We start from the raw sequence: 57671 nt of genomic DNA on the forward strand, positions 1-57671 counted from the left end.
TCGAGCTTAAACAATACCCGAACCGTTGCCGCCACTGTTAGGACGCTCAACGCCCGCTTGCGCTCGGTAACCTGATTTACGGTAAACCGCGATTGGGTCTATCGCTCCACCTTTGCGTAAACGCGCCATCGCTAAAATAGGCGATACATCTGTCGTAAACGCATGCTTCAATGTATTGCTACACATCAAGGCATCGTTTTCAGTTTGGTAACCTGTTAATTTCTCACGGTCTACTATCAAAGCCGATACGTATGAACGTTGTACGCTCGCCGCTGAATTAACTAAACTTTCTATTGGGTCTGTCACATTGTGTGATTGGTCCAACATGTAGTTCGGGCCAAAACCTTCTTGGTTACGGTATTCTGCATCCACTAATTCATTAAAAATTAAGAACTGTTGATACGGGTGTAAACTACCGCTGTCTAAATCATCATCGCCATATTTAGAGTCATTGAAGTGGAAACCACCTAATTTCTTAAATTGTATTAAACGCGACACTATCATTTCAATGTTCACGTTTGGCGCGTGATGGCCTAAATCAACTAATGATTTAGCTTGTGGACCTAATTCCATCGCCGCTAAGATGTTGCTGCCCCAATCTTGAATAATCGTTGAGTAGAACGCCGGCTCAAACATTTTATGTTCGATATGCAGTTCCCAATCACTCGGTAAACCCGCATAGATTTTTTTCATGCTTTCTAAGTAACGCTCAAACGCGCCTTGGAAATGCTGTTGTCCCGGATGATTTGAACCATCGCCAACCCAAACCGTTAACGTTTTTGAATCCAATGCTTTACCGTATTCAATACAATCTAAGTTGTGTTGTATCGCTAAATCACGTGAAGCTTGGCTGGTGTTACTTAAACTACCGTATTTAAAGCTATGCTCTTGACCCGGTTGGTCTTGGAATGTATTCGAGTTAATCGAATCCCATTTTAGGTTTAAGTTATCTGACGTTTGCTTAAGTTCGCTAAAGTCATCCACTTTATCCCACGGAAAATGCGGTGATACGCGCTCGGTACATTGCGATAAATCATTAATAACCGCGCTGTCTTCTAGTTTTTCCCAAATATTGCGTGGCTCGCCTTCACCTGGAAAACGGGCAAAACGTGTGCCGCCGGTGCCAGTGCCCCATGACGGTACCGCAATTTGAAACGTTTCCGCTTTGGCCGTGATGTCGTCAATATTGATGTTTTCACGCGCTAATTTTGCACCTAAAGCCGCGTAATCTTCTTTTAAGAAGCCTTCTAATTTTGCATTTTCTTCTGCAATTAGGCCTTTATCTATACGTTGAGTCATTTTTATGTTTCCTAATATCGGTTGTCTTGTTTACCCAAGTCAGGCTCTGCTCGCTTTTTAGCGTGCCGTGAACATCACTCGGGTAAAAACGGCTTAGCGTAAAAACGCTTCGTGTAAACCACCGTCTACACTAATGATTTGGCCTGTCGTTTTGCTTAACTGACCTGAAACCATTAAGTAAGCCGCTTCCGCTTGGTCGGCCGGGGTTATCGGTTGTTTGGTTAATGTACGTTGAGCATAGAACATCGCTAACTTATCGCGTAATTCATCATCTGAATCATCCGCAGTAAATTCAACGTTGTACTTAGTTAATGACGCTATCACACGGTCACGTGGGAACATGGTGCTGCCTTTAACAACGGTCGCGGGTGCTAAACCATTCACGTTCACTAACGGTGACAATTCAACCGCTAATTCACGCACTAAGTGGTTAGCGGCCGCTTTACTGGTGTCATAAGCCAATGAACCTTTCTTAGAAACCGCCGCATTAACACTCGTTGTTAACACTAACGCACCCGGTAAGTTTTGCGCTTGCCATATCTTGTTAGCTTCGGTGCCAACGATATAACCGCCTTTAACATTAACCGCAAAGCTCACATCAAATTGCTGGTCGTCACTCATACCCGATTGACCCGGCGCAAGGAAAACACCCGCCGTGACAATCACTTTATCAATACCACCATAAGCTAAGGTCACTTGCTCAAACATTTTTTGCACGCTATCACGCTCGGTAATATTTACCGCTTGCGCAATCGCTGGACCACAACCCGAAATACCCGTACCGGCAACACCGATACCTTGACCATAAATGGCCGTTAATTCATCTGCCGTTGCTTGTGCCGCTTCAAAACGTAAATCAGCACAAACCACATGTGCGCCTTCTTTGGCAACACGGAATGCGGTTTCTTTACCGATACCATCACCTGCACCGACAACCACAACCACGTCACGCGCTAATGGCGCTTCTTTTGGCATACGCTGTAATTTAGCTTCTTCAAGCGCCCAATATTCAATATCAAACGCTTCTTGCTGTGGTAACGCCGTGTATTCGCTAATCGCTTCTGCACCACGCATCACTTCTATCGCACAGTTATAAAATTCAGTGGTTACACGTGATTCTGATTTGTTTTTACCCCAACCAATAATACCCACACCTGGGATTAAGATAACCGTTGGGCTTGGGTCACGCATAGCCGGTGAATCATCACGCTTACAGTTGTTGTAATATTCAGCATATTCAACACGATATTGCTCGATACCCGCATTAAGCTTTTCAACTAAGGTGTCAAAGCTGTCGTTTTTCGGGTCGAAATCAATGTAAAGCGGTTGGATTTTAGTGCGTAAGAAATGGTCAGGACATGACGTGCCTAACTTCGCTAAACGCGGTGCATCAACGCTGTTAACAAAACGTAATGCATTTTCATCTGATTGCACCGTACCAATAAATTTAACTTTATTTGATAAAATACCACGGGCTACCGGTAAAAATTTAGCTAATAATTCAGTACGCGCGTCTTCTGGTAAACTTTCAACTTTTGCACCACCAAAGGTCATATCGCCTTTGTCGTGCTCTTCAATATAGCGAGCTGCCGTTTCAATCACCCATAACGAGGTTTCGTAACAACTTTTACTTTCTGATTCCCAGTTGGTATGGCCGTGCTGACCTAATAAAATACCAATACTGTCTGGCTTCGCTGCATAGGCGTCTTCACACACCTTAGCCGCTTCCCAACCCGGACGCATCCACGGTACGTAAGCCATCTTGCCGCCCCAAACCACTTCGGTTAAGGCTTCTTGGTCTTTACATGACGCGATTGCAATAACCGCATTAGGGTGTAAATGGTCAACGTGCTTTTCAGCAATCATTGAATGTAATGGGGTATCAATTGACGAAGCACGTGGGTTTAAGCAAAAGTTACAGTGCTTATACATGCCAATCATCGCATCTTCGCCTGCTTGCTTATAACCTTTGTCATCACGCGCTTGGTAAGTCGCATCTAAGGCGTTTAATTTACCTTGATATAATGATGAGAAATTCTCGACTTTTGATGTGCGTAAATCACCGCCAGAGCCTTTTACCCATAATACTTCAACGTCTTCACCCGTTAATGGGTCCTTCTCGATAAGCTTGGCTGACGTGTTACCGCCGCCCGTATTCGTAATGCGTTGGTCTGCACCTAAAACATTAGAACGATAAACTAAACTTTCGATTGGCGATAACGTATCCGCAACAGCATCATCCCAGTTGTAATCAACATGGCGAAATTCATTTTTTTTGATCGGCATTAGTCCGGTCTCCACTTTGAAAAAATATGATTTACGATTCGTGTGTTATTAACCAATAATACCCACAAACAACACACAGTCAAGCTATTGCAATCATTTTCAATCAATTATTTAACAAAAGTACATTTAAGGAATAACATTATTAAAAAACGTAAAAACCAGTTATAACGGGGCTTGCAGTCTAATTGAACAACAGACAGCTAAAAAGAAATAAAAATGATGTTAACAAGAGGTTTAAAACATTCATGCTCATTAATATTGACTTAGCAGTCATTAATGAGCATGAACAGGGAGTTCACAATTAAGTGATAATTAAATTTAGTCAGCAAATTGTCTAACTAAATTGCTTAATGTTTCTTTAGCATCACCAAAAATCATGCGGCAATTTTGTTTAAAGAACAACGGATTATCAACCCCAGCAAAACCTGAAGACATACCCCGTTTTAAAACAAATACATTTTTGGCTAAATCAGCATTAATGACAGGCATACCGTAAATAGGGCTACCTTTTAATTCACGTGCAGCGGGGTTAACAACATCATTTGCACCAATAACAATCGCGACATCATAAGCTTCTATTCGAGGATTAACTTCATCCATCTCAAATAACTGCTCATACGACACATCGGCTTCGGCCAATAATACATTCATGTGACCCGGCATACGACCGGCGACAGGATGAATAGCATAACCGACTTCAGCGCCATTATTTTCTAATAACTCTTGTAGCTCTTTCATCACGTGTTGCGCTTGTGCAACCGCCATACCGTAACCTGGTATTACTAATACATTTTGTGCCGCTTCTAATACATAGTATGCATCTTCAGCTGATAACGGTTTGATCTCGCCTTCAATTTTAATGTCGTTTGTGACAACAGGCTGAAAACCTGATGTTAAAACATTAACTAATGAACGATTCATCGCTTTACACATAATGTTAGTTAAAATGATACCGCTCGCCCCGACTAAAGCACCAGCCACGATTAGTAGGTTGTTGCTTAATGCAAAACCCGCAGCACAAGCCGCTAAACCTGAATAACTGTTTAGCAACGAGATCACCACTGGCATATCAGCACCGCCAATTGGAAGTACAATTAATACCCCCATCACGATAGCTAAACCCAGTGCAATATAAGGAATGGTACTGTCGGTCGGGTTATTAACTAACGAAACACCACATAATACAATCGCGATCACCACGGCAATATTAGTAACAACCTGCCCTTTAAATACGATGGGACGCCCAATGATACGTTCACTTAATTTTGCCCAAGCAATAACACTACCCGAGAACGTGATTGCACCAATTAATAAAGCGATAAAGCTAACAATAATAACGAAAGTCGATAACGTTTGATCACTTGCGATCGTTGCATAAGCAACCGCTAAGCTAGCTAAACCCCCGATACCATTAAACAAAGAAACTAATTCTGGCATCGATGTCATTTCAACTTTTTTCGCGGCATAAAGCCCAATGAGTGAACCAACAACAATACTGGCAATGATGAGTTCAAACGAAATAATCTCTTTGCTGAACAGTGTAATAACCACAGCAATTAACATCGCGACTGACGATAACAGGTTACCTTTACGCGCGGTTGCAGGATGACCTAATAATTTCAAACCAAATATAAATAAGGTGGCAGCCAGCACATAAACAAAATTTATCAAAACTGAATAATCAAACATATTAACCCCTAGCGACTTTTAAACATGGCTAACATACGGTCGGTCACCATATATCCACCTACAACGTTGATTGTTGCTAATAAAACAGAAGCAGCGCCTAACCAAGTCGCTAATTCAGTTTGTTCACCACCGGCTAACGCTAAAGCACCAATCACCGTAATACCTGAGATAGCATTAGCACCTGACATTAATGGGGTATGAAGCGTTGCGGGTACTTTTCGAATTAATTCAAAACCAACAAATACAGAAAGAACAAGAATAAATAAAAGGTAACTCGCTATCATGATACAGCTTCCAATTCAGTTTCGGCTTCGGCTTGTTTATGAGCCGCTTTAGTATGGCTTGTTGCGCCTACATTTGGATAAAGTGCACGGATCGTTTCATTTGATATAACGCCCGCATGCGTAATAACCGCTCGTTCTTGAATATCATCTTCAAGATTAATCTCAAAGTGTTTGGCTTCTTTTTGCCAAAACTCACTAATTAAATTAAACACATTGTTGGCATACATTTGTGATGCATTTAAAGCGACTTCGCCAGCCCAATTACCGGTACCAATTAGTTTGACACCATTAAACTGTGTTATTTCACCTGCAATTGTACCTTCAACATTGCCACCACTTTCGGCAGCCATATCAACAATCACCGAGCCAGGTTTCATTAATTCAACGGTTTCACGATTAATTAAACGGGGTGGTTTACGACCAAATAATTGCGCCGTTGTGATCACAATATCCGATTCAGTAATGCATTTTGCTTGCGCATCTTGTTGAATTTTAACTTGCTCAGGTGTCAAAGCTTGTGCATAACCCTGCTCAGTTTGTCCTGTATTACCTAAATCAATTTCTAAAAATTTTGCGCCTAACGACTTAACTTGATCAGCAACTTCAGTTCGGGTATCAAACGCAGTAACAGCCGCACCTAAACGTTTAGCCGTTGCGATGGCTTGTAAACCAGCGACACCCGCACCAATAACAAATACTTTAGCCGGTTTGATCGTACCAGCGGCAGTCATCATCATCGGAAAAATAGTCGGCAATTCATTCATCGCTTTAGCAACCATAACGTAACCAGCCAAACTCGCTTGTGAACTCAACGCATCCATTTTTTGACAACGCGTTGACCTTGGGATCATCTCCATGCTGAAAGCCGTCACTTCGTTTTCACACAAGGCGGTAACATAAGGTTGATCGTTAAAGGGGTCTAAAAAGCTAATGACGCTTTTACCTTTAACAAGCGACAAATCCGACTGAGGTAACTTACCAATAGTGACAACGATATTGGCTGATTGAAGTAATTCTTTTCGATCAGAAATAACTTTTGCACCGGCTTCGATATATGCAGCATCACTGGTATTAATAAAAGCACCAAGTCCAGCTTCGACGCAAACTTCGACACCCATCAAGCGATATGCCTTCACATTACTAGGCAAAAGCGCACAACGCTTTTCACCCACAATCCCTTCTTTGGGAAACGCTATAAACATAATGATTCCTATACGGTTGGTTGATAAAAACAAGGCAACCTGGGTGCCTCATTGTCAATTTACATTTACAAAAATGAATACTTTGTAAATGCCACTAAACGGTTAGCACCTCATCGTGCAACCCTTTGTCATAAATAATTAGGTGCGTCTAAACAACTTGATTTATAAATTGCTAATTCGTATTAAAAACAAGCAAGTTATTTGAGCAGCGCGCAATCATACATACAAAGACTACAAATGACAACATAAGACTTATTATGACCATTAAAGATTACGAAATAATGATATTAGAGAAAGGCGATTATTTATTAACCATAAAAAGGAGCGAATCTTGTCGGTTGAATTGTTAAATGGTTGAAAGTTAGATCGAACCGACATTCCGCAGCATTTTTAGGAATAAATTTTTTGATAGATGCTGCCCATGCAATTAATGATAATACGGTTCCTCTCTTCGATCTTGACGACTGAGGTTTTTAAATGGCTTCATCGCGGTAGTTGACTCTGTGAGCATGCGCTTGTCTAGCGTATGTTGCTCTCGCATTTTCGCTTGTTCACTACCGATGAGTAACCAACGTTGCTTCACTTGACCATAATTAGATTCAAGCCAAGCGCCACTATCACCATTCTCAAACACGTTAAAATCGAGGGGGGATTACATACATCAAGTTAACGTAAATACACTCTTAGTCTTTTGTGAGCAAAATTCAGTGCCCGTCCGGTAAACCACACCTATGACAAATAATCACCTTTTTTGAGGTGACTGCTTATTGGTCAGCGGGAGACGTACAGCTGACACACCGCACCATTTTTCACATCTAAGTGCACGACAACAATCCAAATCATCGGTGTATTTATATCAGAATATTATTTTTATTCGTTGTTAAATCAATGCATTAACTCTTTTGTCATGGGTGGGGGTATCAATAATCGTGATTTCGGCCTCTTCTTACTAATATTAATTTTTTTGAAAAATGCAAACCATTTTAGGAGTAGAGCAATCCATGCGATGTTTGTTAACACGCCCCATAACTCTGAGGCAATGCTTTTCTATACAGGGCTTAAATAAGTTCAATAGATACATCAATAGAATATGTGCGCAGGCTATTTTATGGACTAGCCTTTCGGTATTAACACTTACCAGTTGTGATAACAGTCATGAGCAAAATTCAGCTAGTGCGGCAACGGAACACAATAACATAACGGCTACACTACACACACCTAAAAGCCCTATGCCAGAATCGTTCTACCACGCGCCTTCATCAGCGCTAAAAGCGAACTTTAAAACCCCACCTGAAGCGGTAAAACCTTGGGTCTATTGGTATTGGGTTAGTGACAATATTTCTAAAGTTGGCATTGGAAAAGACTTAGCTGCGATGCAAAAAGCGGGTATTAACACGGCACTTATTGGCATTATTCATCTCAAAGGTAAACAAGGTGATGTCAAAGCCTTAACCGAACCTTGGTGGGATCATGTACGTTTTGCAATTAATAAAGCTGCAGACTACAACATCGATATCGGTTTATTTAACTCTCCAGGTTGGAGTCAATCAGGCGGTCCTTGGGTCGACTTAGATAAATCAATGCGTTATTTAGACTCGAACGAACATCAGGTCGCAGGCCCTAAACAACTCAATATGGTATTAAATGCACCAGAAGCCAAAGGTCTTAAAAGTTATAGTGCGGATTTTTATCAAGACGTTCGCATTTTGGCTTTTAAAACCCCTGTTTATGAAAAAGACAAACTGACCCCGGCCAATAGCCAAATAAGCATTACCAACCCGGTCACTAATCTTGTATTAAAAGACCAAGCGGTTAATGCCTTGTTTGATGGCGATCGTAATAGCGTTTATACCGTGCCGCAAGAAGTGCTCGAATATCAACGCAGAGGTTCTCGCAGTAAAGGCCAGTTGCAAATAGATCTGGTGCATCCAACGTCATTCCAAGCCCGTAGTTTAGAAATCTATCCGTATAAAACGTTGCAAACAACCGTGACGTTATCGGCTAAAAATAAAGCCGGTGAATTTGAAGCGATTAAAACCTTCCAAATGCAACGTCCGCGTAATATGGCGGCGATTGGCCCTGACCATGACGCGCCAATTGTTGTGACTTTTCCTGCGGTTGATGCCAAGCACTTCCGTATTACTTTTAATGGTTTTAATCGTTGGCGTAATGACAAACCAACTGATCCGGTTGGATTTAAAGACATCGTATTATCCAAAGCTTATAAGCTTGAACGTTATGTAGAGAAAAAATTGGCAAAAGTATTCCCTAATCCCATGCCAAAATTTGACTCGTATCAATGGCCAATGCCAACAACCACTGACGATCCGCAGTTATTAGTTAATGCTGATGAAGTGATAGACATCACTAAACATGTCAAAAATGGCCAGCTGAATTGGCAAGTTCCAGCGGGCGATTGGACTATTGTCCGTTATTTTATGCGTCCAACAGGCACTGAGAATGGCCCTTCAGCTGGCTTGGCTCGCGGACCAGAAATTGATAAACAAAGTAAAAAAATTGCCCAATATCATTTCGATGCATACATTGGCAAATTTTTATCCTCAATGCCCGCTGAAGATCGCACCGCATTAAAATATGCCGTCATCGATAGTTATGAAAAAGGCGCGCAAAACTGGACCGATGGTTTTGCTGAGAAATTTGAACAACGTTATGGTTACGATCCCATTCCGTACATGCCCGTTTATAGTGGTCGCGTCGTCAACAGTGTAGAAAAAAGCGAGCGTTTTTTATGGGACGTACGACGTTTAGTCGCCGACAATGTCGCCTACGAATATACCGCTGGTTTACGTGAACGCGCCAATGCTAACGGTTTAAAACTATGGTTAGAAAATTATGGCCACTGGGGTTTTCCGGCTGAGTTTCTGCAATATGGTGGTCAAGCCGATATCGTCAGTGGTGAATTCTGGGCAACGGGTAACTTAGGGGCGATTGAGCTAAAAGCAGCTTCATCAGCTGCGCATATTTATGGCCAAAAAACCGTGATGTCTGAGTCATTCACCTCTGGTCGCAGCAACAGCTTCCAAAGCCACCCGTGGGACTTTAAAAAGCGCGGTGATTGGTCATTTGTTGAAGGGGTCAATCACACTTTATTACATGTGTACATTCACCAAGCTTACGATAACCGTTTCCCGGGCGTTAATGCGTGGTTTGGTTCAGAGTTTAATCGCAACAATACATGGTTCGATTATATGGGTAGTTGGTTAGACTACATCAAACGCGCCAACTACATGATGCAACAAGGCAAATATGTTGCTGATATCATGTATTTTATTGGTGAAGATGCGCCAAAAATGACGGGTGAAATGAACCCAGCCTTGCCTGCCGGCTACTCCTATGACTTTATCAATGCTGAAGTCATTTTAGAGCGTTTAAGCTTTAAGGATGGTTATTACCAACTTCCAGATGGCATGCGTTTTAAACTATTAGTATTACCAAATTTGGAAACGATGCGTCCTGCGGTATTGGCAAAAATCGCCAAATTGGTTCAACAAGGTGGCACAGTGTATGGTCCTAAACCTTTGCAGTCACCGAGTTTAGAAAATTTCCCAACAAGCGATCAGCAAGTGCAACAATTGGCACAACAACTATGGCAGAACATAGATGGTAAGCAGGTTACTCAAGCTCGTTATGGCCAAGGCTCGATGCATTATCAGCACACACCAGAGGGACAAACATTTGATTTAGCCGTGTTATTAAACCAAATAAACACACCTGCAGATTTAAGTGGTTTACCGGCTGAAGTGATTTGGGGTCATCGCAGTAGCACGACCCATGATATTTATTTTATCGCCAATCAGTCTGAGCAAAAACTTAATATTAATCCAAGCTTCCGCATGACGGCACAGCAAAACCCGCAACCGCAGTATTTTAATGCGGTCACCGGTGAGATTTCTGCCATTGCACAGTTTAAAAACGTCGATGGTCGCATTGAGATCCCAATGCAATTAAATGATTTCGAATCACGTTTTATTGTTTTTGAAAAACAGCCATCAGCGCAAGCCATGCAAACCGCTAATATTCATACGATTGAGCGCAACGGCCAAACCGTGTGGGTACCAGCGAAATTTGACCAACAAGGCAAGCGCGTTATCAATTTTGATAAAAATGGTGCGTATCAGCTGACCAATCACGATGGCAGCACACAAACTGCAGAAGTTAATGATTTACCCGCGGCGATGACGTTACATCAACCTTGGCAACTCACTTTGCAAGATAATCGTGATGTGCCAACCAGCTTAACCTTAGATAAGTTAACCTCGTTAACTGAGCTGAAACCGACCGCGTTGCAACATTATTCGGGTAGCATTAAGTACCAAACTACCTTCACTATTGACTCCGCATGGTTGCGTGACGATCAGCAATTGCAACTAGATTTAGGTGAAGTTGGGGTGATTGCACGTGTGACCGTGAATGGCCAAGACTTAGGTGAGTTATGGAGCAGACCACTAACGGTCAACATCAAAGACGCGGTAAAAGCTGGCAACAATACCTTAACCGTTGAAGTAGCAACGACTTGGTTAAACCGTATTATTGGTGATTTAAAATATCCGGAGCAATTCCCAGAAAGCAACAAAGCTAAAAGCTTCAATACCGACATTACCTTTGAGGGAACCGTCAAGAAAAATGCCGCACTACAGCGTTCGGGGTTAATCGGGCCGGTGCAACTTAAAGCGATTCGTCAGGTGAAGCTATAACCACCTAAAATAAGCAGGATAACCACTATTTGGGCGCAAGTGACGCTGTTGGTTATCCTGTTTTTCACCATAAAAAACAAGTGAAACCATTAACATCTACTTTTTCAGGAAAATAATCCTAATGCATTACCTCAATAAAACAGCAACCACAGCGATATTGCTCTTAAGTTGCGCTCTCATTAATGCTTGCTCTACCACGTTATCGCCAGACAGTGCTAAAACGCTCGATGATAAAATTAACAGCCAAGCTTACCCGTTTCAAACGTTGTATCAGCAACAAGGCGAAGATCAGCCATGGTCACAATTATTGCAAACGGATGACTTAAAACCATTAGCCACGCCAACGAGCCATGGGTCGTTAGGGGCAAACGTTGATATAAATAATCAACTGATTGAAACCGGCGCGTATGCTCATAACCCTATTGATGCGGTGAAAAGGGGTATGCGCTTGCATACCTTAGGCAATGCGGCATTAGACAGCGCTGACTTCCCGAAATGGTCTCGCTGGTACCAAGAAGACGGTAACACCCAAATATTTCGGTTATTTAAAGGCGAGGTCAACACCTCCAATAAACGCAAAAATGCCGCTCGGGTAGAAACTTTTATCCCTACTCAACGCTGGTTACCGCAGCAGGATGTAGTGCGAGAATTTGGCGCGCGTTTTACCGTATTAAAGTCGGGCGGTTGTGTCGCCCCGCACTATTGTTCAATTTTCCAAGCCAAAGGCAATAACGTCGACCATTGGTCGGTGATGTTACGAGTCGATAGTGATGGTGCATTATGGTTTTATCCTCGCGAAGATTTATCGAAACGACGATTAATTGCCGCGAATGCTATCGGCCGCCCCTTTGACATGAAAGTTATAGACGATGGTTTAGATTACGAAATGTTTATCGATGGTCAATCGGTAGGTACTGGACAATGGCTCCGAACAAAAGCAATAGGTTTTCGCTGGGGTATTTATGTCGGCCGATCAGAGGTACCAGACGATATCATCGTTTTAGTGACCGGCGCGACGATGAAATAGGGACAAAATGATGAACGCTTTGACTGGCATGATAAAAAAGATTTTTACCCAAAAAATAAGCAGTAAAGTTAAGCCGTTATGGCTATTAGGCCTAATGTGTTTAATAAGCGCCTGCTCGTTTACTAACTCCAACACCAATAATACTGCACCTGTAGCCTTAAAAGTCGGCGAAGGTTTTGTTAACCCTGTTGGTTATTATGAAAAACAACCGCGTTTTTCTTGGCAAATCGCGCCAGATGCGCCTTATCAATTCCAACAGGCTTATCAAATTCAGGCCGCTTCGAGTGCAACTAACATTGCCGCTGCAGATTTATGGGATAGTCAAAAACAAGTTTCAAACCAAAACGCTTGGATTAAATATCAAGGCACGCCATTGTCTTCACGGCAACAAGTATATTGGCGAGTACGTATTTGGGATGAACAAGACAAAGTGTCAGCGTGGAGTGAAATAGGCTCGATAGAATTAGGTTTATTGTCCAATGTGGATTGGCAAGGTCAGTGGATCCGTCATCCAGAAACGGGTGAAACCTTCGACTTTGACTTTTACCACAAGAAGAAAGACATCACCATCAAAGCTAAAAATAACGTTTATCGCCCACAATATTTAAGACGCTCTTTTACTACCCCAAACAATACTGCGTTAGAAACCACAGCAGTTAAACCAAGCATCAAACAAGCTCGTTTATACATTACTTCAAAAGGTATTTTTAACGCTTACGTTAATGGCCAGAAAGTATCGCAAGATGTGATGACCCCAGGCTGGACCCCCTATAAGCAGCGTATAGAAACCTTAACTTATGATGTGACTGCATTGATCCGCTCAGGCGAAAACGTGCTCGCCGCCACTGTCGCTGAGGGCTGGCATACCGGGCGTTATTTAAAGTTAAGACCACTAAAAGTTAAACCTTCAGCCTTGTTAGCACAGCTTGAAATTAGCTATAGCGATGGCACAACACAACAGGTAACAACAGATAAAAACTGGCAAGTGACCTTGAATGGCCCGATTCGTGTTGCTGGTAATTATGATGGCGAAACGTATGATGAAAATTATGAAATGCCGGGTTGGAATACCGTTAACTTTACCCCGAACAACTGGAATTCGGTGATCACCGAAGCACTTGAGCCTCAAGTAGCGTTAGCGCCGAAACGTCATCAAACATCAGCCGTAAAATTAACTATACCAGCAGTTAATATTGTTGATGTTGCTAATCCAAAACCGGGTGTTGTGGTATTTGATATGGGGCAAAATATGTTAGGTGTGCCTGAGTTAGCTGTACCCGGCATCGCTAATCAAAAAATGACGTTTCGTTTTGCGGAAGCCTTACATAAAAACACCTTTTATACCAAAAACTTACGTACCGCCAAAGCCACTGATTATTATACCCCTGCTAAATCAGGCACCATCAACTATGTACCTACGTTTACTTTTCATGGTTATCGATATGTTGAAGTCTCCGGGTTTGATCAATCTCAAACGCCAGACTTAAGTTGGGTTAAAGGTCGTGTATTACATTCTAACTTTGATGTAAATGCGAACTTTAAAAGCTCTCATGCCAAGTTAAACAAACTCGCTGAAAATGTAGTTTGGGGCTTACGAGGTAACTTTTTAGATATTCCAACCGATTGCCCGCAGCGTGATGAACGTTTAGGTTGGACTGGTGATGCTCAAGTTTTTGCCGCGCCGTCAATGTACATGGCTGATGTTTATGGCTTTTGGGCAGCATGGTTACAATCGGTTCGTGAAGAACAAAACACCGATGGCGGTGTGCCTAACTTTGTACCAACCAAAGGACATGGTTTTGGCAAACTAGCCTCTGCTGGTTGGGGTGATGTTGCCGTGATCATTCCTTGGGAGCTTTATTTATTAAACGGCGATAAACAATTTTTACAAGACAACTATGACATGATCAAACGTTGGCTTGATTTTCACAAATCTAAGTCAGAGCAATACACGTCAAGCCTGCGTGGCTTTAAAGATTGGTTGCAACCTCATGCTAAAAAAGGTCAAACACCACAGAACCTTATCTCGACTGCCTACTATGCACGATCATTAGATTATGCTGCAAAAATCGCCAAGGTACTCGGTTATGATAATGACGCTTCAGCCTATACCCAGACATTAAATAAAGTAAAACAGGCCTTTCGCAATAAGTTTTACGATGAAAATACCAAGGTAAAAAGTGCGTCAACTCAAACCAGTTACCTGTTACCACTCGCTTTTGATTTATTTGAAGGTCAAGACCTGATCAATGCGCAGCAACATTTAATTGATACCATTGAAGCCACCGATAAACATTTAGGTACGGGTTTTCTTGGTACGCCTTTATTGGCGCCGGTATTACAAAAGATTGGCCGCAGCGATCTCATGTTTGATGTATTGTTCAAAGAAACCTACCCCTCATGGTTCTATTCTATTAACAATGGCGCGACCACCACTTGGGAACGCTGGAATTCATACTCACTTGAAGACGGTTTTAGTCAAGAATCAATGAACTCACTCAACCATTATGCTTATGGCGCAGTCGCTAAATGGTTCTATGAAGGCATTTTAGGAATTAATGCCGCAAGTGCTGGCTTTAAAAACATTAACATCGCACCGCAATTTAATCATCGGTTAAAAAATGCATCGGGCAGTTACAAAACACCTCAAGGTGAAGTGAAAGTGAGCTGGAGAATTACAGACGGAACACTTGATATGAACGTCACGATCCCTAAAAACAGCCGTGCCAATTTTATATTGCCACAAGTATCGCAGTTAACTATGAACGGTGTAGAAGTGCCATCAGATGAAGTGTTGAGAAAGCAGACGATGACGAAACAAGCACCAGGTGTTTATCATCTTAGCGGTACGGTTAACGGAATATTGTAAGTAAATGCAAACAAATTAAAAATAAACCAATGAAGAGTATCAAGGCATAAATGTTTTTTATCCTCATCAACACGCACTGTATTAAAAGCACTGCGACAGCTCTGAAACATGCATCTAAAAGTAGCATGGGTATAAAGATAGAATTTGAAACCGAAGCTGATCTAAAAGTGAAGCAAACGACATCAATAAGCAATTAACCAACTCATAAGGAATAAAATGATACAACGTAAACTCAACACTTTCTTCAAAGTATTCAAAACTCGAAAAATAATAACCGCAGCAATGTGCACATCGCTGTTAGCATTAACATCTGCTTGTTCAACTCATTCAATAAATACGGATAAAGTAGAGTCTACAACTGTAAACGAAACGCCGCCCAATATATTACTCATATTATCTGACGATCACGCATGGAGTGATTATGGCTTTATGGGCCATGATATTGTAAAAACGCCGGCGTTAGACAAGCTAGCGAATGAGGGGGTGACTTTTAAGCGTGCTTACGTGCCTACGTCACTTTGTCGCCCATCATTGGCAACTATAGCGACGGGCCTTTATGCTTCGCAGCATGGCATTACCGGTAACGGCCCATCGAAAAAAGTGCCTGGTGGTAAAAAAGGAGAAAAATACAAAGAATTACGCGCACAAATCATCAACAAAGTTGATAAATTAGATACCTTACCTGAACTATTAAGAACAAAAGGTTATGTTTCACACCAATCCGGTAAATGGTGGGAAGGCAGCTTTAAACGTGGTGGTTTTGACCAAGGTATGACCAAAGGTTTTGGTAACCACCCTAAAGGCCGTGGTCGTCATGGTGATGATGGTTTAAAAATTGGCCGTACTGGCTTAGCCCCCGTGACTCACTTTATTGATGAAGCGGTTTCCGCTGAAAAACCCTTTTTAGTATGGTACGCGCCGTTTATGCCGCATTCGCCACACACCCCACCTGAACGTATTTTAAAGAAATATACTGATAAAGGTTTAGCTATTTCTGTGGCCAAATATTACGCTATGATCGAATGGTTTGACGAAACCAACGGTGAATTATTTGCGCATCTTGAGAAAAAAGGGGTAAAAGACAACACCCTTATCGTATACGTTTCAGACAATGGCTGGGTAACCAACCCTAAAAAAACAGACCGCTTTTTACCGCTTTCAAAACAGAGCCCAGGTGAAAGTGGCGTACGCACGCCAATTATGTTCTCATTACCAAGTCAATTTAAAGCGCAAATGCGCCCTGAGTTAGTCAGTAGTATTGATATTGTGCCGACTATTTTAGGTGCTGCCGGTCTTGAAGTGCCTGCGGGCTTACCAGGTAAAAATTTATTTGCCGATATGAAAAATGCAACACCAATTGACCGCAATGAAGTATACGGTGAGGGTTTTGCCCATGATATGGCCGATATCAACGACATGGAATCAACCTTATTATACCGCTGGGTCATTGAAGGTGACTGGAAGCTTATTCTAAGTTACGATGGTAAAAATGAAAGCTACCAACAGCACCACAAGGTCGATCGTCAAGGTCCACGCCTATACAAAGTATCAACCGACGAGTATGAGCAAGTAAACTTAGCTAAGCAACATCCTGAGATAGTTGCACGTTTATCGCAGAAGCTAGTTGACTGGTATCCTCTGCAAAAACGTAATATCCTGCAAAAATAAATAGTACGGCAGCAAACATCGCGGGAGACAAAACCGACCTGCGATGTTTTCCGCGCTTCTGTTCGGTATTCGTTTTTTAATACGCGGCCCAGCCGCACAAAGTAACCATTTGGCGGGTTTTCTCGTCCATGCTCATTTACGAGAGTAAATTGACGATACGATCTTCAATATTAGCCTTAGCCTCTTCATAAACATCCTTGCGCCCTTTTTATTAAAATCAATCCAGTCTTTATGATAAATGTCAGCGGCAAGACAAGAAGGCGAAAAATAGAGCAACGCGAGTGTGTTTCGCTGGTTATTCGACTAGATGTATAGTCAAAGCGCTCGGGTTTTAGGGGCAGGTTTCTCGTTCCAGACGAAACCGAAGTACTTACATCCATGTAAGCAAAGCCGTCAAAGCTACCGCGTCCTGCTCTCGCCCCTTACCTGCATCCATGCAGGCAAAGCTACCGCGTCCTGCTCTCGCCCCTTACCTGCATCCATGCAGGCAAGCTTCGAGACACCATGATCATAGGCTCTACTATGTGATTGGGCCGCCTAAATGGATTTAGGTGTTAGAACGACGCAGGAGCCAAAGTCGAGAGTAAGCGCTGACAATGAACCATAAAACTTGAGCGAGAAGACTATATTAAAGATAAAAGAGAGAGGCTTGTTAGCTTTACGGTGCTTCTTGACAGTATTTGTTACTGCCTAACACCGTCTATTTAATAGGCAAACCATTACCTGAGTAGTTAACCGAGATACACGTTTTACAATTAAATGTATCAATTTTTACTTTTAAGGCCTATTCAAAGATAGAACGATTTAATTCAACCAAAGTAGCCTTAAATATGAAAATAAAACTTATTGGAATACTCTTCGCATTGTTATGTGCCTTACAACCCGCCTTTGCAGCTAAGCAACTTCGCTACACCATTAACGAGTCTTGGCAATTTATTAAAGGTCATGATATCGATAATGTTGGCGCTTTGTTATCACAACTAGATAGTGCTGAGCGGGTCGATATTCCGCATACTTGGAACGATAAAGATGTGATTGACGAAAAAAAAGGTTTCTACCGTGGGGCTGGCTGGTATAGCAAAGAAGTACGCATTCCTTCTAACTATAAAAACAAACAAGTTTTTATATTTTTTGAAGGTGTCTCGACCGCAGCCGAAGTATATATTAATAAAAAGCTTGTTCGTACTCACATCGGTGGCTTTACCCGGTTTGTTGTACCGGTTAGTCCACACATTAGCTTTGACTCAAATTCTGAGTTCACTACTTTCAATGTGGTGGTAAAAGCCGATAACTCATATAACGATGATTGGCCAACCCTGCACGCTGACTTTACCTTCTTTGGTGGTATGTACCGAGATGTGAATTTGGTGGTTACGGATAAAGTACACTTTAACATTGAAGATTATGCTGCTAACGGGGTTTTTATTACCACGCCAAAAGTTTCCGAGCAAAGCGGTGAGGTAAACCTTAAACTACGTATTAAAAATGACCAAGCTGCCACTAAAAAAGTGAAGGTGCTGGCCAAAGTATATAGCCCTGACCAAAAGCTGGTAACTGAAAAAAGTAAAATCGTTCAGTTAAAAGCTGGCGTTACCAGTGAATATAATCTAGCACTGGATCCTGTGATTAACCCGCAATTGTGGAGCCCTGACACGCCTCACCTTTACCGCGTGGTCGCAGAAATTTTTGATGCTAAAAGTGGCACTCAACTTGACCAGTCAGTTAACCCTTTAGGCTTCCGTTGGTTCCATTTTGATGTTGATAAAGGTTTTTTCCTCAATGGTAAACACTTAAAGCTCATAGGCACCAACCGCCATCAAGATTATGAAAAAATCGGCAATGCCTTACCCGATCATATTCATGTTGAAGACATGTTAAGAATGAAAGCCATGGGTAGTAACTTCTTGCGTATCGCCCATTATCCGCAAGACAGTTCGATTCTAGAAATGGCTGACCGCTTAGGTATGTTGACCGCTATCGAAACGCCAGTAGTCGATACCGTGACTGAATCTGAAGGCTTCGCCAAAAACAGTCTTAGCGCACAGTTAGAAATGCTTCGTCAGAACTACAATCACCCTAGCCTAATCATTTGGGCCTACATGAACGAAGTATTGCTACGGCCACGTTTTCACAACAAACGCGAAAAAGAGCGCTATCAACAATACACCGATTATATTAAGGAATTAGCGCAAGACCTAGAAGACTTAACTCGTGCAGAAGACCCTTACCGTTACACCATGATCCCTAACCACGCTGGTTTGTCTCGCTACCAAGCCGCTGGTTTGACGGACATTCCGATGATTGTTGGTTGGAATATTTATGATGGCTGGTATGGTCGCGGGTACACCAACCTTAAACCAAAACTTGCAAACTACCGTAAAAAAGTACGTAAGCCGATGATAATAACCGAATATGGTGTCGGTGTTGATCCTCGTTTACACACGCTTAAGCCGACACGTTTTGACTATAGCCAAGAATATGCAGTGGAATACCATAACCACTATTTGAACTTCTTCAAAGATACTCCTTGGATAGCGGGTGCTAATGTTTGGAACTATGCTGATTTTAGCTCTGAATCACGTGTTGATGCGGTACAAAGTATCAATAATAAAGGTTTAATCGGTATCGACCGTACCCCAAAGGATGTCTTTTATTATTACCAAGCCGCGTTATTGAAAAAACCTTTTATCGCCGTTGCTGCCAAAACTTGGAAACAGCGCTCATATATTGAAGACGCGCCAGGCAAAGGCATTTCTACCATGGCGGTCGATATATTTTCTAACCAAAAAGAAATCGAACTTTTCTTAAACGGTAAAAGCTTAGGCGTGAAGAAAATAGATAGCGTGTGGTCACAATGGCAAGTCCCTTTTGTTAATGGCATCAACCGCCTGCGCGCCGTTAATACCACAACAGATTACAGCGAAGATTTTGCTGAAGTACGAGTGAATGTATTACCGCTTGATCTGCGCGCTAACTTCCCTGCAGGCGGCATGTCAGTGAACTTAGGCGATCAACGTTTTTTCTACGATGATCAATTTGATCACGCTTGGATGCTCAACAAGGTATATAGTCAGGGTTCATGGGGTCATATTGGCGGTAAGCCATACGTGCGCCCAGCTAAAAAAGTGCAACAACCTTATGGCGCTAAAATGCCCATTAATGGCACTTTTAAAGACCCGCTTTACCAAACACAGCTAGTGGGTATCGAAGAGTTCAAGCTACATGTACCACCCGGTATTTATGAAGTGAAGTTACACTTTGCCGAACTAGAAGGGGCAAAAGCAACTCATCTACCATACGATTTAGCTGATGAAGACGATACCATCAAAGGCGTCACTAACCGGACTTTCTCTGTTGCCATCAATAAACAAACGGTGATCGATAAACTTGACCTTATTGCCCAGTACGGTGAATACCAAGCAGTGAAAATAAAATCTGAAGTCACCGTAGGTGAAGATGGCTTTATTATGGTTGATTTCAAAAAATTAGTTGGTGAGCCGGTGTTAAATGCCATTGAAATCCACAAAAAATTATAGCTAACACTAACAGGCCCATGATTGCTTTGCTACTGTGCTAACTAAGCGTTTTACCAAGGAAAATAGAAATGATGATAAAAACTAAACTTTTAAGTTCGCTTGCCTTAATAAGCAGTATTTTATGGGTACAAGGTTGTACCACCTCACCGCTTAATGAGGTAACAGCGGATCCCCAAAAGCCCGTTAAGAATATTTTATTTATAGCTGTTGACGATTTACGCCCAGAATTAAAGTCATTTGGTGCAACGCATATTCACTCACCTAATATTGATGCGCTCGCTGCAAATAGCCGAATGTTTTACAACCATTATGTTAATGCCCCCAGTTGTGGCCCTTCGCGATACTCGTTATTAACGGGGCGCTATGGGCCAACCAGTAATGATGCCCTGAAAGCGCGATCAAAAGCATTAAAAAAGAGCAAAGATGAAGTCCCCGCCAGTATGCCAGCGTGGTTCAAGTCGAAAGGCTATACCACCATTGCGGTTGGTAAAGTTTCTCATTACCCGGGTGGCAACATGGGCAAAAACTGGAATGATCCCTCACAACCAGAATTACCTGACGGTTGGACAAAAAGCCTGATGCCGGTAGCAGAGTGGGAAACGCCCAAAGGCGCTATGCATGGTTTAGCACACGGTGAAATTCGTAAAAAAGCCTCCGATATGGATGTTTTTCAAGCGACTGAAGGGGGTGACAATATCTACCCTGATGGTTTAATCACTGACGAGGCGATTAAGCAATTAGAGCAACTAACAAAAGAGCCAGAAAAGCCTTTCTTTTTAGCGGTAGGGTTAATTAAACCTCATCTCCCCTTTGGTGCACCCAAAAAATATCTCGACCTATATAACGGCGTAACATTTCCAGAGAATCCATATCCGAATAAACCCAAAGGACCTTCTACGTGGTTTAACTCAAATGAATTCATGAAATATAACCGTTGGGGTAAAAACCCGATCACCGATGAAGCCTTTGCCGAATCTGTTCGTCGTCATTATGCCGCTTGTGTGAGTTACGCTGATGCCCAAGTCGGTAAAATTTTACAAGCGCTAAAAGCATCCGGTGCAGATAAAAACACGATTGTCGTACTATGGGGCGACCATGGCTGGAATTTAGGTGAGCATGGCATGTGGGGCAAGCATAATCTATATGAAGAAGGGTTAAAATCGCCGTTATTAATTGCTTACCCTGGTATACCTCAGCCTGGCAAAAGTACGGACGCAGTTGTTGAAACGGCTGATATTTTTCCAACATTGACTAAGTTAACGGGCTTACCAATGCCAGAACAGCCGCATGGGCAATCACTTATTGATTCCCTTAATGATCCAAACGCCCAAGGTCATGCCGCCTACGCCTACGCCTACTGGCGACACAATCATACGATACGCATGGGTAACTTTCGCTTAACTCACATGGGTAAAAAAGGGGTTGCTTTGTATGATCTTGCAAGCCAAGAAAAAGAAACTAAAAATGTTGCAGCTGAGCATCCTGAGCTCGTTAAGACAATGATGAAAGCTTTACAAGCTAAGATGAAACAAAGGGATAAATTTTAACAGATTTTTCGATCTCTATGTAAGCGACCTTTACCGTATGTAACACCTATATCTGTATGGGTTTGCTTCATGGTTGTTGTAAGTATACTTCTTAAGATGGGTATCATCGTTACTCTGAGCTGCAAAAAAATCACAGTATCAAAGCTCAGAGCTGCAAAGTTAATCGAGTTGCAAAACATGACACGCGGCAAATATTTTAGAATTGCAGCAGATGTCATTGTTGATGGTAAGTCGCTTGGGGGGACTGATATAGTCTTCTCGTTCAGGTTTTAGGGTTCATTGTCAGCGCTTACTCTCGACTTTGGCTCCTGCGTCGTTCTAACACCTAAATCCATTTAGGCGGCCCAATCACATAGTAGAGCATATGCTCATGGCGTCTCGAAGCTTGCCTGCATGGATGCAGGTAAGGGGCGAGAGCAGGACGCGGTAGCTTTGACGGCTTTGCTGACATGGATGTAAGTACTTCGGTTTCGTCTGGAACTAGAAACCTGCCCCTAAAACCCGATCGCTTTGACTATACAACATGGTCATGCGGTTCAATATAGGGAGGCAAGAAAGTTAAAAACTGGTGTCTCTAAATCATTTGTGCCCCATTATGAGTTGGCACAAACACTTCAGAGCTAATCGATATATTATTAAAAGACAAAAAGTGTAAAAATATAATTAGCGAGTTTTAAACGCGACGCTGTGTTATAAATACCGACCTGATTTTATTTTTTATTTAACTGATGTCGTGGCTGAAGATAACAAGGTTTCAACAACAAGCAGGGTAAAGCCGGTTACAACAGAACCGAATAAAATTGACTTACCCAAAATAAGGCAGTTTGAGCAGCTACTTGAAGCCGATAAAAGCCGGCTTTACGCTTATATTTATGCCATTGTCGGTGAGCCCGGTGCTGTAGAAGATATTTTTCAAGAAACCTGTTTAACGCTTTGGCAAGAGTTTGACAAATTTGAGCTAGGTACAAATTTTTCAAAATGGGCTAATGTTATCGCCTATTATCGCATCGAAAATAGCCGCCGCATCAACAAGCGCTATCAACTTGGTTTAAGTGATGATTTTTTAAAAGAGTTCAGCCACAACATCAGCGTTTTTGAGAGCAATCACCACAGCCAAGAGCAGAAGTGGCAACATTTAGAGCATTGTCGTTCATTGCTATCAGCGCCGCTAAAAGAGGTTTACCAAAGCTTCTATCTAGAAAGCTTAACCGCTAAACAAATAGCAACTAATACCGGTAGGTCGGTGCATGCCATTCGTAAAGTTGTGCATAAAATACGCACTCAGTTACTCGCTTGTGTCAACAAAAAGCAACAAGAGGTATCTTCATGACGCAACCAGAGCAATTCCCAGAAGTAAGTGCTATTGCTGATGCTGTCTGCTCAGGCAATGCCACCCCAGAACTCATGAAAAAACTTGAGCAATTATTACAGGGTAATGTAGAAGCGCAGCAGTTTTATTACGACTATATCAATGTTCATGCTCGCTTAAGCGCTACGCCTAAGCAAGGTACATCGCTTGTGTACCGTCGAATAACCGAAGAATTAGTGCTAAAACCCGATGAGCCATTGCCTGAGGCTCAGTCAAACATAGTGCTTGAACACCAACAGCCCAAAGAGAGCGATAGCAACAAGAACAACAGCCATATCTCTCCAAAAAACATACTGATATGGCTACTGGTATTGATTGCTTTTGTTGCTACTTTGTTTTGGAGCTTTGCTCAGCGTCCATCGCCATTATTTGTGGCAGATATTATTGACGGCAAGGTGACGCTTGTTGGTCAGGGGCATATTCAAGATAATGCTTTGCTGGCCGGGGTGTATCGCATTGATCAACAAGCAACCGTAAAATTGCTCGATGGCGATATCTTACACCTAGGTCCTAACTCTCTGATTAAAATATTTAATAATCGAGAGCTAAGGCTCAGAACTGGCATCTTAAAGCTAGAAGCCACGACAAATGAAAATACCCTGATACATACCCCCGTTGGTATGCTGCATTCAAATGGTAGTGAGCTAACCGTAGATTTAAGATACCCAGCCCCGCGCGTAACCGGTGGCAAAAATACGGTATTAATACCTGCTCGTTGGCGCCCTAACCATTTTTGGTCTTTTAACACGAACAGCGATCGTGTTATTGATAGTTCGGGCAATGCCGATGGTGTGATGGGGGCCGGTGCCATACGCGCGCAAGGTCTTGTTGGTCAAGGTGCAATCAAGTTTGATCATAGCGCCAATGCACGTATTGGACTAGGCAATGGCGGCGGCATGGCGCGAGGTACGGGCTCATTTGCTGCATCTGACGGGGTGACTATTGAAGCCTTAGTGCGACCACAATTATCCGATACTTCGAATGAAGTTCAGCAGCTATTTCGCAAAGATAGTAATGGTGGGCGTTTGCAGTTAAGTTTGCGGCGAGAAGCCGGTAAGGCCGAATTAAATTTTGGCGTTTTTATTTTAGGTCATGGTTATGAGTTATTAACGCTGCCGCTAGATGGTCGCGACGGTCGTATCAGTAGTGCAGAATTAACAGATGGTGGCTACCATCATATCGCCGCTACTTATAATGCAGAAACAGGCGAAAAAGCCATTTACATCAATGGCCAAAAACAAGTTTTTTATCAATATCCTGCCGGTTCAAAAATGTTAAGTGGCGGTCCGGGCTCTGCGATGATCGGCAATACCCCAAGAGAAAAATTTTGGCACAAAGAAGCATTTTTTGGTGTGATTGATGAAGTCGCTTTTTATGACTTTGCCTTAACAGGTTATATGCTTAATCTGCATATCAACAATATTAAGCAAGGCTTTAATTATTATGGTTTAGCAACCAACACGCCAGCCAATAATATCTCCTTGCCAGAACGGCCTCGCATTAATTTAGCGCCCAGCAACATTTATGAACTATCGCCAACGACGGGCTTACCACAACGATTAATTACTGACTAACAGCCTTGTTTGGCCACACTATTTGGCCACATTACTTTTCGACATTATTTCCCCACATTAAGTTACATAATCACATAACGTTCCGTAACTTAATGTGGGTATAACAGTCCTTTAGCAACAAGTTGAAATATTAACTTGTTCAATTCCTCGAAATATATCTCCATGGCAACGCTAGGTGCTCACAGAACACAGTTTCACTAGGTTCAATATCGTCATCAATAATGCTTTCTGGTTAATCTTTTTAATTTTTCCCGATCTTATGGGTAGTAATTTTTTCCTATTTGACTCTACCGTTGTAAGACAAATTTTTTTCAGCATAGTCGTGACTAAAAACGTGATGAACGATAACTCGCGATCACGCTACAATTAACTGGAATTCTTGATGAAAAATTTATTAAAAATAACCGCCCATGCCCCCTTGACTGGCGCAGCTGTTAGCTTTAGAAGAGCCATGGTCATATCAACGCTCGCGTTAACATCAGCTTGCACTTTGCTGGGAACGGGTGGCTTAAATGATAGTGAAAAATCTGAGACTAAGCTAAATACTAGCGTAAACGCTCAGCAGGCTACATTTGAAAAAAAACCTAATATATTATTTCTATTAGCAGATGATCACCGCTGGGACTTAGTTGGCAAATTACACCCCATTATTAAAACCCCTAACCTTGATGAATTAGCCAATAAAGGTACGTTTTTTAGTAAAGCGTTTGTGACTACGCCGATTTGTGCTGCCAGCCGGGCAAGTATTGTTACTGGACTTACCGAGCGTACCCATGACTATACGTTTTTACGTCCAGAGGTTTCTCCAGAAGATAGCGCAATTACTTACCCTAAGCTATTGAAAGCGCATGGCTATAAGTCTGCATTTATTGGTAAATATGGTATGGCGCTTTCTGGGGATCTGTCTGAGCATTTTGATTATATAAAGCGCCTGCCTATTTCAAAAACCGGTGTTCATAACGGTAAAACCCTACCGCAAACCTATTATATGGCGGAGCTTGCTAAAGACTTTATTGATCAAAATAAAAACACCGATAAACCGTGGACTATGTCCATTAGTTTCCGTAACCCTCATGCCCATGATAGAGATAAAAAAGACCAATACCATTATCCGGCAGAGCTAGAAAGCCTCTATCAAGATGTCACTATCCCGCCGGCTAAGTTTTCATCTGAACAAGATTTTGCCGCCTTGCCTGACTTTATCAAAAAATCGATCGCGCGTGATCGTTGGCATTACCGTTTTGGTAGTGAAAAAATCTATCAAAAAATGGCTAAACGTCATTACCGCGCGATTACAGCCGTTGACCGTGCTGTCGGTATGATTTACGACAAACTCGTTGAAGCAGGTATGGCTGAAAATACCATTATTATTTATACCGGCGATAACGGTTATTCGATGAATGAGCGCCAACTAGCGGGTAAATGGTTTGGTTGGGATGAAGACCTACAAGTGCCATTAATTATTTTTGATCCGCGTCAGCCTCCAGCACAAGTGCGTGATGAAGTGGCGTTAAATATTGATATAGCGCCAACCATACTCGATATGGCCGGTGTTGAGATCCCTGAGCGCTATCAAGGAAAGTCGTTAACCAAGATTGTTGCTGGTGGCACTTTGCTATGGCGCAATGAGTTTTTCTTTGAGCACATGTATCACTCAAAACGTGCTGATATTCCACCTACCGTTGGTGTGCGTACCGAGGAGTGGAAATACGTTCGCTTTTATAAAAATGATTTTGAGCAACTTTATGACTTAAAGAACGACCCGCAAGAGTCGACTAACCTTGTGGCTTCTCCGTCTTATCAAACCATACTTAATACTTTAAGACAGAAAACTAATGACTATCTTGATCAATACGAAGATCAACGTAGCGATACCGTTAAAAAACGCGGTACTGACGGTGTCAAACGTACCGATTACATGAACAAGGGGTCGAAAAACTTCTAACGACTTTTTAATTGGCCAGGCAATAACACTTAATGCCTCGCCAATTACCCAATAATTCTAAACGTCTAAAATTTAAAAGATATCACCCAAAATAAGCGAGTAACCTTAATGAAATTAAGAACTTTATTAGTAACCTTCACCATAGCTTTGACGGCAGCTTGTGGCAGTAAGCAAACTCCGTCCAACACAGCTATGGCAGCAGATATTGCCCAACCCAATATCATGATGATTGTTATCGACGATTTAGGTTGGTCTGATGTCGGATACAACCAAACAACAGACTATTTTGAAACGCCAAATATTGATGCCCTAGCACAGCAAGGTTTGGTTTTTGATCAAGCCTACGCAGGAGCGGCTAACTGTGCGCCAAGCCGAGCGGTATTAATGTCGGGCCAATATGGGCCACGCCATGGTGTTTATACCGTATCGCCTTCAGCGCGCGGTAATGCCAAAACACGTAAGCTCATTCCGATAAAAAATACACGTGGTATTAGCACTGGTGTTGTTACCATTGCCGAGTCACTAAAAACGGCAGGTTATACCACAGGCACTTTTGGTAAATGGCATTTAGGCGCAGATCCTGATCAGCAAGGATTTGATGTTAATGTTGCCGGCAGCCACCAAGGCATGACCTTTCATTACTTTAGCCCTTACGAACTACCAAACATTGAAGATGGCCCTAAAGGAGAATATTTAACCGAGCGTTTAACCACAGAGGTGATCGACTGGGTCAAAGCAAGCAAAGATCAACCGTTTTTTGCTTATGTGCCTTACTACACGGTGCACACCCCTTATCAAGCGGTGGTTGATAAAGTGAATAAGTACCATAAAAAAGGCATTAAAAGTAAGCGAGAAGCCACCTATGCCGCGATGGTTGAGCATATGGATGACAATGTTGGTCGAATTATTGATATGTTAGCGGCAGAAGGTTTAGCCGATAATACCGTGGTTATTTTTACCTCTGACAACGGTGGTTACCGTATGTCGTCATTCCCAACCCCACTTCGTGGCGGAAAAGGCTCTTATTATGATGGCGGTTTACGCGTGCCATTAATTGTTCGTTGGCCAGAAAAAGTTAAACCAGGCCTTGATCATACCCCTGTGATTAATGCTGACTTCTACCCAACGTTAGTTCATTTAACGAAATCACAACAGCCAAACCAAGTGCTAGATGGTGTTGATTTAACAGCACACTTATTAGGACAACAAAAAATAGCGCAGCGCGATTTGTTCTGGCATTTCCCAGTATATTTACAGGCACATCATGCGCTAACTGACCAAGGGCAAGATCCATTATTTAGAACCCGACCGGGCAGTGCTATTAGAAGTGGCGACTGGAAGCTGATCCAATACTTTGAGAACAATGAGTTTGAATTATATAACCTCGCCAATGACCTTGCCGAGCAACATAACCTTGCCAGTGAGCATCTAGACAAGGTCGCAGAACTAAAAGCAAAACTCAAAGCATGGCAGCAACAAACTGGCGCCGATATTCCTACCCAGCTTAACCCTGAATATGATGCGGACGTGAACCAACAGTTGATTGATAAAATACTAGCTAAAAAGGAGCGTCATTAACCTGTAGTTATTGCTTAAGCCTAAAAGCAAAATCATCTTCCGCGCAAAAGTCTCAACCAATAAAAAAAACTGAATATCACTATTCAGGCTTTCGTTTAAATAAGATATTAAACTTATTTAGGCGCAGGATAAATTGTTTAGTTCAAGGCGCTAACTGCACTAATGAAAAAACGCTCTGTAGCAATACAGGGTGTTTTTTTATCGGCGTTTATTACATAGCGGTGATCATATTAGCCACCATAAGTTGATTGGGCTCAGTTTATCTTTTAGCGTTAAATTTTGTTCTGTTGACAGCAAATAAAAGTAGACACTATTTGGTTAGCTCTATTGATGTTGACTTATGCTTTTATATCAGTAGAGTTAACCGCATAGAAAACTAAGCAATGACTTCAACTGCACTCAGTATTTTTAAGGTGTTCGCTTTTCTCTTGGTTTAAGTTTCATTTTGTATGACTAATAACAACCTTGTTAACAAAAACACAGAATCGCTCACTGCGTTGTCCGATAGTTTTATTTCACTATTTGAAGCAGATAGGAGGCGAATTTACGCCTACATCTATGCTTTTGTCATGGATCCGGATATTGCTGACGAAATTTTTCAAGAAACAAGCGTATTGTTATGGCGTGACTTTGAAAAATTTGAACCGGGTAGTAACTTTTCAAAGTGGGCCAATGGCATCGTTTTTAATCGGGTGCGTTCTTACCGACGTAAAGAGAAAAAACATCACTTGTGTTTAAGTGATGAAGTCATTAGCGAACTTGCTGGCCAAATTTCAGAAAGTAATAACAGCGAAAAACGCTGGCAAGCTTTACAAGCCTGTCTAGCGATGCTGACACCGACCTTACAACAGGTATATACCGATTTTTATGTTAAGAATACCACTGCGAATGAATTAGCTAAAACGACCGGGCGCTCGGTATCCTGGATCAGAAAAGCGGTGCAAAAACTGAGAAAAACGCTTGTTGACTGTATTGACCGTAAACAACGGGAGGGGCAAGTATGAACCGCAGTGAAAAATTTGAGCAAATTCGAACCATCGCCGATGCTATTTGTGCAAAAGAAGTGACTTCTGAGCAGATCGATAACCTTGATAAAATGCTGGCGGGTAACCCAGAAGCACAGCAATTTTATTATGATTATATTGAAACACATATACAGCTTCAGGCAGAAGTTGGCCCGTCAATGGAGGTTGTGCGCCGACGGTTAATGGTTGATGAGGTCATTTTCCGCCCGAGTCATCAACAAGCAGCTTCATCTAATTCGATAACGCATACGCCATTGCCAGCTCAAGGTATCCCCAAAAAGTGGCTTATCTTGACTATTATCCTAACAACCTTAGTCATGGTGACATTAGCGTGGTTTTTCGTTAATTTCGGCAAACAAGGTCAAGTTGCAGAACTTATTAGTGAAGATGCATTACGAATAGAGGGCTCAGGGAAAATTGAAGCAAACTTAGTTTATCCTGGCGTATATTGGGCGATAAAGCCTGCGACGCTTACTTTACTTTCTGGTGAGCAGTTAACGTTAGCCAAGCATAGTTTAGTTAAACTTTATAATAGCGCCGAAATAGAACTTATGCGCGGTCGACTCTCTATCGAGAATGCCTCAGGCAAAAACCTTATTGTGAATACTGAGAATTTCTCTATTCATACAGGCGGTGGCAAGCTTGCTATCGATTTAACCCCAGCGCAACCACAAGTAACAGCTTCGGCTAAAGCGCTTTTACACCCAAAACGCTGGCGACCAAATCATTATTGGCCATTTGAAAGTACCAGCGATCGGGTCGTTGATTATGCGGGAAATGCCTTTGGTGTTTTGGGCTCTGGCGTAACTAAAGTGAACGGCTTAGTTGGCCAGTATGCGTTTGCTTTTGACAATGGTGCCCATGCCCGTATTAATGTTGGCAGTGGCGGGGGGACGGCTCCTGCAACAGGGTCTTTTTCGGTTATTGATGGCGTAACAATAGAAGCATTGGTTGTGCCTCATTTTACCGGGCAAATAGGTGATGAGCCTTATTTTGCCGAGCAAGACCAGATCTTCAGAAAAGACCAAACGGATAAACTACACCGGATGTTGTTAAGCTTTAAAAAAATTGGGACCAACCATAAAACAGTGCCAAAAGGACTTAAAGGTAATGCCATAGCCTTTGGCATGTATTTAATTGGTCAGGGTTACCATACACTATTATTACCATTAGACGGAAAAGAAGGACGCCCAAGTCTTAGGCAGTTAAAAGATGGCAATGCCCATCATATTGTCGGTAGTTATGATGTTAAAACGGGATTGAAAGCCATTTTTGTTGATGGTGAAATGCTGGCGTCTTACCAATACCCAGCCGGCACCAAAATGATCAGTGGCGGTTCTGGCATGGCCAATATTGGCAACAACCCAAATAGAGCGGGTGATGCAGAGGCGTATGGAGGCATTATTGACGAAGTGGCGTTTTATGACTTTGCCATACCTGCTCATACTGTCCGTCAGCACTATCAAGCTGCCATGGCGGGAAAAAATTACTTTAATATTGATTTTGTTAAGCAAGCTCTGCCTTTTAATATCCGTATTCCCTTACCTGATAATGAGGTAGTGATCATTGACGCATTATCAGGACTCATCGTTAGCACTAAGCCTATCGGCCAATAATAACGACACGCTTTGTCGAAGATCTGATTTCATCCGGGGTTTCAAACGATCCTGACACCGGGGAGATAAGGTTTAATTGAGAAGTTTAGATATGGCAGTTCTAGAATATAAAAAAGCTATACATTAATTTTAGTAGTAGAAAAGCAAATCAAATAAGCATAGCAAGACGAGAAAGTATAGCAGGATTGAGCGATATCTATTTTCATGTGAGGTGGGTATAGTTCTGTCCTGCTAGCGCGTGTTTACCTTTGTCGTATATATTTCGTTCAATTCCAAAGCGTTTTGATCGCGGCATTGGCTTGATGGCATAGTGGTTCTACGTCAAAAGCCAATAACAAAGAGCAAACGTTTTGGATTGGACCCAAAGGGCAGCTCATTTGCACTATTTCTACTACGTTATCGCTCTTTTATGTAGAATAACGACACCGCAATCACTCTGCTTTGTATAAATCGTGCAGATACGGCTGCAAAAGCATACACAAAAGATAAACACGCCCTAGGATCAGAAATAACCGTTTCATCGCCAAGATATAGCTATTTATAATTATTTTTTCACCTCATTGAAGGCTATTGTACCAATTTCATTAAATTTACTCCCTACTCAGAGCTACATTAGCGAGCTTAGAACAAGCCAAATTATTTATACCAATTCATATAAATAAGTGATCTATCACTTATTATTACGGATTGGTATTAAACATAGTAATTCTATATTTCATTAATTTGACGCAGTTATTAACTTGCCAATGAGCTCCCAAGGGCGAGTTTAATTTAGATTAGCTTGTTTCTTCATACGAATCACAAGCAATAACAAAGTTAATATTAATAATGAGGTTGGCATGCTACCACCTGATGACTCGTCACGGCCTGAATCATCACCATTATCTTTTGGTGTATCGGGCGTATCGGGTGTATCGGGTGTATCTGGCGTATCTGGCGTATCGGGTGTATCTGGCGTATCTGGCGTATCTGGCGTATCTGGCGTATCTGGCGTATCTGGCGTATCTGGCGTATCTGGCGTATCGGGTGTATCGGGTGTATCGGGTGTATCGGGTGTATCTGGCGTATCTGGCGTATCTGGTGTATCTGGCGTATCGGGTGTATCTGGGGTATCTGGCGTATCTGGCGTATCTGGCGTATCTGGCGTATCTGGCGTATCAGGTGTATCCGGCGTATCAGGTGTATTGGGTGCTGCGTTGACAATGAGTTGCATGATCGCTTCACCGGTATCACCTTCACTGTTGATAGCGACGGCTTTGATAGTATGGCTACCGACTGGCAAACCTAAAAGTTCTGCTTTCAAGTTATCGTTGTGTCCCCATTCATAAGGCGCAAGCCCTTCTTTACGGATCAATTGGTTATTAATAAATAACTCGACTTGTTTGATAGAGACCGACTCATAATTAGACACAGCCAGCACTTCTAGTTTTAGATTTTGATAACCCTCTACCACAGTCATCGTTTGTTCAGGCATTGTGACAACAGGTATGGAGTCAACCACTTTAATAGTCATGGTACTTTCTGCGATATCGCCTTTGCTGTCGGTAACAACGGCTTTGGCGGTGTAATTACCGGTGGCTAAATTTGAAAGCAGACCGCTTGACTGAGTCCAAGTAAATGGCGCGCTAGTTAGCTCAGAAACACTGTTGCCGTCTAAAAACAGTTCAACTTTACTGATGGTTCTTAATACATCAGGTGTGGCTACATCAGCAGCTATAGAAACATTGGTGTATCCTTGCTGTAATACCAGCTCAGACTCTGCAAATGAGATGGTCGGGGTCGGTTTCACCACATTGAGAACCATGTAAGATTCAGACGTTTCTTGTAAGTCGTTCGTGACAACCGCTTTAATTGAATAACGACCCAGTGCTAAATTTTGTAATTGTGTATTGTTGTCTGACCAAGTATAAGGGGTCTCTGTCAGGCTAGATACCAAGGTATCGTCTATATATAAATCAACTTTGGAGATTGAACGCCCTTCTTCAGTAATAGAAGGGGTTGCGTTAATTTCTAAGCTTGGGTAGTTTTCGATTACCGTCAGTTCATTATGAGCAAAGCTTACAGATGTGGCACTAATACCTAAATCTATCACCTGTAAGTGTAATGGTCTTTCAGTGCCAGAGCTTTGCTCCATTAAATAATAATAGACTTTGCCCTTTTTGACGTAAGCTCTACCGTGCGCAAAATTAAGTGGCGTGGTGGTGTCAGAATAAATTTTCTGGAAATCATTGGTGCCACCCCTTGCAACACTCACGGTCGGCCTTTTTTTACCATCTATGGTTTCGAGGCCAACAAGGTAAATATTATCTCCTGCGGCATAAAGGCGTGAGCCGGAATCTTCTCTAATTTCATGAATAAACTCAGTTGCGCCGGCAGGTTTATAAAGGTGGCCATGTACGGTTTTATTAATCTCAAGATCTTTAACTGAATGGGTAAAGTGTAAGTCGCCTTTGTCGGTCAAAGCCCAGTCAAAACCACCAACAATGTAAACTGAGCCTGGCGGTCTGCCGCTGCCCCCACCGTCGGTAGCGGTTGCGGCTACTAAATCACCGGGTTCAAAAACTTTGATTTCATCGGCATCCACTAATGGCCAGGTCATTTGTTTGCCGGTATGGTCACGCCAAAGGTTACTTGCCGGATCGTCTAAGTAGGCATAATAAATACCGTTTTGGTAGACAAATTTGTCATTGTTATTACTACTACGTTTTTGGAAGGCCACACCGAGCTTACCGTCAAAGTACTTCATGTTACCGTACAACCCCCAGTTATGGTCTAGACCATGGCTTTTTTGGTTTTTACGACTAAATGCCTCAAAACGGCTCCACTTCTGCGCGTCTGCATCATACCAGTTGTAATAATAAGCCCCGTTATTATTGCCGCCCCAACGCATATAGAGTAATAAATCACCCTCGGCGGTTTCAAAAAACTTCGGATAGGTGTATTCGGCAAAGTTTAATTTGTCGTCTAAATTACCGGTCATCACTAGATGCTTGTAATCATTCGGGCCTTCACTGACGGCACTGGTATCTTTTACAAATTGCTTTTCTAGAGTGAAGTCGGCATCTGCGACTTCAGCTGCTCCTGCAATACTGTAGCTATATCTGAAAAAGTCATTTAAAAAAGGTTCGTGTGGATATTTGTCTAAATTACCATATTTACTGCCCGGTACACTTTTATCACCGTATGCATGTAGGTCGTACACCATATGGATTGAACCGTTTTTAGGACTGACTGCTAAACCAATAGTATTGTGAGATTCACCAATCCACCAACGGCCTTGATAGCCGGTATGCTGATGAGGAAACTCAATGGTTTTCACCACGCCTGTTTCAGTGTTTAAACGCGATAACATGACTTGACGGTTCATTTTTCCGCCTTTATACCAAGTCATAAATACATAGTTTTTATAAACTTTAACCGCATCACCATGGGCTGAGATACTGCCACCAAATTTATAGTTATAACTGGTATCGGCTTTTTGTTGGTCTGCTGTTGATAGATTTAGATCTTTGAATGCCGAACTATCGACATCACGGCCATTAAAGTGCAAGGCAATGTCCGTAATTTTAGTTGAGGATTCTAAAGTGACTTTTGCCACGGTTGGGGCGGCCCATACACAGCTAGCGCAGAGTAACCCGAGTTGTATGATACGAGTAGAATGTTGCAATATGTTTTTCATAGAAATACCACTTATTGTAAAACAGCCCTCACCAAAAATGGCGAGGGCTGTTGGTAATTCGCGCTGTCTAAATAGCGCTACCTTTGCTTTATATCAAGCTAAACGGGTCAGGCCTATTTGTCGTCATCAGGATGGGCAATCCCCTTGATGCTAACGCCTTTCTCTAAGCCACTGAGGAAGTCACCAGTTAGGTCACCTTCTTCGTAGCTATTATCATCATCACTAACAAGATCAAGTCTGAATTTCTCAGCGCCAGTGTCATCACTAACCACTAAGTCATCAAGGTAAATTTTACCGCTAGTACCAGATTTTCCGCCTGTTATCAGCTCAAAATAGTATGGTCCGTCAACCACTAAACCAATAGCTGCAGCATTTATGTAAGCATCAAAGAAAGTTGTAACCTCAGGATCAGGTATTGTTCCACCGGTAGCTGGCATACCATTAATCGATAAAGAAACCGTAGGACGTACTTTAGGAGCAGTATTACTTGCTAATGTACTATCCCAAGTAAATTCAACACTGGTCCACTCACCTTTAACGTGTTTCTGGTCTAGATTAAACTTACCAGTACCAGTGGTACCGTTATACATTGCAATATTGCCATCAGCTCTAAACGCTAAGGCTAACAAGGTTCTGTTCTGTTCTGTCGTCTTGACTTTATTACCGTGTATGAGCACTTTAGCATCCCGTGCTGAGTTCTCAGGGATATTAACTTTGAACGATATCTTGCCTTTAACAATAGGTGTCTCAGGAAGGGTCATTAATAACTTAGCGGCTTCTACACCATTGTCTACAGACACCGCCAAATTACCTTTAGCTAAAGGCGCAATGGTTACAGGTAGCTGAATGGCGGTACCGTCGACAGATTCAACATCGATATAAATCGTTTCAGGATCTGAGACTTCAATCCCCTCGTTTAGGCTGTAAGACCAGTTACCATCAGCAGCAATAGTAAAGACACCGTGAGTCACAGCTGCAGCATCTATCGGCATAAAGCCTGCTTCCCATGCATTGCCATCGGTAATGAGTAAAGTACCGGTTGCCTCTCTAACATTTTTGTTAACTAGCGCTGTTGATTGCGCTTGACCTTCGACAATTTCAACTACCGGTAAGCCCGTAATAGCAGGGGCAACCTGCTCACTTGGCTCGATAGTGATATCGAATTGAGCAGTTGTTCCGTCAACGGTTGTTACCATTACCGTTTCAACAAGCGCAGCTGGCATTGCTTCATCAGTATTATATTTCAGGGCTTTAACTTCATCCTTGGTGAAGTCCACACTGTAGACCCAAGCACCTTCGGCATCAAGCGTGATAGAACCATACATGAGCCCTTCAGAGGCATTGTCTAACGGCTGGAAAGCACCTTGATTTAAGTTAACATCACTCACATTGAGGGAGCCACTCACCAAACCATCGTTAATTGTCACTTTCTTCTCTGCGTTGGTAAAAGCGCCTTCACCTTCTCCTTCTGTTACACCCGGCAAACCAGTAACAACCGCTGGCTCTGCTAGTGCTCCTGCAATAGTAATCACCACTTCTTGGCTATTGCCTGTTTTACCCTTTGAAGTCAGGGTAAAGGTTTCTTCAATAGCAGGGATTTCTGCAGGTTCACCGGTATAATAAAGTGAACCTTCAGTAGTCGAGTCAGCATAGAATTTTTTCACATTTTCACGTTCGGTATCTAGCTTATAACCCCACGTAAATTTGGCTTTTACCGCGTTTTTGTGCTTAGAATCTTCAACGTTAGGATCCATTTTTATCGCGCTGACGTAATGGGTAACTTTAAAAGTTAACGTACCATATTCTGTCTCTACGCTACCTTCGGTATCAGTACCCGCTAATGCGGCTAAATCAACAACAGTGCCATCTGCCATGATCAAGGTGTCGTAATCAGATTCTGCTGGATTAGCATCTTCTAAACTCGTGGTTTTGCTTTTAATTTCTGGTCCATCAATGGACAAGAATGAATTAATTGTACCGCTAAACTTGGAATCTTCGTCGATACCTTTAATCGTGACCACAAAAGTTTTTTGGGTACCATCAACGGTAGTAATAATAAACTCATCCGTCAACGGCGCTGATTCAGCACTAACGAGGTTAGTGACATCATCATGCTCTGGCTCATCAGAGTCAGATTTACCTGTCCACAAGTAGTAGTTCCACTCACCGCCAGTACTGAAAAAGAACTGGCCGTATTTACTGTTAACCACCGGAGCCGTCATTTCATTAAGGGGGGTTTGGCTGGTGTCTAGGCTGTAAAATAGCGATTCGCCTGGGTTGGCATCTTGAACTCGGTACATACCTGACGGGTTAGTGTCTTGCTTGGTTGTCACCCCCATGAACGGCGCACCTTCTGCTACCGGGGCCCAGCCCAGTTGGCACTGTTGAACGGTAGGAGTGCCACCTTCTTCAGAGGCCGGTATTTCAACAGGCTCACAGTTTGGGTCAACTTTTACCAACGCGGAAAACGTGGGTGCTACAGGGGCTATGTTTTGAGCTTCATCATCACTACTACCACAAGCTGATAGTGCAGCAATGATAGATAAGCTTAATAATGTTTGTTTCATTCGATTACCTTTAATTCTGTTTCTTATATTTGGTTACGTTTTATTAACGGTGACCGCTTAAAGATCTAGTTTGATGACAACCTTGTCCGTTGTTACATTTTGGTAACGGCCAAAAGAATCCGCATCACTAACCAGATCATCTTCTTTGTTGCTGTCGAAGTCGTCTTCAAAAACAGGCGTATCAAACTTGACATCAGCATCAGGGTCAGTGAACAATCGAATATCATCCACTAATAAGCTACCAGTCGCTTCAACCGGTTCAGCTTCATCACCGGTTACCTTATCGACGGTGAAATTTAATCTACCTGTGCAGCCAGCAATTGAGTCGCTGGTGGTAAGGGTTTGCGCATAAAATGGCGTACTGGTATCGCGAGGGATCAGCGGATGATCTTCTGTGGTCCCTAGTGGCTCACCATCAAGTAATAGGGTCATCTTAGGTAAGGCAGCCCCTTCTTTACGCTTAAACGTCAGGGTTACTTCATGCCAATCTAAATCTTGGAAGCCGCGATCAAACTTGACATGCTGGGTAACGACGTTGCCACTATTGTTAGGGCCACTTCGAAGGAAATCGTTGACATTACCGTAAGCGCCACCAGGCTTTAAACCCGCCGACCACATTTCAAAGTCACCTTCAGGCTGAATAATAAATGATGTCAGCCTGCGGTTATAACTGCCATGCCACCTGCTGCAGTACAACGAGATAGTGGCTTTTTTGGCTAAATCGTCAGTAATTTTTGCTTTGAATTGCAACTTACCATCGAGAAGATCCTTTTTTTCGACCCCTGTGCCACTTTTAATGAACTGAACTTCAAAAATCCCTTTATCGTCACTCTCTTCACTTGCTACCGGCACGCTAGGCACAAAGTTTCTTGGCCCAAGGGTAATAAATACTTCAAGTAGTTGCTTGGTGCCATCATTGGTCACTAAGTAGAAAGACTCTTGCACTGGCTCTGCCAGTTCCGTAGGCAGTTGCCAACGTAGTTCTTCTATTTTTTCTGGGCGGATAGTGTAAGTCCACTGCCCGTTAGGTTGCACGTCAATGGTGCCGTACTTAGGCGTCTGCTCTTGATTCTCGTCGACAGGGAGTACTTTATTAAGTAAATAAGACTCTTCATAGTTAGGATCGTATACCCGTGCCAGGCCGAACTTCTCTTTGAATCTTAAGTTGACGTTGGCCACCAAATCGCCTTTTACCTCGGCCGGTTGTTGATCAACACCAGAAATAACGAAGTTAAGTGCTGTTTGTGACCCATCAATAGAAGTTAATTCAATCGAGTCGACCAAATCAGCTGCCTTACAGTTAACTAGCAGCGCGGCAAGGGCTTTGTTGTCTTCGGTGTTATCTTCATCAGCAACGAAGGTAGGACACCCTGAGCTTTCGCTAGCGCCTGCATTTTCGTCAGCTTCAACCATAAGCACCGCAGGCTTGTCCATAACATAAGACCATTCACTGTAGCCATCAGCCGTTTTCTTGATCTTAAAAGTGCCGTACATGGTTTTCAGTACCCGAGCCGTATCGGCATAGCGGTCTCTTGTTTCACCTTCTGGCACTTCCGCCTGTGTTATATCGGTATCTTCAACACCAATTTGTTCGAACTGGAGATCGGCTTCCCCCCAGTTTGCGTCGGTTACCCCAAAAGTGCCGGTGGCATTACCATGACTCAGGATTAAAGGCACGTCCATGCCTTCGCCTGAGGTACCGTTAAAACCGACGGTGGTGGTAAATTCGTTATTAAACTTTGCCGGTAATTCTTTCTCGGCGCTGTTGTCTATTTCACAAGCAGACAGTGCTGCTATGATAGACAAAGCCAAAATTTGTTTTTGCATTGGATTGCTCCTGTAAATACTGTTCTTCGCATACTGCCTAATACGGCATAAAAGCCGAGTTACGCAATATCAAATAAATCAATTAAAAGTTATAGCTAGCGCCTAAAGAGAGAATACGCCCTTGGAAACGAATACGGTTAATGGCGTCTGTGTTACCACCGATAAATTCATATTCCTTGCGATTGTTTAGGTTGAAGGCCTTCACGTTGACCCTAAGTTTTTTGGTCACTTTATAGCCAATAGAAAGATCGAGACGGCCGCCCGCTGTTTGAGTACGGGCATCACTTCCTAAGAAGGTCTTAGTTCCACCTGTGCTAAGTAGTTTTTGATCTTGCCAGTTATAGGTTAAGCGAACGCTTAAACCGTCATTTTGGTAGTAACCAATGAAGTTAGCTGTGTACGGGGCAATTTTGGTCATTTTTGCACCACCGCCTTCGTCTACATCAATTTTACTAAAGTTCAACTTACCGCCGAAGCCGTTAAACGGGTAGGGTAAAAAGTCGAGTTTTTGCTGAATAGAAAGCTCATAACCCATAACTTCGACAGGAATGTCACTGTTAAAGGTTTCTTTAATGGTTACTTTACGAGTATTTTCCATATCTGGCGCTGGTGTCACTTCCTCACAGTACCAACCTGCTGATTTAGTACTATCAATGACTCTGTCAAGTTCACCCACTGGGTAGTTATGTTGACCTTCTGGACAAACAACCTCTGTTTGGATCTTGCCATGGAGCTTTTTATAGAAGAAACCTGCGGAAATCGCTGAACCCTCACGGTTATACCATGCCAAAGCAACATCGAAATTGTCGGCAGTATATGGCAAAACTTCGGCTTTAGAGTTTTCTAAGTTTACTCTTGTTTCAGTATTGGTATTAATTGGGCTGGGGATCTGCGACAACAAGTTTGGACGTACCAAGCCTTGCGAGTATGCGGTACGCATGACCACATCGTCAGATAAATCAAAAGCAAGGTTAAGTGACGGTAAGGTGTGAGCGTAATCATTCTCGGTAATAACATCAATGCGTTTACCATCGGTATTAAAGCCTTGACCAATCACGTCATTGGTCGTTTCAGTATAACGAACACCTGCGTTACCGGTGTAAGGAATACTCAACAATTCACCTTCAAATTTAGCCATAAAATACACGGCATTAATGACTTGGTCAGCATTGAAATTCTTACGGAAGTTCGCATTCATACCATAAGTAGGTTTGGTTGAGTCGCCTTCAATCTTATCTGCCCAGTTGGTTGGGCGGGCAATGGTAAAACCTGTTACCGGTAGACCCGTGTCTTTGTCAAACGCCATCATTGCGCCAGGATCATCGATCAACGTTACTGGGCCTTGACTGCCGTCTTCGCGCTCTTCATAGAGGTAGCTCGGGGTACAAACCTCTGGATCTTGACCTTCACAAGTATCATAACCATAACCGGTTTGCAGTTTTTCAGCTAAATGCGCAGAGTTCAGTACGTTCCAGCCGCCGTCTGAGCCATAGTAGCCAGGGAAAGTGCCATTAAAGAATTCATTTTGACTATCAGACGTTAAGCCGGTGTAGAAATCATCACCGGAGATCCGTGACATATTAATGCCACCACCACCGATGCGTGAGCTATAATTGTCAAGAAACTCACGAGAATGTGAAACACCTGATTTAACGCTGGTGATCAAGAAAGCATCACCGCCGATGTCGGTGTAACGTTCAAAGTCAGCTTGGGCAGATTCAAAGTTACGTTTTGGACGTTCTACTGCGCCATTGATATAAAAAGATAGCGATTTACCACCTTCTTGGAAGTTGGCGTCTTTGCTTTTCATGTACTCGTAGTAGGCTTCTTTGCCACCTAAAGATTCATAGGCTAAATCATCAGCAGGGTTAACTTTTGGATCTAATTGCGGGCCAAAGCCACTTAAAGGCACGCTATACCAGCCGTTGTCAAAGCGTTTCCAGCTATCGCGTCCTAAATCATGCGCCTCACCCACCAATATTCTGTCGAGCTCATTACCGTTACTGTCAATGGCGCCGACTCTGTCATGGTCAGAGTAGAAATAATTATCAAAGTTTTCTAGCGTACCTAATGCTTGTGCCATGTCTCCGCGGCCAGTATTTATTTCCGCATTCATGCCTGTGGGAGCATAGTAGTATTTTTTGCCGTCATCTAAATCGGTGTAGGTTTTATTGGTGCGGTTCTGGTGCCGTAAGTCGATGCCCGCCATCCAGAAGTTATTTTCTGAGCTTGATTTACTCACAGACGCATCAATAACCCAATCATCAGTGATGTAGTTGGCATATAAGAAAACACCTTTCGCTTCTTGCGTTTGTGCGTTCCGGCGGTTTGAAGGTGTCCAAGCAACATTGGTAAGCTTTGTATGGGTTACCGCATACACCGGAATTGTCGCCATATCCGGACTGTGAACACCTTCGATATAATTAGGGTTTGGCTCAGAAGTCAAACGAATAGGCTCTCCGAACAACTCTACTCGCTGAGAAGCAAATTTACCTTTATCATCGTTAGAACTGATGGAAAACTGGACATCTTCCATATTGCTATCATGCAGGTCTTTCTTGGTATAGAGGAAATTGGCACCCAGTTTCAATGAATCAAAAGGCTTCCATTCGATGTTACCAGTGGCCGAGACACGGTCACCACCGGAGTACTCTGTAACCTGACTCGCTTTACCCACCGCTTTAACAATAGATAACGGTTCAGTAATGCCATGCTTAGCTTTATAGGCTTCTAAGTCTTCTGGACTTATGAAAGTTTTATAGTCAATGGCGTTGTTTTCAACACCGTTCATGCCCACGTATGAGGAGAAGTTGGTGGTATCACGACGGAATACCTGCTCTGAAGTGGCAACTTTAAAGGCTACCGCTAATTTGTCTTTGATCAGGTGCTTTGATGCTGAAAAATTGATTTGCTTATTCCAGTCATCAACCAGCTCTTCGTAACGTCCGCTAATACCGAGTTTGTATTTACCGTCTTTGGTACCTAGTGCGTGTTGTAGCTTTTTATTTATAACACCAGACAAGCCACCATCAGGCAGATCGGCAGTCATCGCTTTGACTACGGTAACACCATCAAATACGCTAGGCTCAAAGGCACCAAATGGGTTTGAAGCACCGACTACACCGGCACTACGGCTAGGAGTAGCGAAAGACATGCCTTCAGCCACTGTTTTTGCATAACCGCCCGGTAAACCACGCAGCGTAATTTCTGAGTTACGAGAACCGTCATCGGTATTAAGCTGAATACCTGGGATTGATTGCATCGCTTCACCTAAATCAAGCGCAGGCAAAGTATCCATATCTTTTGCTGAAATAGCATCAACAATTGATAGGGCTTCACGCTTTTCCAATAACGCGGATTCTAACGAAGATCGAACGCCAGTGACTTCAATCACTTCAACCGATTCTTCTTCCTTAGTCTGTTTAGCATTAATCGCAGAATTTACCTCGGCCGCTATGACCGAGGGGGTAAATAAAGTCATCAGAATGCTTGCAGAACCGCCGATTAAAGCAGCCCGATGCAAGCTGTTGCTTGTATTTTTTTTGTTCATCATTGTTAATATTCCGCCTTTTGCGTTTATTAATTGTTGTTAATTTTTCTCTTAGGGCATCGCTGTTTTACTATCTGTTTTCGCTTAGGGCATGGTTGTTTTGCTATCTGTTTTTCTTTTATAAAGTTACAAACACACCACCAATATTGGCCATTTAGCCTTACCACCACAGGTGTTGTTAGGTACTTTTATTTGCACTATTTGTTGGTGCAGTACAAATAAACTGACCTATGGTTAATTTTTAAAGGCTAAAAAAACAAACTACTACCACCCTATATTGAATAGGCCTATTTATTGAAAGTTGACCCATAATTTAGTTTTTTTTCTTTAGATAAATACTTAAATAACTGTTAAACAACAACTTTATTTAACTTTTCGCACGTAAAAAGCAGACTACTTTTGCGCTGTTATGATATTTTTTAATAATTTATGGGTAGCAATTTGCTTTTATTCGGCCTTTTCTAGTTGAAGTGTTGCATCAACCAAATGACAGATAATGCTGAACAAGAATAGTCTTAACCCTAAGGCCACTTGCAGTTGTTTTAGGAGATAGCGTTTAGTTCATAACTAAGCGTGAAAAACAAAGCGTGAATAACAAAGGTAAATAAATAGATGTATAAAAAAGTATTTACACTCTCTGCTATGGCACTATTGATTAGTGCCTGTGGTGGCAGTAGCGAAACTAAACCAGAAATTCAAAACGCACCAGGCGCATTAACCCTTTCCGGTAATGCCGAATACGGTAGCTACCTCAAAGTACAAATATCAGATCCAGATGGTATTTCAAACTTATCCACTGCTAAGTACCAGTGGCAACGAAATTCAGTCAATATCGATGGCGCAACTGATCTTAGCTATACGATAACAACCGATGATTTTGGTCATACGCTCCGCGCTAACGTTGTTTATGTTGATGATAAGGGCTTTGATAACGCATTAACTTCAGCGCAAACGGCTAAAATCGCCACGGTGAACTCTACAGGCATTATCACTATCGAGGGTATAAACAAACAAGCACAAATCCTTAATGCCGTATTGGTTGATGGCAATGGTTTCGATACTAATCATGTTAGCTTCACTTGGCTTGCAGATGACGAAGTTATTAACGGACAAACGAGTTCTACGTTAATACTTGGCAAGGAGCTGGTAGGAAAAATAATATCGGTAGAAGTTAACTACACCGATCAAAATGGCTTTAATGAGAGATTAACTTATGCACAAACCGCCGCGATTGAAACCAGAGAAAATAGTCCAGGGGTATTGTCGCTTAGCGGTGCTAACGATAAACCATTAAGCTTAGAAGTTGGCGCGACATTACAAGCTAACCTTTTGGATGCTAATACCATAACCGCTCCGGTGACTTATTATTGGTATTCGGGCGATGACTTAAAAGCAGATAATAACCAAACAAGTTATGCCCTGAAACAAACTGATATCGGTAAGTCAATTTACGTGAAAGCAGAGTATATTGACAGTGATGGTTATGCGGAATCGGTGTTATCAGTGAATACTGATGCAGTGGTCGATGTTGATTTGGGTATTCCCGGCGGCATTGATTACCCCGTGGGCGCAAGCATTATGGGTAATAATCCAATCCAGCGTAACGCCACTAAAACCAATGAATCATTTGAAGGTGGCGGTTGGAACGCAGGAACAATACGCGACCACCTATACAGCCCAGGACTAGACAAAAGCTTAACCAAAAGCTTCCGTTTTGTGCAATTTCAAGGGCCACACTCGTTTGCCGCAGAAAACACCATCACCCGTTTAGGTAATTACTCGGCAAAACTCCATTGGAAGCATGGTGATCCAGGCAAGTGGAACGGTGATGTTAACAAAATAGATAATGAAGACCGCAAGGCAATGTTCCATGGTAAAAATGTGAGTAGTCACAGCGCAACGGCTTGGTATGGATTTAGTATCTACTTCCCTAGTAATGAAATGGTATTAACCGCTGAGCAAAATCCATTGTTTTTCCAACTACATGGAGCGCCAGATTCAATAACAGGGGATAAGGAGCCTGGCCGTCAACCGCCGATTGCACTTACCGTTGACAGTAATAACTTTAATGTTGGCTACGGCTGGGATGCAAGAAAATTTAATAAAAACACAGCTGGCCAAGGACGTGGAAAATTCAGTATTCCGGTCAATTTTGCTAGCGATTACCAAGATAGATGGGTAGATTTTGTTCTACAAGTAAGGGCCAACCCATTGGAAGAAAAAGGTTTTATCAACTTGTGGATCGACGGCATACAAGTGCTCGGCGAAAATAACCTGCAAATTGGTTATAACGATGACAAAGGCCTTTATCCTTCGTGGGGCTGGTACCAAACGGGTAATAACGCCTATCGCACCAAAGACGCGATCATGTATATGGACGAGTTCCGTCATGTAGAAGCCGCTGACGCTGGCTATTATGATGTCGCGCCCGGCTATTTTGAACAATAATTAGGGCGATCCGTCTTTCTCTATAGAAAGCCACCGTTTTTTGATAAGAAAATGTCGTTCACCTTGGGTGAGCGACATTTTTTCTTTAAGCTGCAAAAAAATTTGTTGTGCTCATAAATGATGTTCAAGGCTAATTCCATATTCCCTCACCCTCTGCCAATCAAGGCTGCATACACGACCTTGATTGATTTAAATATATCAATTTTATCAACCAAGGCCTGTTCTATTGAGGCCTTGCAGCTAAAAATAATCAATGCAGGCAGTTGGCCCGATTAACAATACAGAATAAAAATAAGGAATACAGGATAACATCATGAATGTAACCAGCAGAGCCGATAGAATCAAAGCCCGAATCTAAAGTACCAAAAGAAATAGCTCCGGTAGAAGACAGTAGCTAGGGGGAGCTCAACCACAAGTATACTCTTTTCTCTACTCACTCTGGCGGCACTCCGTAGAAAACGATATGAATGCTAACGCTTGAGTTAAAATATTGAAAAACAGCTGAATAGTTTAAAATTATTGTCTCGCTTAACCCAAGTTATGGTTAACTAACAAATAAGCGCCTGTTAAAAGCCCCGCATGTAACATGACCGAAAATAGACAACCGATCAAATTGAGCTTAGGTGTTATCCCCCAAAACTGAAAACTTAAAGCGGAATATAGCGCTTTAGGGCGCGACTGAAGTGAATTAAAATATTTAAACTCTGTGAGTTTTGTGGTTAATTGTGGGTTAGATCTTATAACATCATCTAGCGTTCTATCATAAATAAAAGCAAAGCCATAAAGGCAAATTAAATAGACTAAAATTAAATTCAAAGTGATTCCTACGTTATTCCTAAGGTATTTCTAAGTTAAAAGCCCACCTAAGCAACCGATACGCTTATTGTTAGTGCTTGATGACAATATACACCGGACGGTAAATTTAACAACACCGCAGGTTAATGTTCGCACATCACCTTTATAATAACAGATTGCCTTTTACTAAAAAGGTGAACCGTTTATTAACATGATAACAAAGGTGCCGCGACCTGCATTCCCCCTTTAGATTTAAGAATCATTTAACGACACCCACCTCAGTCTATGTATATACTGCATCTTAGAGAATACAAGCGTGACTTGAGCCTATATTGATAAGTATAATGATAATGACCTGTTTAAATAAATGATGCAGATGCGCGAATCAATTAAACAGCATATTAATAACAATTTTAAATGGATGATTTAACGCTTGGTATCTAAATTAGAACAGTTTTCGACCGAGAATTTTACCCAATCTGTGCGAAAAACGTTAAAGCAAAGCGGCCTTTTTAGCGATGCAAGTGAGGAGTTACTCTCTGCACTTATTCAGACAGTCAAAATAGTTGAAGTAGAAGGCGGCGAGCGCCTGCTAACTCAAGGCGAAGAATCGGCTTCAATGCAAGTATTAATAAGTGGTCGTTTACTCGCCGTTAAACGTAATGCAGATGGTTCGAGTACACGATTAGGTGAAATAGGCCCCGGCAGTAGTGTTGGCGAAGTCGGTTTGGTGTTACAACAACCCAGATCAGCTGATGTATTTGCCATAAGAGACTCATCAGTAGCTGAATTAAACAGAGATGCGTTTGAATATTTGCTTAAAACGCACCCTATTGAATTAAATCGTGCCATTGCTAGAAAAATATTTGAATACAGCGTTATTTCACCTAAAAAACCAACATCAGCCGGTGCAACTTCATTTGCCATCGTGCCATTAGATGATTCGGTAGATGTAACTCAGTTTTGCGATCAGTTAGTCCAAGCCTTGAAATTACAAGGAAGCGTTTATCATTTTCGACCGCAAGAAGGTGAGCAAATTCATCAAGACGGAACCAGCAATTTAGCAACCAATCAGTATATTGCTAGACTAGAGCACGAATACGATAGTTTGCTTTATGAACCCTCACAAACAAACACCACTTGGTCAAATTTAGCCGTTAGGCAAGCCGATAAAGTATTTTTTGTGGTCAGCCCTAACACCCAACCTGAGCACGTTACATTGCAAGAGGCATGGTTTAATACGCCAGGGTTTGAGATGGTGCAAAAATCGTTAGTCATTTTGCACCCTGAATCCACCCTAAAACCGATAGTTGATATGGCATGGCATAATAAATTGCAGTTGCATCGGTTATACCCTGTTCGGTTTAATAATCAGCAAGACATTGAACGCCTTGCACGCTTTATGACGGATAATGCCGTTGGTTTAGTGTTAGGCGGTGGCGGCGCACGCGGCTTTGCCCATGTCGGCGTATTACAAGCGTTAGCCGAGCGAAATATTGCCATTGATATGATTTGTGGTAATAGCATGGGAGCCTTAATTGCCGGGCAATATGTTAACGGCACGCCCATTAGTGATTTAGTTAACACCACACGAAATTTCGCCAAAGGTGGCGAGCGACCCACGTTTCCTATTCATTCGATTTTTAGCGGCAATAGAGTTCGTCGCGACATCATTAAAATGTTTGATAACGCGTTAATAGAATGCCAATGGATACAATTTTTTACCGTTTCTTGTAATTTAACCTGTGCGACGATCCATGTGCATGATTCGGGTACGATGTGGGAAGCTGTGCTCGCTAGCAATTCACCCGCCGCCATTGCTCCCCCCGTAATTCATAATGGCGAGTTTTTAGTAGATGCCGCTTTACTTGATAATGTGCCAGTCGATGCCATGCGTAAAAAACTGGGGTTTGGCACCGTGATCGCGGTAGATGTTGATGTAAAAGATGAGCTCCGTGTACCTAAATCATTAAAAAAAGTGAACCCTTGGAAAATGTTATGGCAGCGTTTATTTAATCGTAAAGCAGACCCAATTCCGAGTATTTTTGATATTCTTAATCGGTCTGGTCACTTAGGGGGGTTAATTCATCGAGAGGCTTCGATTGCCAAAACCAACCTTTATTTGCAACCACCCGTGTCGCGCTTTTCATTAATGGCATACGCACGCGGTGAACGCATTGCCCAAGTGGGCTATCATTACGCAATACAACAAATTACACAGTGGCAAGCATCTTTAGAAAAAGATGCGGCAAAAGCGAAAGCTGAAAAAAGGTAAAGTTAACAAAGATAAATACGTTCTTGAGCACTAAAGAAAGCAGCCCAAAGTCACTTCACGCTTTGTTGTTTTAGTTTAAAAGGCAATTTGAGACTGCGCTGCGACGTCTCGATTGAGTCCATTTAGGATCACTCTAGTCGTTACCATTAAATCATTCGATGCTCAAGGAGCGACTCATGGCGATCGACTTAAACCATATCGACTTAAACCATACCGACCTAGACCATATCAACTTAAACAACAGCAACGATATTATTTTGCCCCTAGCCCCAAGCCAACATCAAATTTGGGTTGATCAACAATCATGGCCTGATAGTGCGCACTTAAATATTGGCGGCAGAAGCAAAGTATATGGAAAATTAAATTTACCCTTACTTGAACAGTCTTTGCAATATTTAACAACACAGAGTGAAGCATTACGGTTATGCCCAACAGCCGACGGAAAACAATGTTTAGTAACACAATGGCCAGATAAGCTTATTAAATATGCCGACTTATCAACGGTTGAAAACCAAGAAGACACCCTCACCCAAATGATTGCCGAACACATGAAACAGCCTTTTGTGCTAGATGGTAAAAATAGACCCTGGTGTATCTATGTTTGGCAGTTAAATCATGAATGCCATGCGCTGTGGATTAAATTCCATCATTTGGTGATGGACGGTTTTGGCACCTCGGCATTTTTTAAACAGTGGAGTGCAATACATTGCGCTTTAGCGAATGAACAAACACCAGCACCGATTGATGCACCTAGTTATCAATCATATATTGACGATTCACTAGCTTATTTAGACTCGAGTACCTATCAAAAAGACGCCGAATATTGGCACCAAGCATTACCGACTCTGCCCCCAGCGATATTGTCAAAATTAACCAAGCAATCTAAGGCCGGTCAGTTACCTTTAGGACATCATTATTACGAATTATTACCGCGTGTAGAATATGATGCATTAACCGAATTCGCTAAAGACAATAAAGTCACGGTGTACCATCTTTTTATTGCCGTTGTCGCTATATATTTATGTCGAGTACATAACAAAAACGAGATCGTGATGGGTGTACCGGTGCTTAACCGAAAAGGTAAACGCTTTAAAAGCACCTTAGGCACATTTTCTGCGGTTTTACCACTTAAAGTAACCATCAACAATAATAAAAACGTGTATCAATTATTAAGTGAAATTGCCGCAGAGCTGCGCAGTGTATACCGCCATACCCGTTACCCGCTTTATCATTTAACAAAAAAATTAGACCTGCTAAATACAGGGCGCGATAGCATGTTTGATGTATTACTGTCGTTTGAGCCACACAGTTATAATGTATATTTTGATCAAGCACAATTGCGTCAACCTAGACAACTTTTGGCCGCGAATGCGCGCTTTCCGCTGTTAGTCAATGTGTGTGAATTTCATGAGCAAGCACCTGTCGAATTGGTGTTAGAAGCCAGTTCAGATTACTTTACCCAACATGAAACTGAGCAAACAACACACAGGCTGCATCACTTATTGCTGAATATAATAAACCAACCAGAACAAAGCCTAGGCACATTGCCTTTATTAACACCGCAAGAGCACAAAAAATTACTCATAACAAAACACGCTGATGTGCTATGCCACACTGATATAAAGGCCTTTATAAATACCTTTGAGCAATTTGCGTTACAGCAGCCGCATAACATTGCATTGCGTTGGCTTGCCGATGGCAAACAAAAGGCGATGGATTATCAAACCTTTAACATGCATGCTAATCGACTGGCTAATGAACTACTAAAACAAGGTGTAAAACAAGATATTGTTGCGGTTATTGCTCCCCGTTTACCCCAAACCATTATTGCCTTTTTTGCCGTCGCTAAAATAGGTGGCGCTTTTTTACCAATTGACCCAAACACGGATCCAGCTCGTATGGGTAAAATGCTTAAGCACTGCACATCACCAGTGACTTTAATTACGCAACAATCGCTCGCAATTGCGCAGCAACTCACCCTAAAAACAATCACCATTGATGATGCTAACGCACCTTTATTAACTCAAACCAACACTTCAGACCAAAACCCGAATATTGTAATCAAGCCAGATTCAGCAGCCGTTGTATTGTTTACTTCTGGCTCAACAGGCGATCCCAAAGGCGTCGTAATGACCCATTCGGGATTAGCCAAACGCATGGCGTGGCTAGGGCGTAACGTTAACTTTGGTGTTGATGACATCGCGTTACAGTCGATTCAATTAACGTTTGACCCTTGCTTAATGGAGATTTTATTACCCTTAACCCATGGGGGTAGTTTGGCATTACCGCCAGCAGAAACCTTAGCACCCGGTAAAATTGCTTACTATGCCGAGCTATTTGGCGCGACTTATTTTTCGACTGTACCCACGTTGTTACGCTATTTTTGTCAAACAGCAAAGAACCATCCAAAACTAAAAATAAAAGCAGTGGGTTGTGGTGGCGAACGGTTAACAAAACAAATAGCACAAGAATTTACCGACCAAACCGGTGCACAGGTATACAACTTTTGGGGATTAACAGAAACAACCATTTTTGCCAGCTATTACCGTTTTGATGGTGAAACCTGTTCAGATCAAGTTCCTATTGGTTTGCCAATAGACGATAGCCGCTTATATGTACTTGATAAATACTTACAACCTTTACCAAAAGGCGTTACCGGCGAAATTTACGTCGGCGGAAGTGCAATAGCCAGTGGTTATTTAAATGAACCACAGCTCACAGCAAAAAAATATATAACCGACCCCTTCTCATCTAATGGCAAAATGTTTAAAAGTGGTGACTTAGGCTATTGGGATCACAATGAACAATTACAATTTGTCAGTCGTATTGACAATATGCTTAAAGTAAGAGGACAAAGAGTAGAACCAAGCCAAGTAGAAGCCGCATTATGTCAGCTTTGTTTTATAGAAGGGGCAGCCGTTAAATTAGTCAATGAACAGTTACAAGGTTGGATTGAACTAACCGAGTCGACAACCAACAAAACGCAGCTAACCAACATAGCGCAAAATATCAAAACAAGCTTACTCAAAACTCTGCCGGCTTATATGGTACCCATTGATTTTACCCTTGTTAAAACATTACCCCGTCAACCCGGCGGAAAGCTAGACTATAAGGCATTAGTAGCCGACCCAATTGCAAATATCACGGAACAGGCAATAAACAAAACAACTTGCCAACCCGAAACGCCTATTGAGCAGCTATTATTAACATTATGGCGTGATACGCTAAAAATCGAAAACCTGCATGTTAACAGTGATTTTTTTCAATGTGGTGGCGACTCACTTGGGGCTTTACAGCTACTAACGGGTGTTGAGTCGCAACTGGGTTACCGGTTGCCACTGGCTACGATGCTACAACACCCAACAGTGAGTACATTGGCGCAAGCCCTTGCTAATAAATCACCCACATTACAAATTAATTTAAGTGAACATCAACAAGGCACCTGTATTTATTTAGCTGCATCAGGACACGGCGACGCGCTACGTTTTAAACTGTTAGCTAAAGCATTAGGTCAACATTTCCATATAAAAATGTTGCAACCGCCTATCACCTCATCAGGTGACGCATTTGATACACTTGAACAATTGGCGAGCCAATATGCCAAGCTAATAACAACCAATCACCATGATACGCCGCCTATACTGGCAGGATTTTCTGTGGGTGGTATCTCTATTTTAGAAACCGCTAACGCATTAATAGACCTCGACTTCACCTTTAACAATATTATTCTCATTGATTCCACGTATCCCAATTGGTTTGTTCGCCGCACCCCCATATGGCAAGTTGCGGGCTGGCTAGTTAAACGCCTTGGCTTACAAGAGTTAAATGTTAATCAACGTTCATTAGGCTCTTTGTTTAGTGACAATGGGTTAAACAGCCAAATTAACGCGTTGCGTCATTACCAGCCAAAATCATTGTCACAACCTATAACCTTAGTCGCCTCATCAGGTTTAAAACGGTGGTATTACTTTTTACTAAAACCGTGGCGAAAGTTGCTAGGTGAACAATTAAATGAAGTCACCATTCCGGGGTTTCATGGCTCTCTATTTACTGAAAAACATGTAAATGGATTAGCAGAAATATTTACACGCTTAACTAGACTCACTAAAGGCAATAAAAAACATTAGGCGATTTAGCTAGGGCGTGTTTATCTTTGTCGTATAGATTTTGTTCAATTCCAAAGCGTTTTGATCGCGGCATTGGCTTGATGGCATAGTGGTTCTACGTCAAAAGCCAATAACAAAGAGCAAAACGTTTTGGATTGAACCCAAAGGGCAGCGCATTTGCACTCTTTCTACTACGTTGCCCCACATGGATGTGGGGTAAGGTGACTTTGCAGGAGCATAAAGTCTTTGCCCCACATAGATGTGGGGTAAGGTGACTTTGCAGGAGCATAAAATCTTTATCGCTCTTTTATGTAGAATAACGACACCGCAATCGCTCTGCCTTGTATAAATCGTGCAAATACGGCTGCAAAAGCATACACAAAAGATAAACACGCCCTAGACTATTAGCGATTAATTTTTTGAACATTTGAAAGTTTAAAGGGCGGTAGCCAATATAAACTCATCGCCAAACCAGTTGCAAAACCGACAAGATGACCCACCTTAGGATAACCCGCATAAATAAAATCGAGCGTCATCGCTGGTATAATGCAAAATAGCAGCGCACACTTTAGCCAGATAGAATGATTTACCCCTTTAACCATCACAACAACGCCACAAGCAATAATCCCAAAAACGGCTTGAGAAGCACCCGTCCCAATATCATAAGGTGCAGGTACGGGTAAAACACTGGCTAACGTGCCAATAATGCCTGAGACAAAAAATAGCGTTATAAAATTTTTACCGCCAATTTGCTTCTCAACAAAATAGCCGATAAACAGTAATGACACTACATTAAAAAGCATATGAATTGGTTTAGAATGGACAAGTTGAGAAGTGAACAAACGCCAAAATTCAAACTGACCTAATTGCTGATACGTGACGCCTCCATATTGCTTTAGCACTAACATTTTAACTTTACTAAAAATTGAACCATGCACCTCAAACGCAACAAAAGATGAAATGCAAAATATCAATAAACAAAGTAATAAAGTAAAAACAGGGACGTAGAATCTCATTGAATTATCCATTATAGCTAACGAGCCTGTCGGTTAACGGGTTTTAGTTGTTAACTAGTTTAATACAATTAAACCAGACCCTATAAGTATGGGCATAATGACCATCAACACGCCAAAAATCAAACGGATGTACGGTATGGAATGAACGCCCGGTTTAATAACACTAATGGTTGGATCAGAAGGTTTATAATAGACAAACAGCGGCTCCATCGCTTTAACACAATTGATTTTCTCATCGGCTTCATCTTTTAGCGTATAACGAGCACTAAAATCATATTCTGCTCCGGTATATTCAACACCTTTCACCATAAATTTACATTTAATTACCGGTATATATTTTTTCGAATTAGGATTTATATAATTCAAAGAGCAGCTTAAACCGTAAGCCTCTGCTTTTGGCCAATTAACACTATTTATCGATTCTTGGCGGGTATATAAACCCGTTATAAATATAAATGCGCCTAATGTTATTAACAACAACCAAGCTAAGCCATTTAACCATTCATAATGAGTGAAAAAAGCGGTAGGTATGATCAACATCACAATCAACAAAAAATAAGTTGAGTATTTAGTTCGACCTCTCGCCGTATCAATAATTATTTTTAACAAGATGACTAACCTTTAAATCAAGACAGAACCCTAACAGCGATCAAGAATAACGTAAGAAGGCATAAACAAGAAATAGACACAAAATAACACGTTCTTAAGTCATTATTATAACATCGTGGTGATGGCCGTTATGATATATTAAGTCTTAGCCGATGTACGCTTAAGCTCACTCGTATATTGATGAAAAACCGAACAACAACACAGTCAAAAGAGAATGTTATATTGAATACCGACATACAAATTAACTTAATAACGGCGATCAATAATATTAGCTCAGTTGATTGGCATAATTTAAATACCGCTTCTTGTCCTTTTTTGAAATATGACTTTTTTAATGCTCTTGAAAACAGTTGTTCGGTGAGTGCTAAACAAGGTTGGCAACCGCATCATTTGGTTGCTAAACATGAAAACGACATAACCGCCATTATCCCTATGTATTTAAAAAACCACTCTTGGGGCGAATATGTGTTTGACTGGGATTGGGCAGAAGCATTCAAGCGAAATGGCATAGATTATTATCCTAAGTTGGTTGCAACGATCCCGTTTACTCCCGTGACCAGCGAAAAAATATTGTCTTCAACACATGATATTACAGATTTTTTTACGCCTTTAATTGACCATTGCGAACATAAAAACATTAACAGTTGGCATATTTTATATTGCCCTAAAATTAAAGCAGATTTACCTGAAGATGTTTATGAACGCAATACGGTTCAATTTCATTGGTTTAATCGTGAATATAAAAAATTTGACGACTTTCTTAATTTATTTACCTCTCGCAAAAGAAAAAACACACGCAAAGAACGATTATCGATTACTGAGCAAGGGCTTAAAATTAGGCAGTTAAAACATAACGACATTACGCCTAAAGACATTGATTTTTTTTATTTAACCTACCAACTAACCTATTTAAAAAAAGGGCATCAACCCCACTTAAGCCCTGAGTTTTTTCAAGAAATGTTAATGAACATGGCTGAAAATATATTATTAATTATTGCGAGTAAGGGTGAAGAAGATATTGCCTGTGCTTTATTTTTTTATGATGATTCACAATTATACGGTCGTTACTGGGGATGCACAAAGCAATACAACAACCTACATTTTGAACTTTGCTATTACCAAGGGATTGAATTTTGTATCCAAAATAATATTAAAACGTTTAATCCGGGCACCCAAGGTGAGCACAAAATACAACGCGGTTTTGAACCGGTTTTAACCCACTCTTATCACTGGATAAAACATCCTGCTTTTAAACACCCCGTTAAAAATTTTTGTAAACAAGAACAACAGCATATGCTAACGTATCAGCAACAATGCCAAGCCCGATTACCTTTTCGGGAATAACGAGATCAGCCGTCATTACCCAAGTGACTTGGGTATAAATAAAATAGAAACGTATAATGAATAAACCCTACTCTCAAGCTTGCGAAAATAATAAACGCCCGATATTAAATAAGCTCACTAACGTATTCTCAAATTCTCAGCACGTATTAGAAATCGGCTCGGGCACAGGCCAACATGCCGCGTTTTTTGGTCATCACCTTCCCCATTTAACTTGGCAAACCAGTGATTTATCCATTAATCATGAAGGAATAACACTGTGGTTAAAAGAAGCCAATACACACAATGTTAAAAAACCCATCGTTATTGATTTACAACACCCATGGTTAATGCCCCAAAATGACAAACCGGTTGATGGCCTTTATACCGCCAATACCTTGCATATTATAAGTTGGCCACTTGTTACTAAATTTTTTGAAGGCATAAGCAACCATTTAATGATCGGTGCGCCTGTTTGTATATATGGCCCTTTCAATTATCAAGGAAAATATACCAGCGAAAGTAATGCTCAATTTGATCGCATGTTGCAACAAAGAGGAGTCGGCAGTGGCATTCGCGATATAGAAGCAATTACCTTATTAGCCAATGAAGCAGGCCTTGATTTAATGAATGACCATGACATGCCAGCAAATAATCGCTTACTGGTTTTTACAAAAAAAAGATGACCTATCGACAGCTTCATGCCCCGCTACAGACACATTAAACGTCAACGCGCTTCTTAATTAGCGTTATCAAATAACGTTTGAAAGTCTTCAGGTTTGTACGCATAATAAGGAGAAGTTAGATTCGGGTTTTTAATAGAAAAAAGCCTACGATTTAATAAATTTAATTGACTGAATTTTTCTTTAAAATGTTTAGTAAAAATAGTATCAAAAACACCATTATCGATAATATTATTTAAACCGATTTCTATACGGTTAGCTAATTTTTTCTTGGCGGGATTAACAAAAAAATACACAGGCAACGGAATATGTAGAAGCAAATTATTTTCAATATGCAAGTTTGGGTTATCAGATTTATATTGCTCAAACTCGATTAAAACTTCATTTATACCCCGGCTAACGTAGTCAAACCTTTTCCTCTCTAGCATCGAATACATGCTATCTTGTCGATTGAATTTTACAATATCAAAATTGTGATATTCAAAAATTTGAGTGATTGACCAAAATGACACGGCACCGCCAAGCAAACGCTTTAATTGATCTAATGAATCAATATTAGCAATCGTCGGTTGTAATGATTTGTGAATAAATAAAACGCGCAACCCTAAAATACCTTTCATTAAGGGTATCTTTATTTGTATTAAATTATCCTCCCACTCTTTTCTTGTGGCACCTTGCACAACATCGCCAAAGCCTCCTCTATATTTAAACATGGCAGCCGTTCGGGGCTGGTTTAAATTAGCAAGGGGCTTAAATTCATAATGGCCATGACTTGCAATCGTGCTATCAAGAGCCGCCACTAATAGCTCTTGCGTATATTTATGCCTTTCACTTTTGCCTTGAGTATCATTGATGATAATAATTTCTTTAGCCATCAATGAAGAGCTAGTCAATAACAGACACGTTAAGCATACTAGGCAGCTTACAAACACGTTCAAAAACGATTTTAAGTGCTGGTGATGTTTATTTTTGGGCATATAAATCATAACATTTTGGGCGTATTACAAACTTATTGAGATAAAGTATAATACCAGTATGCATAATTTTCGATTTAGCTTAGTAAATAATCGATTAATCGCTTGTTACAAAAAACAGATATAATTAGAAAAATATAACGCATTAACCTAATCTTAGTTTAAGGTGTGTATATAATAAAAACACGGATGATTTATAGATGGTTTTAAAAAGCGCAATTTCAGCTGTTGTAATAACGATTAGTTTAATTTTTTCCTCTTTTACGTCTTATGCCAATGATGAAAACTACACTCTTTTATCAGCACAAATTACCTCGCAAAATTATCAAGCAGCGCTAGAAACGGCAAATTCATTGCTTAATTCGCATATTGGCGAACCTGAGTTTGATTATTTATATGGTTTAAGCGAATTAATGGCAGGAGATGTTCAACTGGCTATATTCGCATTTGAGCGCGCTATAGAGTCAATGCCCAATGATACTAATGTGCGTTTTGCATTAGCAAAATCGTATTACCAAGTTAAAAATTGGCAAGCAGCACAAACTGAATTTCAGCATGTTTTACAATTACAACCTTCCCCCATGCTCAGTAAT

At 41.7% G+C, this 57671-nt stretch carries 31 protein-coding genes and 1 pseudogene (1 of these 32 running past the window's edge); 18 read left to right on the forward strand and 14 right to left on the reverse strand.

Translation table 11 applies throughout. The annotated features are described in order from the left end of the window. Positions 1-6: 6 nt before the first annotated feature. The 6 genes and pseudogenes from rhaI to DPX34_RS17525 all read right to left on the reverse strand — a co-directional run. Positions 7-1299, reverse strand: a complete 1293-nt coding sequence (gene rhaI, locus DPX34_RS17500) for an L-rhamnose catabolism isomerase (RefSeq protein WP_111979574.1) — start codon at positions 1297-1299, stop codon at positions 7-9. A gap of 93 nt (positions 1300-1392) precedes the next feature. After that, positions 1393-3585: a bifunctional rhamnulose-1-phosphate aldolase/short-chain dehydrogenase gene (locus DPX34_RS17505; protein ID WP_111979575.1), complete on the reverse strand. Its 2193-nt coding sequence runs from the start codon at positions 3583-3585 to the stop codon at positions 1393-1395. 318 nt (positions 3586-3903) lie between these two features. Continuing rightward, positions 3904-5274 carry an NAD(P)(+) transhydrogenase (Re/Si-specific) subunit beta gene (locus DPX34_RS17510; protein ID WP_111979744.1) on the reverse strand — a complete coding sequence of 457 codons (1371 nt, stop codon included), beginning with the start codon at positions 5272-5274 and terminating at the stop codon, positions 3904-3906. An 8-nt stretch (positions 5275-5282) separates the two neighbouring features. After that, the gene (locus DPX34_RS17515; protein WP_111979745.1) at positions 5283-5558 is read right to left on the reverse strand and encodes an NAD(P) transhydrogenase subunit alpha part 2; all 276 of its coding nucleotides are present in this window, start codon (positions 5556-5558) and stop codon (positions 5283-5285) included. Next, positions 5555-6763 carry an NAD(P) transhydrogenase subunit alpha gene (locus DPX34_RS17520; RefSeq protein WP_111979768.1) on the reverse strand — a complete coding sequence of 403 codons (1209 nt, stop codon included), beginning with the start codon at positions 6761-6763 and terminating at the stop codon, positions 5555-5557. Before DPX34_RS17520 ends, DPX34_RS17515 begins: the two co-directional genes overlap by 4 nt. A 454-nt stretch (positions 6764-7217) precedes the next feature. Next, a pseudogene (locus DPX34_RS17525) lies at positions 7218-7400 on the reverse strand (IS1634 family transposase); the annotation flags it as partial. Between the two features lie 589 nt (positions 7401-7989). Between DPX34_RS17525 and DPX34_RS17530 the strand changes: the two are divergent. The 12 genes from DPX34_RS17530 (at position 7990) to DPX34_RS17590 (ending at position 31229) form a co-directional block, all read left to right on the forward strand. Next, positions 7990-11475: a glycosyl hydrolase gene (locus DPX34_RS17530; RefSeq protein ID WP_232824783.1), complete on the forward strand. Its 3486-nt coding sequence runs from the start codon at positions 7990-7992 to the stop codon at positions 11473-11475. Positions 11476-11596: 121 nt separating this feature from the next. Next, on the forward strand, positions 11597-12502 hold the full coding sequence (locus DPX34_RS17535; RefSeq protein ID WP_111979748.1) for a hypothetical protein: 906 nt from the start codon (positions 11597-11599) through the stop codon (positions 12500-12502). 7 nt (positions 12503-12509) lie between these two features. Further along, positions 12510-15371: an alpha-L-rhamnosidase gene (locus DPX34_RS17540; RefSeq protein WP_232824784.1), complete on the forward strand. Its 2862-nt coding sequence runs from the start codon at positions 12510-12512 to the stop codon at positions 15369-15371. Positions 15372-15587: 216 nt separating this feature from the next. Next, a complete protein-coding gene (locus DPX34_RS17545) occupies positions 15588-17039 on the forward strand; it encodes a sulfatase family protein (protein WP_232824785.1) in 1452 nt (483 codons plus the stop codon). 830 nt (positions 17040-17869) lie between these two features. Next, on the forward strand, positions 17870-20575 hold the full coding sequence (locus DPX34_RS17550) for a glycoside hydrolase family 2 TIM barrel-domain containing protein (protein ID WP_111979749.1): 2706 nt from the start codon (positions 17870-17872) through the stop codon (positions 20573-20575). A gap of 68 nt (positions 20576-20643) precedes the next feature. Further along, positions 20644-22122, forward strand: coding sequence for a sulfatase (locus DPX34_RS17555; protein WP_198673744.1), 1479 nt, complete (start codon positions 20644-20646; stop codon positions 22120-22122). 733 nt (positions 22123-22855) lie between these two features. Continuing rightward, positions 22856-23452 (forward strand): sigma-70 family RNA polymerase sigma factor, encoded by a 597-nt coding sequence (locus tag DPX34_RS17565; RefSeq protein ID WP_232824786.1) that lies wholly within the window; start codon positions 22856-22858, stop codon positions 23450-23452. After that, positions 23449-25065 carry a LamG domain-containing protein gene (locus DPX34_RS17570; RefSeq protein WP_111979751.1) on the forward strand — a complete coding sequence of 539 codons (1617 nt, stop codon included), beginning with the start codon at positions 23449-23451 and terminating at the stop codon, positions 25063-25065. The genes DPX34_RS17565 and DPX34_RS17570 overlap by 4 nt, the downstream gene beginning before the upstream one ends. A 382-nt stretch (positions 25066-25447) precedes the next feature. After that, positions 25448-27010, forward strand: a complete 1563-nt coding sequence (locus DPX34_RS17575; RefSeq protein ID WP_111979752.1) for a sulfatase family protein — start codon at positions 25448-25450, stop codon at positions 27008-27010. A 108-nt stretch (positions 27011-27118) separates the two neighbouring features. Next, the gene (locus DPX34_RS17580; protein WP_111979753.1) at positions 27119-28588 is read left to right on the forward strand and encodes a sulfatase; all 1470 of its coding nucleotides are present in this window, start codon (positions 27119-27121) and stop codon (positions 28586-28588) included. 449 nt (positions 28589-29037) lie between these two features. After that, positions 29038-29592 carry a sigma-70 family RNA polymerase sigma factor gene (locus tag DPX34_RS17585; protein WP_111979754.1) on the forward strand — a complete coding sequence of 185 codons (555 nt, stop codon included), beginning with the start codon at positions 29038-29040 and terminating at the stop codon, positions 29590-29592. Then, a complete protein-coding gene (locus DPX34_RS17590; protein ID WP_111979755.1) occupies positions 29589-31229 on the forward strand; it encodes a LamG-like jellyroll fold domain-containing protein in 1641 nt (546 codons plus the stop codon). The genes DPX34_RS17585 and DPX34_RS17590 overlap by 4 nt, the downstream gene beginning before the upstream one ends. A gap of 766 nt (positions 31230-31995) precedes the next feature. Here the strand turns inward: DPX34_RS17590 and DPX34_RS22100 are convergent. From DPX34_RS22100 to DPX34_RS21800, 4 genes are all read right to left on the reverse strand, one after another. After that, positions 31996-34908, reverse strand: coding sequence for an Ig-like domain-containing protein (locus DPX34_RS22100; RefSeq protein ID WP_232824787.1), 2913 nt, complete (start codon positions 34906-34908; stop codon positions 31996-31998). Positions 34909-35021: 113 nt separating this feature from the next. Continuing rightward, entirely contained in the window at positions 35022-37475 is a 2454-nt protein-coding gene (locus DPX34_RS17605) for a VCBS domain-containing protein (protein WP_111979756.1), read from the reverse strand. A gap of 57 nt (positions 37476-37532) precedes the next feature. Continuing rightward, on the reverse strand, positions 37533-39302 hold the full coding sequence (locus DPX34_RS17610) for a VCBS domain-containing protein (protein ID WP_111979757.1): 1770 nt from the start codon (positions 39300-39302) through the stop codon (positions 37533-37535). A gap of 82 nt (positions 39303-39384) precedes the next feature. Further along, positions 39385-42855, reverse strand: a complete 3471-nt coding sequence (locus tag DPX34_RS21800; protein WP_157964778.1) for a TonB-dependent receptor domain-containing protein — start codon at positions 42853-42855, stop codon at positions 39385-39387. Between the two features lie 609 nt (positions 42856-43464). On the opposite strand from DPX34_RS21800, the gene DPX34_RS17620 reads away from it, so the two are divergent. Beyond that, entirely contained in the window at positions 43465-45300 is a 1836-nt protein-coding gene (locus DPX34_RS17620; RefSeq protein ID WP_111979758.1) for a heparin lyase I family protein, read from the forward strand. A 528-nt stretch (positions 45301-45828) separates the two neighbouring features. On the opposite strand, the gene DPX34_RS17625 is transcribed toward DPX34_RS17620, so the two are convergent. Continuing rightward, positions 45829-46116 carry a hypothetical protein gene (locus tag DPX34_RS17625; RefSeq protein WP_111979759.1) on the reverse strand — a complete coding sequence of 96 codons (288 nt, stop codon included), beginning with the start codon at positions 46114-46116 and terminating at the stop codon, positions 45829-45831. Between the two features lie 412 nt (positions 46117-46528). Between DPX34_RS17625 and DPX34_RS17630 the strand changes: the two genes are divergently transcribed. Next, positions 46529-48370, forward strand: a complete 1842-nt coding sequence (locus DPX34_RS17630) for a cyclic nucleotide-binding and patatin-like phospholipase domain-containing protein (RefSeq protein WP_111979760.1) — start codon at positions 46529-46531, stop codon at positions 48368-48370. Positions 48371-48546: 176 nt separating this feature from the next. After that, complete coding sequence (locus DPX34_RS17635; RefSeq protein ID WP_198673745.1) at positions 48547-52497, forward strand: non-ribosomal peptide synthetase; 3951 nt, start codon at positions 48547-48549, stop codon at positions 52495-52497. 383 nt (positions 52498-52880) lie between these two features. On the opposite strand, the gene DPX34_RS17640 is transcribed toward DPX34_RS17635, so the two are convergent. Then, a complete protein-coding gene (locus DPX34_RS17640) occupies positions 52881-53492 on the reverse strand; it encodes a rhomboid family intramembrane serine protease (protein WP_157964779.1) in 612 nt (203 codons plus the stop codon). A gap of 54 nt (positions 53493-53546) precedes the next feature. Then, positions 53547-54101 carry a DUF3592 domain-containing protein gene (locus DPX34_RS17645; protein ID WP_111979763.1) on the reverse strand — a complete coding sequence of 185 codons (555 nt, stop codon included), beginning with the start codon at positions 54099-54101 and terminating at the stop codon, positions 53547-53549. A 180-nt stretch (positions 54102-54281) separates the two neighbouring features. Here DPX34_RS17645 and DPX34_RS17650 point away from each other — a divergent pair, with 180 nt between their 5' ends. Both DPX34_RS17650 and DPX34_RS17655 read left to right on the forward strand, forming a co-directional pair. Further along, on the forward strand, positions 54282-55445 hold the full coding sequence (locus DPX34_RS17650; protein WP_232824788.1) for a GNAT family N-acetyltransferase: 1164 nt from the start codon (positions 54282-54284) through the stop codon (positions 55443-55445). A 56-nt stretch (positions 55446-55501) separates the two neighbouring features. Continuing rightward, positions 55502-56107 carry a DUF938 domain-containing protein gene (locus tag DPX34_RS17655; protein ID WP_111979764.1) on the forward strand — a complete coding sequence of 202 codons (606 nt, stop codon included), beginning with the start codon at positions 55502-55504 and terminating at the stop codon, positions 56105-56107. A gap of 53 nt (positions 56108-56160) precedes the next feature. On the opposite strand, the gene DPX34_RS17660 is transcribed toward DPX34_RS17655, so the two are convergent. After that, complete coding sequence (locus DPX34_RS17660) at positions 56161-56979, reverse strand: transporter substrate-binding domain-containing protein (RefSeq protein WP_157964780.1); 819 nt, start codon at positions 56977-56979, stop codon at positions 56161-56163. A gap of 299 nt (positions 56980-57278) precedes the next feature. On the opposite strand from DPX34_RS17660, the gene DPX34_RS17665 reads away from it, so the two are divergent. Further along, a protein-coding gene (locus DPX34_RS17665) for a tetratricopeptide repeat protein (RefSeq protein ID WP_111979766.1) crosses the window boundary here: on the forward strand, positions 57279-57671 show its beginning. The gene runs 960 nt beyond the window's last position; the window shows 393 of its 1353 coding nt (coding positions 1-393); it begins with the start codon at positions 57279-57281; its stop codon lies off the right edge, out of view.

Source organism: Algibacillus agarilyticus (assembly GCF_003286125.1).
Classification (GTDB): Bacteria; Pseudomonadota; Gammaproteobacteria; order Enterobacterales; family Alteromonadaceae; genus Algibacillus; species Algibacillus agarilyticus.

Bases quoted from the DNA above. Each gene is read 5' to 3' on its own strand.
- DPX34_RS17540 (WP_232824784.1), top strand. From the start codon at position 12,510: ATGATGAACGCTTTGACTGGCATGATAAAAAAGATTTTTACCCAAAAA.
- DPX34_RS17545 (WP_232824785.1), top strand. From the start codon at position 15,588: ATGATACAACGTAAACTCAACACTTTCTTCAAAGTATTCAAAACTCGA.
- DPX34_RS17575 (WP_111979752.1), top strand. From the start codon at position 25,448: ATGAAAAATTTATTAAAAATAACCGCCCATGCCCCCTTGACTGGCGCA.
- DPX34_RS17660 (WP_157964780.1), bottom strand. From the start codon at position 56,979: ATGGCTAAAGAAATTATTATCATCAATGATACTCAAGGCAAAAGTGAA.
- DPX34_RS17510 (WP_111979744.1), bottom strand. From the start codon at position 5,274: ATGTTTGATTATTCAGTTTTGATAAATTTTGTTTATGTGCTGGCTGCC.
- DPX34_RS22100 (WP_232824787.1), bottom strand. From the start codon at position 34,908: ATGAAAAACATATTGCAACATTCTACTCGTATCATACAACTCGGGTTA.
- DPX34_RS17570 (WP_111979751.1), top strand. From the start codon at position 23,449: ATGACGCAACCAGAGCAATTCCCAGAAGTAAGTGCTATTGCTGATGCT.
- DPX34_RS17515 (WP_111979745.1), bottom strand. From the start codon at position 5,558: ATGATAGCGAGTTACCTTTTATTTATTCTTGTTCTTTCTGTATTTGTT.
- DPX34_RS21800 (WP_157964778.1), bottom strand. From the start codon at position 42,855: ATGATGAACAAAAAAAATACAAGCAACAGCTTGCATCGGGCTGCTTTA.
- DPX34_RS17655 (WP_111979764.1), top strand. From the start codon at position 55,502: ATGAATAAACCCTACTCTCAAGCTTGCGAAAATAATAAACGCCCGATA.
- DPX34_RS17620 (WP_111979758.1), top strand. From the start codon at position 43,465: ATGTATAAAAAAGTATTTACACTCTCTGCTATGGCACTATTGATTAGT.
- DPX34_RS17505 (WP_111979575.1), bottom strand. From the start codon at position 3,585: ATGCCGATCAAAAAAAATGAATTTCGCCATGTTGATTACAACTGGGAT.
- DPX34_RS17555 (WP_198673744.1), top strand. From the start codon at position 20,644: ATGATGATAAAAACTAAACTTTTAAGTTCGCTTGCCTTAATAAGCAGT.
- DPX34_RS17635 (WP_198673745.1), top strand. From the start codon at position 48,547: ATGGCGATCGACTTAAACCATATCGACTTAAACCATACCGACCTAGAC.
- DPX34_RS17530 (WP_232824783.1), top strand. From the start codon at position 7,990: ATGCCAGAATCGTTCTACCACGCGCCTTCATCAGCGCTAAAAGCGAAC.
- DPX34_RS17585 (WP_111979754.1), top strand. From the start codon at position 29,038: ATGACTAATAACAACCTTGTTAACAAAAACACAGAATCGCTCACTGCG.
- DPX34_RS17535 (WP_111979748.1), top strand. From the start codon at position 11,597: ATGCATTACCTCAATAAAACAGCAACCACAGCGATATTGCTCTTAAGT.
- DPX34_RS17610 (WP_111979757.1), bottom strand. From the start codon at position 39,302: ATGCAAAAACAAATTTTGGCTTTGTCTATCATAGCAGCACTGTCTGCT.
- DPX34_RS17650 (WP_232824788.1), top strand. From the start codon at position 54,282: ATGAAAAACCGAACAACAACACAGTCAAAAGAGAATGTTATATTGAAT.
- DPX34_RS17550 (WP_111979749.1), top strand. From the start codon at position 17,870: ATGAAAATAAAACTTATTGGAATACTCTTCGCATTGTTATGTGCCTTA.
- DPX34_RS17590 (WP_111979755.1), top strand. From the start codon at position 29,589: ATGAACCGCAGTGAAAAATTTGAGCAAATTCGAACCATCGCCGATGCT.
- rhaI (WP_111979574.1), bottom strand. From the start codon at position 1,299: ATGACTCAACGTATAGATAAAGGCCTAATTGCAGAAGAAAATGCAAAA.
- DPX34_RS17605 (WP_111979756.1), bottom strand. From the start codon at position 37,475: ATGAAACAAACATTATTAAGCTTATCTATCATTGCTGCACTATCAGCT.
- DPX34_RS17640 (WP_157964779.1), bottom strand. From the start codon at position 53,492: ATGAGATTCTACGTCCCTGTTTTTACTTTATTACTTTGTTTATTGATA.
- DPX34_RS17580 (WP_111979753.1), top strand. From the start codon at position 27,119: ATGAAATTAAGAACTTTATTAGTAACCTTCACCATAGCTTTGACGGCA.